At 40.3% G+C, this 57,671-nt stretch carries 48 protein-coding genes (1 of these 48 running past the window's edge); 32 read left to right on the top strand and 16 right to left on the bottom strand.

What is annotated here, in order from left to right; genetic code table 11:
• Positions 1-18 precede the first annotated feature (18 nt).
• Positions 19-414 carry an acyl-CoA thioesterase gene (locus GARC_RS07630; protein WP_007618524.1) on the bottom strand — a complete coding sequence of 132 codons (396 nt, stop codon included), beginning with the start codon at positions 412-414 and terminating at the stop codon, positions 19-21.
• 12 nt (positions 415-426) lie between these two features.
• The gene (gene uvrA, locus GARC_RS07635; protein ID WP_007618525.1) at positions 427-3,255 is read right to left on the bottom strand and encodes an excinuclease ABC subunit UvrA; all 2,829 of its coding nucleotides are present in this window, start codon (positions 3,253-3,255) and stop codon (positions 427-429) included.
• Positions 3,256-3,454: 199 nt separating this feature from the next.
• On the opposite strand from uvrA, the gene GARC_RS07640 reads away from it, so the two are divergent.
• The 4 genes from GARC_RS07640 to GARC_RS07655 all read left to right on the top strand — a co-directional run bounded on the left by GARC_RS07640 (position 3,455) and on the right by GARC_RS07655 (position 7,706).
• Positions 3,455-4,792, top strand: a complete 1,338-nt coding sequence (locus GARC_RS07640; RefSeq protein WP_039989098.1) for an MFS transporter — start codon at positions 3,455-3,457, stop codon at positions 4,790-4,792.
• A gap of 12 nt (positions 4,793-4,804) precedes the next feature.
• Positions 4,805-5,413: a single-stranded DNA-binding protein gene (gene ssb / locus GARC_RS07645; RefSeq protein ID WP_007618529.1), complete on the top strand. Its 609-nt coding sequence runs from the start codon at positions 4,805-4,807 to the stop codon at positions 5,411-5,413.
• Between the two features lie 281 nt (positions 5,414-5,694).
• Positions 5,695-6,741 (top strand): Gfo/Idh/MocA family protein, encoded by a 1,047-nt coding sequence (locus GARC_RS07650; protein ID WP_007618530.1) that lies wholly within the window; start codon positions 5,695-5,697, stop codon positions 6,739-6,741.
• A gap of 122 nt (positions 6,742-6,863) precedes the next feature.
• Positions 6,864-7,706, top strand: a complete 843-nt coding sequence (locus GARC_RS07655; protein ID WP_007618532.1) for an ice-binding family protein — start codon at positions 6,864-6,866, stop codon at positions 7,704-7,706.
• 106 nt (positions 7,707-7,812) lie between these two features.
• Here the strand turns inward: GARC_RS07655 and GARC_RS07660 are convergent, their stop codons facing one another.
• The 3 genes from GARC_RS07660 to GARC_RS07670 all read right to left on the bottom strand — a co-directional run bounded on the left by GARC_RS07660 (position 7,813) and on the right by GARC_RS07670 (position 12,121).
• Positions 7,813-8,970: an AraC family transcriptional regulator gene (locus GARC_RS07660; protein ID WP_007618534.1), complete on the bottom strand. Its 1,158-nt coding sequence runs from the start codon at positions 8,968-8,970 to the stop codon at positions 7,813-7,815.
• Between the two features lie 263 nt (positions 8,971-9,233).
• A complete protein-coding gene (locus tag GARC_RS07665) occupies positions 9,234-11,267 on the bottom strand; it encodes a TonB-dependent receptor (protein WP_039989101.1) in 2,034 nt (677 codons plus the stop codon).
• An 83-nt stretch (positions 11,268-11,350) separates the two neighbouring features.
• Positions 11,351-12,121, bottom strand: a complete 771-nt coding sequence (locus GARC_RS07670) for an AraC family transcriptional regulator (RefSeq protein ID WP_007618537.1) — start codon at positions 12,119-12,121, stop codon at positions 11,351-11,353.
• Positions 12,122-12,461: 340 nt separating this feature from the next.
• On the opposite strand from GARC_RS07670, the gene GARC_RS07675 reads away from it, so the two are divergent.
• From GARC_RS07675 to GARC_RS07760, 18 genes are all read left to right on the top strand, one after another.
• The gene (locus tag GARC_RS07675; protein ID WP_007618539.1) at positions 12,462-13,391 is read left to right on the top strand and encodes a hypothetical protein; all 930 of its coding nucleotides are present in this window, start codon (positions 12,462-12,464) and stop codon (positions 13,389-13,391) included.
• Positions 13,391-14,005, top strand: coding sequence for a PilN domain-containing protein (locus GARC_RS07680; protein ID WP_039989103.1), 615 nt, complete (start codon positions 13,391-13,393; stop codon positions 14,003-14,005). The genes GARC_RS07675 and GARC_RS07680 overlap by 1 nt, the downstream gene beginning before the upstream one ends.
• Complete coding sequence (gene gspM, locus GARC_RS07685; protein WP_007618544.1) at positions 13,998-14,669, top strand: type II secretion system protein GspM; 672 nt, start codon at positions 13,998-14,000, stop codon at positions 14,667-14,669. Before GARC_RS07680 ends, gspM begins: the two co-directional genes overlap by 8 nt.
• A gap of 6 nt (positions 14,670-14,675) precedes the next feature.
• Positions 14,676-15,017, top strand: a complete 342-nt coding sequence (locus GARC_RS07690; protein ID WP_007618546.1) for a hypothetical protein — start codon at positions 14,676-14,678, stop codon at positions 15,015-15,017.
• Positions 15,007-16,665, top strand: coding sequence for a pilus (MSHA type) biogenesis protein MshL (gene mshL / locus GARC_RS07695; protein WP_007618548.1), 1,659 nt, complete (start codon positions 15,007-15,009; stop codon positions 16,663-16,665). Before GARC_RS07690 ends, mshL begins: the two co-directional genes overlap by 11 nt.
• Positions 16,666-16,668: 3 nt before the next feature.
• Positions 16,669-17,577 (top strand): ExeA family protein, encoded by a 909-nt coding sequence (locus GARC_RS07700; protein WP_007618550.1) that lies wholly within the window; start codon positions 16,669-16,671, stop codon positions 17,575-17,577.
• On the top strand, positions 17,574-18,692 hold the full coding sequence (locus tag GARC_RS07705; RefSeq protein WP_007618552.1) for a tetratricopeptide repeat protein: 1,119 nt from the start codon (positions 17,574-17,576) through the stop codon (positions 18,690-18,692). The genes GARC_RS07700 and GARC_RS07705 overlap by 4 nt, the downstream gene beginning before the upstream one ends.
• On the top strand, positions 18,689-20,560 hold the full coding sequence (locus GARC_RS07710; RefSeq protein ID WP_007618554.1) for a GspE/PulE family protein: 1,872 nt from the start codon (positions 18,689-18,691) through the stop codon (positions 20,558-20,560). The genes GARC_RS07705 and GARC_RS07710 overlap by 4 nt, the downstream gene beginning before the upstream one ends.
• Entirely contained in the window at positions 20,547-21,767 is a 1,221-nt protein-coding gene (locus GARC_RS07715; protein WP_007618556.1) for a type II secretion system F family protein, read from the top strand. Before GARC_RS07710 ends, GARC_RS07715 begins: the two co-directional genes overlap by 14 nt.
• A 4-nt stretch (positions 21,768-21,771) precedes the next feature.
• Positions 21,772-22,302 (top strand): hypothetical protein, encoded by a 531-nt coding sequence (locus GARC_RS07720; protein ID WP_007618558.1) that lies wholly within the window; start codon positions 21,772-21,774, stop codon positions 22,300-22,302.
• Between the two features lie 83 nt (positions 22,303-22,385).
• Entirely contained in the window at positions 22,386-23,009 is a 624-nt protein-coding gene (locus tag GARC_RS07725; RefSeq protein WP_007618560.1) for a type II secretion system protein, read from the top strand.
• 289 nt (positions 23,010-23,298) lie between these two features.
• Positions 23,299-23,820: a prepilin-type N-terminal cleavage/methylation domain-containing protein gene (locus GARC_RS27630; protein WP_007618564.1), complete on the top strand. Its 522-nt coding sequence runs from the start codon at positions 23,299-23,301 to the stop codon at positions 23,818-23,820.
• Between the two features lie 45 nt (positions 23,821-23,865).
• The gene (locus tag GARC_RS07735; RefSeq protein WP_322786565.1) at positions 23,866-24,477 is read left to right on the top strand and encodes a prepilin-type N-terminal cleavage/methylation domain-containing protein; all 612 of its coding nucleotides are present in this window, start codon (positions 23,866-23,868) and stop codon (positions 24,475-24,477) included.
• Positions 24,464-25,039 carry a type IV pilus modification PilV family protein gene (locus GARC_RS07740; RefSeq protein WP_007618568.1) on the top strand — a complete coding sequence of 192 codons (576 nt, stop codon included), beginning with the start codon at positions 24,464-24,466 and terminating at the stop codon, positions 25,037-25,039. Before GARC_RS07735 ends, GARC_RS07740 begins: the two co-directional genes overlap by 14 nt.
• Positions 25,039-25,899, top strand: coding sequence for a PilW family protein (locus GARC_RS07745; protein WP_007618569.1), 861 nt, complete (start codon positions 25,039-25,041; stop codon positions 25,897-25,899). The genes GARC_RS07740 and GARC_RS07745 overlap by 1 nt, the downstream gene beginning before the upstream one ends.
• The gene (locus GARC_RS07750; protein ID WP_007618570.1) at positions 25,889-26,326 is read left to right on the top strand and encodes a pilus assembly PilX family protein; all 438 of its coding nucleotides are present in this window, start codon (positions 25,889-25,891) and stop codon (positions 26,324-26,326) included. The genes GARC_RS07745 and GARC_RS07750 overlap by 11 nt, the downstream gene beginning before the upstream one ends.
• 2 nt (positions 26,327-26,328) lie before the next feature.
• Positions 26,329-29,277: a DUF6701 domain-containing protein gene (locus GARC_RS07755; protein WP_007618571.1), complete on the top strand. Its 2,949-nt coding sequence runs from the start codon at positions 26,329-26,331 to the stop codon at positions 29,275-29,277.
• Positions 29,278-29,454: 177 nt separating this feature from the next.
• Positions 29,455-31,329 carry an SUMF1/EgtB/PvdO family nonheme iron enzyme gene (locus GARC_RS07760; RefSeq protein WP_007618572.1) on the top strand — a complete coding sequence of 625 codons (1,875 nt, stop codon included), beginning with the start codon at positions 29,455-29,457 and terminating at the stop codon, positions 31,327-31,329.
• A 90-nt stretch (positions 31,330-31,419) separates the two neighbouring features.
• Here GARC_RS07760 and GARC_RS07765 read toward each other — a convergent pair whose 3' ends face one another.
• The 3 genes from GARC_RS07765 to GARC_RS07775 are packed head-to-tail and all read right to left on the bottom strand — an operon-like array spanning position 31,420 to position 33,981.
• Positions 31,420-31,962: a heme NO-binding domain-containing protein gene (locus tag GARC_RS07765; RefSeq protein WP_007618573.1), complete on the bottom strand. Its 543-nt coding sequence runs from the start codon at positions 31,960-31,962 to the stop codon at positions 31,420-31,422.
• On the bottom strand, positions 31,959-32,363 hold the full coding sequence (locus GARC_RS07770) for a response regulator (protein WP_007618574.1): 405 nt from the start codon (positions 32,361-32,363) through the stop codon (positions 31,959-31,961). Before GARC_RS07770 ends, GARC_RS07765 begins: the two co-directional genes overlap by 4 nt.
• Positions 32,347-33,981 carry an ATP-binding protein gene (locus GARC_RS07775; protein ID WP_007618575.1) on the bottom strand — a complete coding sequence of 545 codons (1,635 nt, stop codon included), beginning with the start codon at positions 33,979-33,981 and terminating at the stop codon, positions 32,347-32,349. The genes GARC_RS07770 and GARC_RS07775 overlap by 17 nt, the downstream gene beginning before the upstream one ends.
• Positions 33,982-34,186: 205 nt before the next feature.
• Between GARC_RS07775 and GARC_RS07780 the strand changes: the two genes are divergently transcribed.
• The 8 genes from GARC_RS07780 (at position 34,187) to tldD (ending at position 44,893) form a co-directional block, all read left to right on the top strand.
• Positions 34,187-35,230, top strand: coding sequence for a rod shape-determining protein (locus GARC_RS07780; protein WP_039989107.1), 1,044 nt, complete (start codon positions 34,187-34,189; stop codon positions 35,228-35,230).
• A gap of 59 nt (positions 35,231-35,289) precedes the next feature.
• The gene (gene mreC, locus GARC_RS07785; RefSeq protein ID WP_007618577.1) at positions 35,290-36,150 is read left to right on the top strand and encodes a rod shape-determining protein MreC; all 861 of its coding nucleotides are present in this window, start codon (positions 35,290-35,292) and stop codon (positions 36,148-36,150) included.
• On the top strand, positions 36,147-36,623 hold the full coding sequence (gene mreD, locus GARC_RS07790) for a rod shape-determining protein MreD (protein ID WP_007618578.1): 477 nt from the start codon (positions 36,147-36,149) through the stop codon (positions 36,621-36,623). Before mreC ends, mreD begins: the two co-directional genes overlap by 4 nt.
• Positions 36,624-36,625: 2 nt before the next feature.
• Complete coding sequence (locus GARC_RS07795) at positions 36,626-37,195, top strand: Maf family protein (RefSeq protein WP_193363074.1); 570 nt, start codon at positions 36,626-36,628, stop codon at positions 37,193-37,195.
• Complete coding sequence (gene rng, locus GARC_RS07800) at positions 37,185-38,648, top strand: ribonuclease G (protein ID WP_007618580.1); 1,464 nt, start codon at positions 37,185-37,187, stop codon at positions 38,646-38,648. Before GARC_RS07795 ends, rng begins: the two co-directional genes overlap by 11 nt.
• A 63-nt stretch (positions 38,649-38,711) precedes the next feature.
• A complete protein-coding gene (locus GARC_RS07805) occupies positions 38,712-42,626 on the top strand; it encodes a YhdP family protein (protein WP_007618581.1) in 3,915 nt (1,304 codons plus the stop codon).
• A 28-nt stretch (positions 42,627-42,654) separates the two neighbouring features.
• Positions 42,655-43,458, top strand: a complete 804-nt coding sequence (locus GARC_RS07810) for a carbon-nitrogen hydrolase family protein (protein WP_039989123.1) — start codon at positions 42,655-42,657, stop codon at positions 43,456-43,458.
• On the top strand, positions 43,451-44,893 hold the full coding sequence (gene tldD, locus GARC_RS07815) for a metalloprotease TldD (protein WP_007618583.1): 1,443 nt from the start codon (positions 43,451-43,453) through the stop codon (positions 44,891-44,893). The genes GARC_RS07810 and tldD overlap by 8 nt, the downstream gene beginning before the upstream one ends.
• An 88-nt stretch (positions 44,894-44,981) precedes the next feature.
• Here tldD and GARC_RS07820 read toward each other — a convergent pair whose 3' ends face one another.
• Positions 44,982-46,772, bottom strand: coding sequence for an Ig-like domain-containing protein (locus GARC_RS07820; RefSeq protein ID WP_007618585.1), 1,791 nt, complete (start codon positions 46,770-46,772; stop codon positions 44,982-44,984).
• Positions 46,773-46,779: 7 nt separating this feature from the next.
• Entirely contained in the window at positions 46,780-47,319 is a 540-nt protein-coding gene (gene yjgA, locus GARC_RS07825; protein WP_007618586.1) for a ribosome biogenesis factor YjgA, read from the bottom strand.
• An 85-nt stretch (positions 47,320-47,404) separates the two neighbouring features.
• On the opposite strand from yjgA, the gene pmbA reads away from it, so the two are divergent.
• Together pmbA and GARC_RS07835 are read left to right on the top strand one after the other, a co-directional pair.
• Complete coding sequence (gene pmbA, locus GARC_RS07830; protein WP_007618587.1) at positions 47,405-48,730, top strand: metalloprotease PmbA; 1,326 nt, start codon at positions 47,405-47,407, stop codon at positions 48,728-48,730.
• A 1,046-nt stretch (positions 48,731-49,776) separates the two neighbouring features.
• Positions 49,777-50,514, top strand: coding sequence for a substrate-binding periplasmic protein (locus GARC_RS07835; protein ID WP_039989108.1), 738 nt, complete (start codon positions 49,777-49,779; stop codon positions 50,512-50,514).
• 184 nt (positions 50,515-50,698) lie between these two features.
• Here the strand turns inward: GARC_RS07835 and GARC_RS07840 are convergent, their stop codons facing one another.
• The 6 genes from GARC_RS07840 to GARC_RS07865 form a co-directional block, all read right to left on the bottom strand.
• Positions 50,699-52,621, bottom strand: coding sequence for a bifunctional diguanylate cyclase/phosphodiesterase (locus tag GARC_RS07840; protein WP_007618590.1), 1,923 nt, complete (start codon positions 52,619-52,621; stop codon positions 50,699-50,701).
• A 4-nt stretch (positions 52,622-52,625) separates the two neighbouring features.
• A complete protein-coding gene (locus GARC_RS07845) occupies positions 52,626-53,336 on the bottom strand; it encodes a transglutaminase-like cysteine peptidase (protein ID WP_007618591.1) in 711 nt (236 codons plus the stop codon).
• Between the two features lie 15 nt (positions 53,337-53,351).
• On the bottom strand, positions 53,352-54,008 hold the full coding sequence (locus tag GARC_RS07850) for an OmpA family protein (protein ID WP_007618592.1): 657 nt from the start codon (positions 54,006-54,008) through the stop codon (positions 53,352-53,354).
• Entirely contained in the window at positions 53,998-55,368 is a 1,371-nt protein-coding gene (locus GARC_RS07855) for a TolC family outer membrane protein (protein ID WP_007618593.1), read from the bottom strand. Before GARC_RS07855 ends, GARC_RS07850 begins: the two co-directional genes overlap by 11 nt.
• Before the next feature lie 63 nt (positions 55,369-55,431).
• Positions 55,432-56,805, bottom strand: a complete 1,374-nt coding sequence (locus GARC_RS07860; RefSeq protein WP_007618594.1) for an HlyD family type I secretion periplasmic adaptor subunit — start codon at positions 56,803-56,805, stop codon at positions 55,432-55,434.
• Positions 56,802-57,671 carry the 3' end of a type I secretion system permease/ATPase gene (locus GARC_RS07865; RefSeq protein ID WP_007618595.1) on the bottom strand. 1,305 nt of this gene lie beyond the right edge of the window, so only the last 870 of its 2,175 coding nucleotides appear in the window; its start codon lies off the right edge, out of view; the stop codon is at positions 56,802-56,804. The genes GARC_RS07860 and GARC_RS07865 overlap by 4 nt, the downstream gene beginning before the upstream one ends.

Here is a 57,671-nt window from a genome sequence, read left to right on the forward strand (position 1 = left end):
GTTTTTTATGGGTGAAATTTACTCTGGGTAACTATTTACTAACAGAGTTGCTTTAATTTCATCATTTATTGCAACTGCTTTTTTCGCCTTAAAATCAAAATGTACTAATGTTGTGGTTCCAGTTGCACACTTTTTTTGCTCCTGCCATAACTCCTGATATACATCAAAAGAACTGCTACCTATGCGGCTAATATAAGTCCTAACTTGAACTTTTTGCCCGTAATAAATCTGTTCTAAAAAATCCACTTTATAACTGGCCAAAATCAACGGCCAGTTTTGCAAATCTAATTCAAGGGTAAAGAGTTTAAAAATAGGCTCGCGACCCGCTTCAAACCACCCCACCAAAACGGTATTACTGACGTGAGCTAGGGCATCGGTTTCATAAAAGCGCACATTAAACTCTTCACTAAACATCTAATACAATCTCTACTTTTGCAATAACGGTTTAAGGAAACGTGCTGTATGTGACGCTTCTACTTCACAAATATCTTCAGGGGTGCCTTGCGCAACGATCATGCCACCACCAGACCCACCTTCAGGCCCCAAATCTATGACCCAATCTGCCGTTTTAATAACGTCTAGGTTATGCTCAATAACAACCACTGTATTACCATGATCACGTAACCTATGCAGCACTTCTAATAGCTGTTTAATATCATGAAAGTGCAAACCTGTAGTGGGTTCATCCAAAATATATAGGGTTTGGCCGGTATCTCGTTTGGATAACTCTTTCGCTAACTTGACACGCTGTGCTTCCCCACCCGATAAAGTAGTAGCCGCTTGCCCTAAACGTACGTATGACAAACCTACGTCCATCAAGGTTTGTAATTTACGGGCAATCGCAGGAATAACGTCGAAGAAGGGGCGTGCTTCTTCTACTGTCATATCTAATACCTGATGGATATTTAATCCTTTATACAGAATTTCCAATGTTTCGCGGTTGTAACGTTTGCCTTTACATACATCACAAGGTACATACACATCGGGCAAAAAGTGCATCTCAACTTTGATCACACCATCGCCTTGGCATGCTTCACAGCGTCCACCTTTGACGTTAAAACTAAAACGTCCAGGTTTATAACCACGAGACCTGGATTCTTGGGTTCCAGCAAACAATTCACGCACTGGCGTAAAAATACCTGCATAAGTGGCAGGATTAGAGCGCGGAGTTCTGCCAATTGGGCTTTGATCAATATCCACGACCTTATCCATAAACTCCATACCGGTAATGGTTTTATAGGGTGCAGGCTCGCCTGTAGTGGCGCCATTTAATTCTCTGTGAGCAATCCGATAAAAGGTATCATTTATCAAAGTCGATTTACCTGAGCCGGACACTCCCGTTACGCAGGTCATTAGGCCTAAAGGTGCTCTAAAAGTGACATTTTGAAGGTTGTTACCTGTTGCGCCGGTCAACTCAACCCACCTATCTTGGTTAATTTCAGTTCGTTTCACAGGAATTTCAATTCGTTCTCTACCAGACAGATATTTACCGGTTAGTGAACGTTCACTATTTTTTATATCTTCGATAGTTCCCTGAGCTACAATTTCGCCACCGTGTACGCCAGCACCTGGGCCAATATCCAGTACAAAATCGGCAGCTCGAATAGCATCTTCGTCATGCTCAACCACTATCACTGTGTTGCCTAAATCGCGCAAGTGAACCAGAGTCTCAAGTAACCTTGCGTTATCTCTTTGATGTAGTCCAATAGAAGGCTCATCTAGAACATACATAACGCCCACTAAACCTGCACCAATTTGACTGGCTAACCTAATCCGCTGAGCTTCACCTCCAGATAAGGTATCGGCGCTCCGTGAAAGGGATAGATAATTTAAGCCAACGTTGACCAAAAAGGTCAATCTATCATTGATTTCTTTAAATATTTTTTCTGCAATTTTTAGGCGTTTGCCGGTTAAGGTAAGCTCAGCGAAAAACTCCAAAGCATCAGCAATGGACATATCAGTAATGACATTTAATGGCGTTTCACCAATAAATACGTTTCTGGCCTCTAATCTGAGGCGACTTCCAGAACAACTAGAGCAATGTTGTTGACTAAGATACTTAGATAATTCATCACGTACCGCATTGGATTCAGTCTCTTTATAACGCCGCTCCATATTAGGAATGATCCCTTCAAAGGGATGTTTACGTTCCATAATGTCGCCGCGATCGTTAATGTATTTAAACTTTAACGAGGTGCCTTTACTGCCGTACAATACAATGTCTCGTGCTTCTGCATCCAACTCTGCAAATGGCACAGCCAGATCAAACTTGTAGTGATCGGCTACTGCTTGCAACATCTGAAAATAATAATAACTGCGTTTATCCCAGCCACGAATAGCCCCGCCAGCCAAACTAATTTCGTCATTGGCGATAATACGATGTGGGTCGAAAAACTGCCTAGTCCCCAAACCATCACAACTTTGGCAGGCGCCAGCAGGATTGTTAAAGGAAAATAAGCGTGGCTCTAATTCCGCCATGCTGTAACCACAATGTGGGCAAGCAAAATTAGAAGAAAACACCAATTCTTGTTTATCTGGTTCATCCATAAAAGCGACGGTTGCAGTACCGCCAGACAAGTTTAAGGCTGTTTCAAAAGACTCAGACAAACGTAGTTTTAAATCTTCGCGCACTTTAAAACGATCAACCACCACTTCGATTGTATGTTTTTTATGTAAGTCGAGGTCTGGCGGATCTGATAAATCGCAGACATTGCCATCAATTCTGGCTCTGATAAAACCTTGTGCGGAAAGATTTTCGAGGGTTTTTAGATGCTCACCTTTGCGTGCTTGAACTACAGGAGCAAGTAACATCAATTTAATATCGGCTGGCATGTCTAACACGCGGTCAACCATCTGACTGACAGTTTGTGCATCGAGTGGCACATGATGTTCAGGACAACGAGGTTCCCCAACCCGTGCGTACAACAAACGTAAATAGTCATAAATTTCTGTAATAGTACCCACAGTAGAACGTGGGTTGTGGGAAGTGGATTTTTGCTCGATGGAAATAGCCGGCGATAAACCTTCTATATGATCCACATCAGGCTTTTCCATCATGGATAAAAATTGTCTGGCGTATGCCGACAAGGATTCGACATAACGTCTTTGCCCTTCAGCATACAAGGTATCGAAGGCCAAAGAAGATTTGCCCGAACCAGACAAACCCGTTATCACGGTTAATTTGTCTCTGGGTATATCTAGATCAATGTTTTTGAGATTGTGGGTGCGAGCACCGCGTACTTCAATTCTATCCATTTTTGACTTGTATCGGATCCAAAAGAAGAAGTATTACACACTCTTGAAACTAGCTCTATGGCAACGCAGATTATCTTTTTACCAGCTCACTGCCACTAATCAAAAATGTCGTTTAAATTGTTTGTCAAAAAAGAATCTATGCTAGACTTGTTGGCCATTTTAGCATCCAGCTTTTCATTTTCTGATAATAGACAAAACCTTGAATTCTACCGAACTTCGCAGCGCTTTTTCTCTTGCCTTTGTGTATGTGTTACGCATGCTTGGCTTGTTTATGGTGATGCCCGTCATAGCCATTAGCGCTAAAGAATACCCCGATTATTCAGCTTTTCTTGTAGGGCTGGCGATAGGCGGTTACGGTTTGACTCAAGCATTATTGCAAATTCCCATGGGAGTGTTATCAGATAAAATTGGTCGAAAACCTGTTATTGCCGGCGGTTTAGTCATTTTTGCCATTGGCAGCATTGTGGCTGCAACTGCAGATAGTTTAGCTTGGGTCGTAGTTGGACGTTTTCTGCAAGGTGCTGGCGCAATAGCAGGGGCAATCATGGCCTTAGCAGGCGATTTAAGCCGCGAAAGCCAGCGCCCAAAAGTCATGGCGATTATAGGTATTTCTATTGGTTTCTCCTTTTATTTAGCCTTACTTTTAGGCCCTATTATTGCGAGTCAATTTGGCCTAAGCGGTATATTCTTGATGACGGGTGTCTTAGCTTGCCTGTGCATTTTTTTGGTGTTGTTTGTGGTACCTAACGCAAAAAACATCGCGCCTAAGGGCGACACTCTGCCCGTTATTGATGATCTAAAAAACCTTTTTCTACACCCTCAATTAATACGTCTAAATATCAGCGTGTTGCTGTTACATATGCTGATCACCCTATTGTTTGTGCAAATCCCTGTATTTCTAATCGACTTGGATTGGCCCCTTGCCACTCATTGGCATGCATACTCAATAGTATTAGTTGCCTCAGTTGTTGGTCTAATAGGCCTTATGGCCTTAGCAGCCAAACACAAACAAGGGGTCATGCAATTTAGCGTTGCAGGTCTAGCAATAGTATTTGCTTTGCTAATATTCGGCCAACATTCGATTATTTATTTAATGCTATTAGTTAGCTTGTTTTTTACCTGTTTTAACTATCTCGAAGCGAATTTCCCCGCTATGGTTTCAAATATAGCTCCAGCCGGCAAAAAAGGCTCGGCCATGGGGGTGTACGCCAGTTTTCAGTTTTTTGGTGCCTTTTCAGGTGGCGTTTTATCCGGCAGTATCGGCCAGTTTTTAGGCATCCAATGGGTATTTGGTTTAGCCAGTATTTTATGTTGTATCTGGTTGCTGATAATCAGAGGTTTGAACGCGACGAATAGACTGAAACGTTATACACTTAAAACCAATAAGCAAACATCAAGTCTGACTTTACAGCAGCTTTCAGAACTCGAAGGCGTGGTAGACATAACGGTTGTTCCAAATGAACAGGTTATGTACATAAAGGCAGAACAACATTTCGATATTCAACAAGCTCGGCTTGTACTGAATTTAAAAGATTAATTAGGAGGCAAAATGGCGAGCAAAGGCGTAAACAAAGTAATTTTAGTGGGTAATCTAGGTAAAGATCCTGAAGTAAGATATACCCCAAATGGCAAAGCCGTTGCCAATTTAACCTTAGCCACATCAGAAAGTTGGAAAGATCAAAGTGGCCAGATCCAGGAAAAGACTGAATGGCACCGCGTATCCATGTTTGGTAAGTTAGCTGAAATTGCAGGCGAATACTTGCGTAAAGGCAGCCAAGTTTACATTGAAGGCAAACTTCAAACCCGTAAATGGACCAACAAAGAAGGTCAAGACCAATACACCACAGAAATCGTTTTAGACCCGTTCAATGGCGTTATGCAAATGTTAGGCAGTAAAGGTGGCGGTCAATCTGAAGGTGGTTTCCAAGGACAACAACGTCCTGCAGCGGCACCACAACAATCCAATCAAGGCTACCAGCAGGCGGCTCCACAACAGGGCTATCAACAAGCACCTCAGCAGAACCAGCAATATCAAAAGCCACCAGCTCAAGGCGCACCTCAACAACAAAATCAAGGCTTCAACCAAGCACCAGCGCAAGGCCAACCCGCACCTATGGCTGAACCAGATTTTGATTTTGATGATGATATTCCCTTCTAGGCTGGAATATTTATAGAAAGTAAAGAAAAGGTGGGCGTTTGCTCGCCTTTTTTGCTTTTAAAAGAAAATTTACAATTAAAATCGGTATTTTTTGTAAACTTTTTAAGAATTACGTTATGGCGAAACTAAGTTTTTAGTAAAGTGTGTTTATTTTCGCCACTCTAAAACATTCGTTGTTAGAGTACATGATTCGACTTTTGAAATTACTTTTTATACAAGGTGATGCCCGCTCGGCATGCATTTCTAAGAATAAAAGTAACAGCTAATAAAAAGTGAGATTTATGATTAATTTTGCCGTTATCGGCACCAGTAAAATTACAGGATCATTTATTGATGCTGCCATGCAAGATGCGAGGTTTAATTTACATGCGGTGTATTCTCGTGATATCGACAATGCACAAGCCTTCTCAAAAAAGCATAAAGCAGCGCACTTCTTTGATGATTTAAATGCGCTTTGCAACTGCCAAGAAATTGATGCTGTTTATATTGCTTCCCCGAATAGTTGTCATTCACAACAAGCGATTCAATTATTGCAGAGCGGAAAACATGTGTTATGTGAAAAACCCGTAGCAGTAAATTCCCAACAACTCAAAGCAATGATCGCAGCGGCCAAAGAAAATAAAGTATGTTTCATGGAAGCTATGATGATTTCTTTCTTACCCAATTATCAGCAGATTAAGAAATACCTTAAAGAAATTGGCAAGGTCACAAAGTATGCAGCTTCTTTCTGTCAATATTCATCACGCTACCCTGCTTATTTAAAGGGTGAAAATCCCAATACTTTTAACCCAAATTTTGCTAATGGTTCATTGGTCGATATTGGTATTTATCCGCTTTACCCTTTGATAGATATGTTTGGTTTACCTGAAAAAATCACCAGTCAATGCAGCAAGCTTGCTTCGGGTGTAGATGCATGTGGTGATGTTTTATTAAGTTACAATAATCAAGAAATACAATTGCAAGCAGTGGTGGGTCATTCGAAAGTCAGTAACGGTAATAATAGCTGTGAATTACAGGGTGAGCTAGGTCGCCTAACTTGGCAACACCCTTCTTTATTTCATTCTGTAGTTTTACACTTAAATAACGGCGTTACCCAAGAACTAACACTTCCACAAACCGAGAATAGAATGACTTATGAGCTAACTCACTTTATTGATTTAGTTGAAAATAATCAGCTTGAGTCCAGCATAAACACTTGGCAGCTATCAAAAAATGTACTTCAGGTAATAGAACAAGTTAGGCAACAACAGGGCATTATTTATCCGGGCGAATGTAAAGTATCTACACATAGGCACAATCACTCTGGTCAAGGCGCTCAAAACTGTTGATTGGTTGAAAGATGGACAGTTTAGCCATATTTTCATTTTTTTTAGTTAGTTATTATGCCTGTTATCAAACGGGGGCATGAAGTTGTTACCTATGTCTTCTTATATACATGAGGCTATATTTAGTGAAAAATTTATCAACTTTTCTGTCTTTATTGATGTTAAACCTTCCCTTCCTTGCTACGGCTGGGGTCATTAATTTAGGTAGCGCAGATGGTTATATATTTGCTGCTGCGAATAGTGACAAATGGGGCGGCAACTTACTGCTTGGTTCACAAGCGCATATTTTTGGAAATGTAGCTGCATCAAACACTTTGGAGTTAGGATCAGGTGTTATTGTTGATGGAGATGCTTGTGCAGGCATAACTAATAATTGGGGTGCTACGGTTGCGGGAACAGCAGGCTCTTGTATTGATTTTACTCAGTTGGCCAATGATATAAGTGGCGCGGCGGCTCAAGCACAAACATTTGCAGGTACTGATTTAGGCAATGTATCGGGAAGCTCAGAGGTATTTGGAAATGGACTACAATCCTTTTTAATCAATGATTTACTGCTTGCTGGTGGCGATACATTAACTGTCACAGGCAGTGCGGATGACTATTTTATCTTCAATGTTTTTGGCGGGGCGAAATTAGGTTCTGGTGCAAATATATTATTGCAAGGTGGGGTCGCTGCTGAAAATGTTATCTTTAATTTTGTAGCAAATCCTACTTCCCATAGCTTTGAGCTTGGCGGTGCTAATATAAGTGGTACGTTTTTATCATCGGGGCGCACATTTATTATCGGGGATGGAGCTACGTTAAATAATTCAAGGTTCTTCTCGACAGAAAGCATAGTTGCTAACGTACAAGATGTTCGCTTTCCTACTAATGCTGTAACTCAAGTGCCAGCTCCACCAACACTTGCTATCTTTGCTTTAGGTGCGGCGATGGGTTTAGTAATACGTCGTATTAAAAAACAATCTTAGTTTATTTACTTTCGAATCCTTTAAACACTGGACGTTATGAACAGTGTTTTTTGGTTGATAGCCCGCAAAATCTAGTGAATAAGAGAACTATCACTTCTACACTCGATTAATCTAATACCAACAATAGTTGCATTACTTCATCAAAGTTTTGAATATTTAATAACTCTGCTTTTTGTTCTAAAACACTAAAATCGCGGTGCCCTGCCGCTGCAAAATATAAACATGAGAGCATAAATAATACTAGCTCATCTTGTTCATTACCTTTCTCAATGGCCTGGCTCACTTTATCCAAATGACCAATTTGTTTTACTAAACTTGCATCAATATGCCACAACGACAGCATTAATGACGAAGCCGAATAAAGACTGATCCCCATAGACTCGCGAATATGCAGATTAAGTGAGCCCAAGTCATCTATACCTTGTAATGAATACAGCATCATTTCGTGCCTATATGCACTTTTATGACTTAACAGAAAGACGCCTAATAACGAAAAGACTAATACTTGCTCTGTTAACCCTATATCAAACTTAAGATCGGCAGTTATTTGCTTACGCACATGTTGAAATAGTTTAGGGGCTAATAAAAAAGCTTGGCTGTATTGTTCAATAATGACCTGCTCTAAGTGGCCTTGCAACGCATCTTTCACAGCAAACACAACAGCAAAATTAACAACTGTGTAGATGCCTAAATTTCGACTGATCGCTTCTTGAATATTTTTGGGCGTTTTACCATATATGGCTTTACTGGCTTGTCCCATAATACGACCTGAAAAAATAACATCCTGACTAACAATCTCAATTACCCGTTGCAAATTAAGATTGTTTCGATCTTTTTCGAGTAATAACTGCCGACAACTGGCAGGCATAGGGGGCATATTTTCTGCTATTTCGGTTAGTTTTAAAGAATTAGTTTCAACACTGCACACTAATGATAATTCACGAAACTGAGATGCAGTAATACCGAATTTTTTTCGAAAAGCTCGCTCAAATGTAGCTCGCTCTGAATACCCAAGTGTAATAGCTAAATCATCAATCTTAGTTTGCATTGTCAACAATGCTTTTACACAAAGCTCATTTAAAAACTTACTTTGAATAAGTTTATAACTGGTTTCTTCTTGAGTGAGTTTGCGCCTAAACGAGGTCATACTCATGGCCAATGCCGATGCACATTGTTCAATGGTCAATGACGCGGGTAACTCTCGTTCGCTTAACAAACGATTGACAGCCTCAGTAACTAACAATGATGTTTGGGGACTATTCATCGGCACAAATTTCTAATTAAAACAGTATTATGGACTTTCTTGGCTTTTATAGACACTCTTAAAAACAGAAGTTAAGTGGGTGTGGAAAGGTAATTCAATCACCGTAAGCAGACTCGACTACGATAGGCAGACTTGGCGGAGGCACCAGAACAATCACAAGAGTTATTACTGATCGAATTGGTGACTTTCCTGTTAGATCGGAATGAGAAGTCTCTGATATATGGATTTCCTGAGTGAATTTTGTGGATTAAATTCACTTAGGCCTAATATCGGTATCCAACACTGACATAAACCGCCCTAGGTTCGCCCACAAAATAGCGATAACTGCCAAAACCAAAATCGGCTCTTTCAGCATAATCCTCATCGGTTAGGTTAGTCACTCTTGCGCTGATATCTAGTCTTTCATTTAATGCCCAGCCAGTTCTGAGATTAAGTAAGTTGTGCCCCCTATATTCAGCGCTGTTTTCTGGATCAAGATAGTAATTACCTTGATGCACCCACTCCAGTTCAATAAATTCGCCTGAATCACTCCGCCAGCCCAGTTGCAGACTCCCCATATGTTGTGGTGCTGTGTCTATTTCATTGTCTTGGATATTAGTCTGACTTAGCCTTAGGTTTGAGTCGTATCGATGTTTAGCAAAGGTACCATTGGCAGATGCATAGAAATGTTGCCACTGGTAACTTAGTGCCAGCTCTATACCTCTATGAGAGGTTTCACCATTACTGATATTTTGCCTATCGGTATCCTGGAAAATAAAATTGTCTTTTTGCATAGAGAATACAGTGACGTCATAAAAGAACGCCTGAGCCTGACCTCTTAAACCCAATTCAACGGAATCCACGTTTTCAGCATCAAGTTCAGCCACTGTTTGTCCGGCTTGAAGTCTAAATAACTCTGTGGCTTGTGGCGCCCGATAACCAGTGGAATATTGGGCGTATAGTCGTTTGTTATTGCTTAAGGCGTAATTTGCATTTATTTGATATGACCATTGGTGATAATCAACAATTTGGTCTTCAGGGCGAGTAAATCGACAATTTTCAATACCTAGCGCACATGCACTGCCTGCACTTAAATTATTGTTATAGTCATACTTAGTACGTTCATACCTTATACCTGCGCTAAGACTTAAAAGACGCGTTGCTGACCATTGAAGTTGTGCAAAAGGAGAATATACACTTGCATTTACTTTGTAATCGTAATGAATACCAGCAGGCAAGGTAGGCGAAAAGTCTTCGGTTTGAGTTTCAGTCAATTTGCCATTGCTATAATCCACATCAAAACCACTCAACCACATTAAATCACCGTAGTCCTTTTGGAATTGTAGTTGCGCCCCGACACTTGCTTGGCTGTTTTCCTCAAGGGGTTGCCACGGGACAAAATGTTGTAAAAATTGCATATCTGTCCACCTTACATAAGGCGTAATGGTTAGACTGGTTGAGTCGTTTTCAACATAACTGATTTGACTATAGATGCGCATGGACTGGCTATCTCGAAAGGCTTCAGGATTAGGATTTTGTCTTTTTATTGCCGAGTCCTTATACACCTCAAAGCCACTTATAAAACCGGCAGTTTCTTGATTTATATTAGTGGCCGCTAATACATTTTTAACCTGCCATTTACCATCTTGATATTGATGTATCAGGTTAATTTTTTGCTGTTCAAAACCACTGTCATGCAAATAACCTCCGTCTTTTGTAACGTTGCCATATAACAAAAAACCATGTAGTTCGCTATTTTTAGACAAGCTAAACATGCCACGGGAGTAATCATGGGGCCCAATACTCAAGGACAAACTTGATTGTGCGGTATCAAAAGGATTGGGCGTCAACACATTTATGACCCCATGCTCTGCATTTGAGCCGTACATAGTACTGGCTGGGCCCCGCAAAACTTCAATGGAAGATGCCTGCTCAGTATTGGCGTCGAACAATTGATTTACATTGCAAAATCCGGGGGCACGTAAAGAAATCCCATCTTGAGCAATAAAAAATGCACCACAGCCACCTGAACCGGTAAGCACAGGTGAACGGATAGCAGTTAAGTGTTCTTGGCCATTACCTCGACTGATCCAGCCACCCGGAATGCGTACCAAAGCTTGATTGATATGTTGCTGCTCAATCAATCTTAAACTTTCATCGTCCAACCAACTAATGTTGCTGCCAATATCCATTACATTGTTGCTTGCACGGGTTGCGGTTACAGTGATTTTGTCAGTGGATGGTTCTTGAGTTTGGCCTAATCCCGACAGACTCGCTAACGCTAACATTAGAGCGAGATAACTAAAATTACAGTTCAAATAAACTCCAGCTGTGACAGCTTTATATTGGATGAGGTGAAGTGTAAGTCAATATCTGCTGCAAACACACCAGGGTATCTAAATTAATTTAGCCGAGTATCGCCTGTATTCTGTTGCATATTTTCTCTTAGTTGAGAAGGCAAGGTTCCAAACATTAATCGAAACTGGCGGCTAAAATAGCTGTGTTCAGAAAAGCCACATCGATAAGCCACATCGGCTATGGGTAAACGGGTTTCGATTAACATTCTACGGGCACTTTCTAAACGAATTTCATTGATAAATTGTTTCGGAGTTTTAGATAAATATTTTTTAAAGCGCCTTTCAAGAGCACTGACTGATATAAAGGCAAGTTTAGCTAAATCTTCAATTTTCAAGTCTCGGTGAAAGTTTTCACGCACGTATTCTACAGGTGCCTTTATGGCGTCAATGCTAGATAATACCTGTGATGCTTTAGATAACAAGCGGGTAAACCCATAAGAACCGATGATGTTATTCTGACGATCATATAAGGGTCTCTTCGAAGTTGAAAACCAAGCAAACTCTCCAGACTTAAGAATGTTTAACTCCAATCGGTCCGTGATCACAGCGCCGTTCATCACACTTTTATCGTCAACGATAAATTGTTTGGCAATATGAGGTGGAAAAAACGCTTGGTCTGATTTACCTAATACATGAGAAAGTGAATGCATGCCAATGTGTTCAACAAACATTTGATTTGCATAGATCACTCTACTTTCGGTGTCTTTGATCCAAAATATCACATCCGTTAACAAGTCAAACATGCTAAGGATTTGTTCAATTCCAATAACTTCTTGCAGAAAAGGGTAATGTCGAAGGCTGCTATTTTCGGGCATAGTTTAGTGACTTTAACAAGGACAACGCCGAAATTATTGCATACAAGAGGGGGCTTGTTCCACTCACTTATGGCAACATTATAAATAATGACCTCGAAATCCCAAAATTATAATTCGACAATACAAATACTCTGGTCCAGTAAATATCAAGCCCAACCTTACTAGGATTGATAGCTACACTCATTAACTGACATTCTATTTATCTAAAACCCTCCATTTTTATCCCATAAATCATTGGATTTATTAAATAAATCGTACTAGTTCAAACACATATAAGACTAGCGCTTTAGGCGGTTTTTTGCTGTAATGGAAGCCAGTTTAAAGCAATAAAGTCTGTGACATGAAAATTGGTTGGCGCAAATTTATTAAAGGTCAATTTAGCAAAGCCTCAAAATTTCATTCCGTCGGGATCGAAATTGGCGTTGACGATTTTCATGTGTCTACCTTACAAAAAATTAAAGGCAAGCTTAATTGGGTAAAACAAGACTCATTGCCAATTGAAAACTGGCAAACTGCGCTCAAAACTTACGTCGAAGATAATAACCTTGCGAACACCCAATGTAATATCGCTTTTTCTATTTCAAAGTATCAACTATTGCAGCTCGATCGGCCCGCAGTTGAAGATGCTGAGGTGATTCAAGCCTTACAATGGACGGTTAAAGAACAATTATTTAGCGACGAAGAACTTGTTATAGATTATTTTGATCCCCCGACTGCTGCTGCCTCTACTCTCAAAAATTTAAATGTTGTTGCGGTCAGCAAACGGGACATAATAGAAGTTCGCGATGGCGTATTAAAAGCAGGTTTAGCACTGAACATCATAGGAGTTGAGGAACTAGCAACCTGCAATTTGGTTATTCCAAGTGACGACGCCATCATTACCTTAAAACAAGAAGAGGGCGGGCAACTTATTTTAAACATTGTTAAACGTAACGAATTGTACTTTTCTCGGCGTCTACATGGTTATGAAAACTTGGCTAGTTTTTCACCAGAAGAATTAAAAATGGGTGTTGTCGATAACTTAAGTTTAGAAATTCAACGTTCTATGGATTATTTTGAGAGTCAGTTACGCCAAGCACCGGTCAAAAAAATCTATATTTCCTTAGATACAACCCATCAAGATGCCTTGGCAGAATTTATTAAAGATGTCATTTTTGTACAAGTAGAAAAATTCATTCCTAATGTCACAAAAAAGCCGGATATGCCAATAACACCATCAAGTCTCGCAAGTTTAGGTGCCGCAATTGATAACGCAAGTTTGCTCGCCTGATGAAAAATAGAGTTAACCTTTATCATCTAGAGTTCCACCCACAGCTACGCCTACTGTCTCTGCCTATCGTTATCGGTAGCTGGATGTTTGCGGTACTTTTTTGTAGTTTACTGTACTTTTATTTGGCAGCTGAACAACAAAATATCCAATCTAAAATTGCCAAGATAGAACAAAACAAGCAACAGCAGGGAGTATTGCTTGAAGAACTGCAAAACGCTGTAGACAGCTTGGAAGTTGACCCAGAACTGCTCAAACAAGCAGAAACAATCCAACAACGTATCAGTCTAAAAAAACGCGTTTTAAATGAAGTAGTGGGTCAAGAACAACTAAAAGCAAATGGATATTCAAATCTGATGATTGATCTCGCTAGTCATAATCAAAATGGACTATGGTTAACCCATATAAACTTAAATGGCATAAGTGTCATAATAGAAGGTGCAGCTACAGATTCTTCTTTGATACCAAAATGGCTTAGTTCTTTAGGCCAAACTGATTATTTTAGTGGACAAGAATTTGCCGACACTAGGCTTTATCGTGACTCTGAGCAACAACTTAATTTTGTTATTTCAACGGGTAAAGAGCTAAAAATAGAAAAGGACTCTAATAATGAGTAGCTCTTTAGCTCAAAAATATAAAAAACTCTCGAGTAAATTTCTCGAAGTGACCTTACGTGAACAGCTTTTAATCTTGTTTTGTGGCCTAGTCGTTTTGATATTGCTGATGTACACCTTTTTATTAGAGCCAATATTAGACAATTCAGTAAAGCTACAGCAAAACAGTACTAGTGCCGAAAAAGAGATATCGATCATGCTAGACCAAGTGGCTATATTGAGCGACAAACTTAAGACTGACCCAAATGGCCCGGTACTTGAAAGGATCGTCCTATTAAAACGCCAAATTCAGGACCTAGTCGAGCAGTTAGCGGCGCAAACAAATAAATTAGTACCGGCCAATAAAATGGCAGGCATGTTAGAAAGTGTTTTAGTTGGTAGCAAAGGTTTAAAATTAATTGAATTACAATCAATTGCACCCACTCCTATATTATTAGAGCGGCACGAAGAGGGCGAAGAACCAAAGGATGGACTTTATCGCCACGGAGTAACGCTGATCTTTGAAGGAAGTTATTTCGATATTCAACAATATCTAGAAAAACTTGAAGCATTACCATGGAAATTCTATTGGAAAAAATTTGACTACCTGGTTGGCGATTACCCAAAGGCAAGTGTTGAATTAGAAATATACACTTTCAGTACCAACAAAGCTTTCATAGGGGTTTAAGAGCAGATGAAACAGTTATTTTTAGTATTATGTTTTTTCTTTGTCAATGTGCATGCCAAGACACTGCCAGATCCCACTAAACCTAGCCCAAATAAATCTATCTTTAATAATGGAGAAGACTCAAGTTCTTTGACATCAAAGGAGCTTAAATTAACCGCGATCATCAATAATAATCAAAGTATGCAAGCTATTATAAATGGAAAGAGTTTTACACTAGGGCAACAAGTACAAGGCTACAAAGTAATTTTTATTAGTCAAAATCACGTACTATTAAATAGCGCAGATGGACAGCAGACACTTTACGTCAATAACAACAACATTAAGAAAGACATAAATAATGGTTTCTAATAAATTACTTTTCCTGAGCATAATAGTGACTATTTGTGCATGCCAAAGTCAGCAGAAAACATCAGCGGTGTCTCATTCTTTAGACTCTGCTGTTGCCGAATATGAAAACGAAAATAAACAACCACAAAAGAAACTGCCTTTACAAACAGTACCTGACGAAATTAATCAGGCTTTGTTACCTAGTCCAAATGATGTATCCAGCCAATTATTTGGAGAAACAAAATATGATATTAATGCACAAAAAGTGGATGCGGGCGCTTTTTTTAGCAGCATAGTCAAAGACACGCCTTACAGTGTCGCTATCCATCCAGACGTTACCGGAGAAATATCACTAAATTTAAAACAAGTGGCATTAGTAGATGTATTCGATCTAGTCGCTGAAATATATGGTTATGAAATTGAACGTAAGCGCAATATCTATCGCATTTATCCTTCAGGAATGCGCACTGAAACCTTTGCCATTAATTACTTATTAATGACTCGCGATGGTTCTACACAAACCAGTATCACCTCAGGCGGGGTGTCTCAGGAATCTGGAAACAATAGTAGCAGTAACAATTCGCAAAACAGCTTCAGTGGTAATTCAAGTAATTCGGGCAGCAACAACAACTTTAGTTCCGGTAGTAATAGCAACGGTACCAGTATCTCTACTCGCACCGAAACAGATTTTTGGGCCGAATTATTAGCCACCTTAAAAACTATGTTGGGTGATGGAGACGGCAAAAGTGTAATGGTGACACCTCAAGCCGGTTTAGTGACTGTGCGCGCTATGCCTAAAGAAATTAGAGCGGTTAAGGCATTTTTAGATGTGTCTGAAGAAATTATTCAAAGACAGGTAATTCTCGAAGCAAGAATTATAGAGGTGGCACTAGATGATGGTTATCAACAGGGCATTAACTGGGGGCAAATCTTAGCCAACAGTGGCTCAACTGACTTTCAGTTCTCTAACACCGCAGGCAACCTAGGAAATAGTATCAGTGCCGCATTAGGCAATATAACCAGCTTGTCATTTATTAATAAAGATTTTTCAGGGGTATTATCACTGCTATCGACTCAAGGTAATGTGCAGGTGTTATCTAGCCCCCGAGTAACCGCAATCAATAATCAAAAAGCGGTGATTAAAGTAGGAGACGACGAATATTTTGTTACTGATGTGTCTAGCCAAAGCACCATATCTAGCAGTACCACATCTGTGGTGCCCAATATTGAGTTGACCCCCTTCTTTTCAGGCATAGCTTTAGATGTCACCCCACAAATTGATGCTGATGGCATGGTTTTATTACATGTACACCCTTCAGTAATTGAAACTCAAGAGCAAGAAAAAATAGTAACCTTGAACCAAGAACAATTTGTACTGCCTCTTGCTCAAAGTAATATTCGCGAATCTGATACAGTCATTCGGGCTAAATCTGGTGAGATAGTAGTGATTGGCGGATTAATGCAATCTATTGTTTCTGAGTCAGAGTCAAAAACGCCGTTACTCGGTGATATTCCATATTTAGGCAATCTGTTCAAAAATAAACAAAACAGTGAAATTAAAAAAGAACTGGTGATTTTGATCAAACCAACAGTGGTTGATAAAGACACATGGAAACAGCAGTTACGACGTAGCAGAGATCAAATGGCCGATTGGCTGCACGTGGATTAAATCATGTATCTATACCACTACGGTATTAAAGAACTACCTTTTACTTTAACCCCTAACACCAGTTATTTTTTTGGGCTGCCCAGTCATAAAGAAGCGATTCAGGTGTTATTAACTGCACTCAGAACTGGCGAAGGCTTTATTAAAGTCACAGGTGAAGTGGGTACAGGTAAAACCCTAATTTGTCGTAAATTATTAAATGAATTACCCGACCATTTTGTGGCCGCTTATATTCCCAATCCCTATCTTACCCCTACTGAGCTTCGCCGTGCTGTGGCAAGTGAGTTAAATGTGGCATTAACTGACCATGCTGACCAGCAAGAGTTTACCCAGCGCATTCAACAGCGCCTTATACACATACACCAAGAAAACAAAGCTGTTGTGCTTATTATTGATGAAGCACAGGCACTTCCAGTAGAGAGTATCGAAGCACTTAGGTTGATTACTAATCTCGAGACTGAATCACGTAAGTTGTTACAAGTGGTATTGTTTGGGCAACCAGAGTTGAACGATAAATTGTCTTTGCCTGAACTAAGACAATTAAAACAGCGCGTAACCTTTTCGTATACTTTGCAATTAATGGATGCCGATCAGGTTTACCAGTATGTTAAACATAGGATGAATGTGGCGGGTTATCGTGGTGGTGAACTGTTCGACCGAAAATGTTGCTCGTTGCTTTTTAAGGCCAGCAAGGGAACCCCAAGAATAGTGAATGTTTTATGCCATAAAGCCTTGATGTTAGCCTATGGCGAGGGTTTGCAAAAAATCACTCCTTTACATGTAAAATTATCCATAAAAGATACCGAAGCCGCGAGTCAAACTAACAATGTTTTACTTATATCATCGGTAAGCGTTTTGGTTGTTATGTTGGCCTTTAGCCTTGTTTATTTTACTTGGTTGGGGTTCGCTAAATGAGCGTTGTGAACAAAATGCTACAGGATTTAGAAGCCCGCCAGTCTCAGACTAATGAGATAAAATCTGATTATCATCCACCACCCAAAAAGCAATCAAAGTTATTAGTTTTGCTACTGTTAATTTTAGCTCTTTCCGCCATTATTTTTGCCTTAACAGATATCAATCAACTGTTTGCTGAAAACCAAACCAATAAGGTTACGGCATCTACGGATACTCAACCTTTATCACCTAGGGTGACAAAAAAAATGGCAGTCACCCCCGAAAAGGTATTACTAGAAACGATTCAGCCACAAAAAACCGCGGAACACCTTACTAAAGATACACTCGTAACAACTGCCACAGAGATAGAGATGGCAAGTAACCTTTTAGCGGATGAACAAATACAATCACAACAACCTAAAACGCCCATAACTAGATTAACCAAGCTAGCAAATGTAGACATCCAAAATAAAGCACTTGAAGCGCAAAGCAATACCGAAATGAGCAGTCAAGAGACCGCAGAGCAAACCTCTAGCTTTAGCATGACTGGCAGTAGTCAGGAAAATAACGCCAACAGTTTGAAACAACATATCGCCGAGAGTCTCAGTAATGATAATCTCGACCTAGCACAATCCTTATTATACCAATTATTAGAAACTGAGCCGGATAATATTAAGGCTAGAAAAAAATTAGCTTCGTTACTATTTGCACAAGGTAATTACGCGCAATCGAAGCAGCTACTCGTTCAAGGTATGGAGTTACATCCGACTCAAAGTGACTTGAGGTTGATGTTGGCGCGATTGTACGTGGTTCAAAAAGAGCCTTCACAAGCCTTGAATATATTGGTTGAATTTCAGCCTAGTATAGACAACCAAACTGAATACTTAGCCTATCGCGCAGCTTTAGCACAGCAACTTAAGCAAACAGAATTAGCCAAGTCAGATTATCAAGTTCTGGCTAACGTCGAACCGACCAATGCAAAATGGTGGTTAGGCTTAGCGATAGCAGAAGACCAATTGGGCGAAATAAAGATGGCAGTACAAGCGTACAGTAGGGCCAGTTCACTTGGTCAATTGGATGGTTCAGTAGGTGAGTTTATGCAACAACGAATTTCAGTATTAGCAGGCACACAATGAAACCTAAAGCCAAAATACGCTTAGGCGATTTACTTGTTCAACAACATATTATCAACGAAGAACAGTTGATGCAGGCCCTTGCTGCGCAAAAGGAATCTGGCCGCAAACTAGGCTTTATGCTTATAGAGCTTGGGCTAGTGACCGAAAATCAGCTGCTGACATTTTTATCACAGCACCTAAATGTACCTCTGGTTGACATCAGCCAATATGATGTGTCACTAGCGGCAGTTAATATGTTGCCTGAAGTACAAGCCCGCAGGCACCGTGCTTTGGTACTTGAAGATAAGGGTGACAGATTACTCGTAGCGATGAGCGACCCAGCTGACTTAGCTGGCATCGATGTATTATCAAGGCTATTGCCCAAACCGATAGACGTGGCTGTGGTGAGTGATGCACAACTAGTCCAAGCCTATGACAATTTATATCGTCGTACCGATGAAATTGCTTCGTTTGCACAAGAGCTTGCCGAAGAATATCAAGATGTGGCCGAATTCGATTTTAACGCAGGCGTAGGAGACGACCAAGACACAGCTGTTGCCAGATTATTACAATCTATATTTGAAGATGCGGTCCAAGCCAAAGCGTCAGATATCCATATTGAACCTGATGAATCGATGTTACGCATTCGGATGCGGGTAGATGGTGTTTTGCAGGAAAACGTGATCAAGGAAAAAAACATCGCATCTGCTTTAGTACTCAGGCTCAAATTAATGTCGGGACTAGACATATCTGAAAAACGCTTACCTCAAGATGGTCGCACCAGTATGCGTATCAAGGGGCATAGTATAGATGTGCGGGTTTCGACTATGCCCATTCAGGCAGGCGAATCTGTGGTTATGCGTTTACTTGATCAATCTGCCGGTCTATTGACCCTTGAGCAAACGGGCATGCCGAATAATTTATTGACACGTTTTAGAAGTTTATTACACCGTCCACACGGCATGATTTTGGTTACCGGCCCTACCGGCTCGGGTAAAACCACTACTTTGTACGGTGCTTTAAGCGAATTAAACACAGCGGCATCAAAAATTATTACAGTCGAAGACCCAGTGGAATATAGGCTGCCAAGAATTAACCAAGTACAGACTAATAATAAAATTGGGCTCACTTTTTCAAACATATTGCGCACCACATTACGCCAAGATCCTGACATTATAATGGTTGGGGAAATGCGCGATCAAGAAACAGCCGAAATTGGTTTACGTGGCGCATTGACGGGTCACTTAGTACTGTCTACCTTGCATACCAACGATGCGATTAGTAGCGCAGTTCGATTATTAGATATGGGTGCACCTGGTTACTTAGTCGCCAGCTCATTACGTGCTATGGTGGCACAAAGATTAGTACGTAAAATATGCAAAAATTGCAGCGAAGATTACCGCCTTAATACCGAAGAGCTGCTTTGGTTAAATAACCTAGATGATAATTTAAAAGCCATTAACTTTAAACGTGGTAGAGGTTGTCAGAGTTGCAACAAAACCGGTTATAAAGGACGGATAGGCGTATTCGAATTACTTGAAATGACCGAAAGCATGATGAATGCATTAAAGCTAAATGACACTATCACCTTCTCCCAAGCGGCACATAAAAGCCCAGGCTTTGTACCTCTGGCTAAGGTTGCGCTGATGTATGCAAAAATGGGGATTACTACAGTAGACGAAGTGCTTAAGTTAATTGAAATGGTGGCAGATGAACGGGCAATAACTCAACCAGTTAGCACTGAAACAATCGAACAAGAATTAGCGCAAGTAGTGGAAGAACACAATACCAATGAAACATCGAGTGATGAAACACCTAAGGCATCTGGCTTTTCGTTAGAACTAGAGCCGCAGAACCCATTACCTGGAGGCGACGGTGGCACAGTTTAGCTATACAGCTAGAAAATCCAGCGGCGAACTGGCAACAGGTGTATTAGAGGCAGCAGATGCTTCATCTGTGGCACAAATATTAGCCGGGCGCAGCTTTACTCCCATAGAGATCACTGAAAACACCCAAAAACAGACCGCTGAATTAACCCAAATTTCGTTTTTTACGCCTAATATTACTCTCGATGACTTAGTGATATTTTCTCGGCAAATGTATTCTTTAGCCAAGTCTGGGATCCCCATTTTACGTGCTGTTAAGGGTCTGGCTGATACCACTAGTTCCAAACGGATGGCAATTGCCTTGGATGATGTGGCAGAGCAGCTGGAACGTGGACGCACCTTATCTTCAGCGTTACACAAACATGAAAGAATATTTGGCCGATTATTTGTCAGCATCGTACATGTGGGTGAAAATACCGGTAAATTAGATGAAGCCTTTTTACAGCTATCATTTTACCTTGAGCGCGAACAAGAAACTCGTAAGCAGATCAAGGCCGCCACTCGCTACCCTATGTTCGTATTGATAGCCATAGTTATCGCTATGGTGATCATGAATATTGTGGTCATTCCTATTTTTGCTGAAATGTTTTTGTCATTTGGTGCTGAGCTGCCACTGATGACACGTATATTGTTGGCAACATCTAACTTTTTCATTACTAAATGGCCATATTTATTAGTAGGGATCACCCTAGCAATCTTCCTTTTAATTAGGTATTTGCGCACCGAAAACGGCCGTTATAAATGGGACAGAACTAAGTTAAAGTTACCTATAGTAGGCAGTCTTTTTGAGCGGACTTTGTTAGGCCGATTTGCCCGTAGTTTTTCTATGATGTTGATTTCTGGTGTGCCGTTAACCTCGGCGCTTAATTTAGTCGCAGAAGCTGTCAGCAACGCCTTTATGGCCGAGCGTATTTTGGGTATGCGTAAGAATATCGAAAAAGGTGAAAGTTTATCCAGAGTAGCCAGCAATAGTAAATTATTCACTCCATTAGTGTTACAAATGATAAGTGTAGGTGAAGAAACAGGACGAGTAGACGAGTTATTGGCAGAGGTTGCAGAATTCTATGAGCGAGAAGTCGACTATGATTTAAAAAGCCTTACTTCAAAAATAGAACCCATTTTAATAACAGTTGTGGCCGGCATGGTCTTAGTTCTGGCTTTAGGTATTTTCACCCCTATGTGGGATATGATGGGGGCAATAAAAGGCTAACATTATGAATAAAAATCAAGCAGCAGACGAGCGCAGTCGTAGCCTCTTTATTAACATCACAGTAGTAATGGTATTTGTTAGCTTAATGTTGGGTTTTATTGTGTATTTAAACGATGGCTCAACCAATATCAAACGTGTTGCATTGGAAAATTTAGCCGAGCAGTTTTCTACCAGCGTGAGTAATTCACACTGGCAATGGCAAGGTGAAGGACGACCTCAAATCGTGATGTTGGTTACTTATGCTAATAAATTAGGTGAAAATAACACTTTAGTAGAAAAAGAAAGAAAACCTATATTTATGAGCCACTTAGGTTGGCCAAAAGCGGAACCAACTTCAGAAGGTTGTGCTAATATTTGGAATATGGTGTTGAATATTCCCATGGATATAGAGGGTTTTAAAATTTTTGCTGAATATTATGATGGACTAAAACTGAACAACAATGCACTGGACTCTGTTTGCCGCTATCGATTATCCACCGGCCCATACTTCGAATACAAAGTGTTTTCGGGTCAAGTTTTAAAGGTAAAACAATGACTAGTCTATTAAAAAATATCACAAGTAAAAATCCTTGTAGGGACGTACCCATGAGCAATAATAACGCTAGAGTAGAGACAAACATGCAAAATAAAACAATTCGTTATGGCTACACCAAAAGGATGGCTTCGGGTTTCACCCTAATTGAACTAGTCATTGTTGTGGTTATTTTAGGTTTATTAGCCGCAACAGCTTTGCCAAGACTGCTTGATGTTACCGCAGATGCTGAAGATGCCACAGTAGATGGCGTAGCTGGCGGTTTTGCGACAGGTGTAGGTTTAGTGCGAGCAGAGTGGGAATTAGAAGGGCGTCCAAAAGAAAATAACGGTACTAATTCAACTTTTGTTACTATTGAAAGTATTCAAGTGGGCATAGATCAAGATACTGGTTACCCCACAGGTCAATTAGATACCGATAGCAGCAGTGAAGATGACCAAATGAGCACCTTAGACTGCGAGAGTATCTTCAATCTAATCATGCAAAGTGCCCCCACTATTTCTTCTGATTGGAACGATCGCCCATTTGAAAATTTCCGTTATTTTACCAATGTTAGAGCGGGTGTAGGTTCAGGGGGCAATGACGTATGTTATTACTATCTTACTCAAACAGTCAAAAATCGCAGCACCGAGCCTACAGATAACTTAGCAGGCAACGGTTTTATATATGATCCACGTATTGGTCAAGTGATAGTGTTTAGTAATAACTAAAAGCAGCTACGAGCTAAAAGATAAGAGCAAAGCACAAAGAATTTTGAACCACGGAGGACACAGAGAGCACAGAGGAAAAGCTAAAGAATATTATATGATGTTTTCTCTGTGCAGCGAAGCGCTCTGTGTTCTCTGTGGTGAAAAGCTCGTAGCTCAAAAAGCATACCAAGGTATGAACAAACATAACAAAAAAAGTGTAAGTAATTAATGCTAACTGGTGTTTTAATGGTATAAAACATCTAATAATTTCAGGGACTTAAGTTTAAAAACAACCCTTTGAGGACAAATAATGCAGCAACAACGTGGTTTTACATTAATCGAATTAATTATCGTGATCGTCATTTTAGGCATCTTGGCGGTAACCGCCGCACCTAAATTTATTGATATTCAAGGTGATGCAACTGCCTCTACCCTTCAAGGTGTAAAAGCTGCGTTGCAAGGTGGCTCGCAACTGGTATATGCAAAATCGGCCATTGCCGGAGAACAAAAAAATGCCAACGATGATAATTCAGCGACTAGAACTAATGATGTTGAAATTGCTGATGTAAGAGTTGAAACAGAGTTTGGTTACCCAGATGCTGATCGTATGACAGCGGATATGGTAAACGGATGGGTTGATGTTGATTTTACCAATGATTGGACCTTTGATAATACATCCTCTGCAGTTGCAACTGGCAAATTTATCATCACACCAAAAGGTAAAACAGCCGTGGCGGCAGGTGGCGATGCAGATACAAAATGCCAAGTTGTTTACACTAACGGTTCTTTAACGGCTTCACCTACGGTTATTACTGAAACCAAAGGTTGCTAGACTGCTAAAACAAGTTATGAAAATAGGGGGCATACGCTCCCTATTTTGTTTAAAACTCACCCATTTGAGTCATATCACCCACAAGTAGGAATGATGTTAAATAATCAAGCTTACTCATTCAGATACCAAGGCTTCACTTTGATAGAGCTAATAGTGGTGATTATTTTGATCAGCATTTTATCTGTATCAGTTTTCAGCCGCTTTTCTGGCACCTCAGGTTTCGCCGAATACACTTACCAAGCAAGACTCGTATCTGCACTGCGAAATATGCAAACTCGTGCGATGCATGACAACCGCAGTGACTACTGTTTCCAAATAAACCTTATCACTAGCACCGCCACAACCAATGCCGCATTTGGGCCTCCAATATTAGATTATATTACCGAAGCTCCTGGTACAGCTGATGCGACCTGCTCCAACAATATTGATTTTAGCAATCCTGATTATCTTACAACTAGCGCTACAGAAATGAGTGACGAGGGGGTAGGTTTATCCACCGAGCCCAACTTTAATTTTATCAATTTTGATAGCTTAGGCCGCCCGGTTGATAGCGATGATAAGCTCACATGCAATGCTAAGTGTAGAATCACCTTAACGGGCGAGTCTAGTGTATCTGTGTGTATTGAATCACAGGGGTATATTCATGCTTGTGAATAAGGCAAAGGGCTTTACCTTAATCGAACTTGTTATCGGCATGGTGGTGTTTTCTATTGCTTTAGTGTTGTTTACTTCTTTAATCGTTCCTCAAGCCATACGCAGTGTTGACCCTATTTTTCAGGTAAGGGCAACTGAATTAGGTCAATCGTTAATTAACGAAATAGTCAGCAAGTCTTTTGATGAAGCCTCAGACCGTGTAGGTGGCTCAGTGCTTTGTTCAAACACAGTGGCTCCTCTTTGCACAACAAGTAATAACTTGGGAGCAGAAGAGGGCGCAGTCAATCGTGAAAACTTCGACGATGTGGATGATTATAATAATTTGTCTGAGTCAGATGAAAATATAAAAAACACCTTAAATGAAAGTGTCACCCTAGGCGGTGTTAATCTATACCAAGGGTTTTCTGCTGCAGTTGTCGTCATATATGATGACAACATGGATGGTATTGATGATGCTATAAGTGGTGGTGGCGGCTACATTGGTAGAACTAAATTGGTAACTGTGACAATCACGACTCCTAATGATGAAGAAATTATATTTTCAACCTTTAGGAGTAATTACTGATGCTCCCAAATACTAAGGCAACAGCCAAAGGCTTCACCCTAATTGAGCTAATAACCGTGATCATAGTGTTAGGTGTGGTGTCGGTGGGTATTTCGGGATTTATTCGTACTGGAGTGGAAATTTATACCGATACCTCTGAGCGTGATCAGCTGTTAGGTGATAGTCGTTTTCTGATGGAACGACTGACGCGAGAACTGCGCATGGCAATCCCAAATAGTGTGCGGGTTAAGGCAAATAATAGTGGCACTATCCAATGTGTTGAGTTTATTCCATCGGAGTGGGTTAGTTTTTATACTAGCTTATCAGTAATTCCTGATACATCGGCCTCAGCTACCATTGTAGAATTTGCGAACAATCCAGTGGGATTTGAACTAAAGCCAGGAGACTATGCCATTGTTTATCCTACGAATAACGATGAAAATAACAACGACGCATATCACTTAGCAAACGGCAAACGCAAAGCAATCAGCAGTTGTGCTGATAACGGTGCCGATATCGATTGCGGCACTGCTGATGATCCTGAGGGCACGGCAAAGTTAACAGTCTCAGGTGCTTTTAAAGACTACTCTCCTGCTTCTCGCCTGTATATTGCCAGAAAAACAGTGAGTTATTGTGCCAACAGCAACCGCAGTGTCTATCGCAATGAAGGAAATATAACAGAGGATCAATTGGTTTATTCTTCAGGCGTATTGATGGCCGAAAATATTAATAATGATTTCGCTAATACTGATGAAGTACCTTTTAGAGTTTACGATGCTACTTTGACTCGTAACAGCTTAGTGCATATTTTACTCGCCTTTGAACGCAACGAAGAAATTATTAATTTCAGTAATCAGGTGCATATTCCCAATGTACCCTAAACACTTTCAACCAGTTTCATTATTAAACAGATCGACTCAGCGCGGCAGCATGCTGGTCATAGCCTTGTTTGTTATCATTGTTTTGGCTTTGTTGGGACTGACCATGACCCGTTTATTGTCATCATCTTCAGAAGCCATTATCCATGAAGTTTTAGGGCAAAGAGCACTGAACGCAGCCAGATCCGGAATAGAATGTGCTGTGGCTGATGAGTTTGGAGCAGGCTGTAATAACCCTATTTTTAAAGAGTTTAGTGGTGTAGTTGGTTTAGAGAATTGCAGTTACAGCATAGTCCCAGTTTCGAAATTGATTGAAGATGGCGCTAAAACATTTACTTTCTGGACCTTTTCCAGCACAGGTCAATGCAGAGCGGGTAAAATAAATGTGACTCGTTTTGTTTATATTGATGCGATGTTGGAGGTCGACTAGCTATGAGACTACTTACCTTCTTAGTCATATATTTATTTGGCGTGACTCAGGTACTTGCTGCTGAACAATGCAGCGCCATATTTCCGGATGGCGCATCCACACACAGTGCCGGTGGCACTATATCTTTTGGGTCCAATGCCCAATTATTTGGTAGTGATGACAATCGACTCGCCACCACTGCGATTAGCAAAAATGCTGGTTCCACCATCAGTACCTGTAACACGGCTGACTGCGTAGCAACAGGATCACCTTCAGTTGAGGCATCAGGCGTTACTTTTCAAACATCGGCTAGCACAATAGATGTCACTGTAGGCTTCAATAAATCAGTAGTCATAGGAAGTGGAAGTAATCCCGGCAATGAATTTGACGAAATTAACCCAGGTGGCTCTTCACAAGCTAGCATTACCTTCTCAGATACGCGAAGTGAGTATTTCGTAGATAGATTAGTTTTGGGGTCTGAAAACACCTTGTACCTACAATCTGGTGCCACATATTGGTTTAATCAGCTTACTCTAAGCAGCCAGGCAGATATCATAGTATTGGGCTCTGGAACTGCAATTATTTATGTCAACCAAAGTCTAACAATCACCTCTCCTGGCCTGATTAATTCACCATCGATTAATAATAGTGGTGATGCTAGTAAATTGGTTCTCTATGCATTTTCTGACGTAACCTTAAATAGTAACAGCACTTTTACTGGTAGCTTATATGCGCAAGGTGACCTAACTCTTATCTCGTCTAGTTACCTATTTGGTGCGGTTAGCGCCGCTAATATAGATTTAAATAGTCAATCAACCATCACCTATCAGAGCGCCGAAGTGGCAGATACTGATTTTGGTACCTTGTGCAGTACGAAACTAATCGATCACTTTGAAATACAGCACAACGGTCAAGGCTTTACCTGCGAGGCCAAGCCTATAACACTCAAGGCCTGTGTAGATGAAAGTTGTGACACCCTATATGACAAAGAAACCACGATAATAATGTCTCCTACTGACTGGGAAGGGGGCAATACTCTTGTATTTACCGGAGAAATCACCGCTAACTTAAATGTGACAGATGCGGGTACCATTACATTAGCAAAAATCGCTGCCAATCCAGAAGCCGATTTACGCTGTTTTAATGGGAGTACTGAAACCTGTGCAATGGACTTTGTAAATGATGGATTTGAGTTTTTTGGCATTACGACTTCCATCAAAAAATTAGGAGATCAAGAAGCCGAAACCAACTTTAACAATGTTAATATTCGCGCGGTTAGAGACGAAGCTGGTGTCTGTAAAGCATTACTAGAGGGGCCACAAGATATTAAGTTCACCTATAATTGCGAAGAACCCAGTAGCTGCTTAACCTCATTGGGAGATATCCCAATAAACACCACCCCTAGTGGCGATCAAAGCGGCATCCTAAGCGTCTTGTTTGCAGAGGATGGCACAGCTCCTATGTCTTTTCTTAATTATGCGGATGCTGGTCGGCTTGCTTTAACAGTAGAGGCTGACATAGAAGGTGTCACTATCACCTCAGGTACGGCAACAGTCGATGTGTACCCAACTTATCTAAAACTCGATGTTAGCCCCATCAGCCTGTTAGACAACAGCTCTAACTTCAAAGCAGGCGAACCTTTCAGTTTTATTGTTGGTGCTTATGGCGCACTTAATACCAAATTACGCAATTATGAAGCGGGCACCACTAAGCTAAAAGTTGAACGCGTAACGCCAAATTCCATTAGTGCAAACGAAGGAAACTTTAAATATGGGGATGCTAACACTAGTAAAATATCCACTAATTTAGCGCCAGTATTCACCGCTACTTCACCCTCACCACTGCTATTTAATGACGGAGAATACCGTACTGAAAAAGCTTACTACGATGAAGTGGGTAGCATAAAAATAGACATTCAAGACTCTGATTACTTCGGCAACGTCATTTCCTCTAAAAACACCTTAACCCTAGGTGATTTTATTCCAGCGTATTATACAGTGACAAAAGCTCTGCCTGAATTACAAAATACCTGTGATGATACTTTTAGTTATATTGGAGAAACCATAGGTTTCGTGACAGGTTCACAACCCTTATTATTCTATACTGGCAAAAATGCCCAGAATGCCGTTACTAATAACTATGGCATAACACCTGGGACCTTTAGTATCAGTCAGTTAGATGTGAATAATGGAATATCCTTATTTGATAGTTCCAGTTATTCTGCAACAGACAGTGCTAATGAAGTTTCAAAAGGAAGTATCCCTTTGATCACAACTGGAATTGCAGACTACGATGGTATAATTGAAGTGCAAATTCCGGATACTCGTTTTAAATACAACAAGGTTCGTTCTGACAATACTACCTTTGATATCCCGTCACCTTTCGCGGCTTCCATCGACATGGAATTTTCCAGTACTTTGTTAACCGATGAAAATGGCGTGTGTTATCAGTCAGATTATGAAAACAGCACTTGTTTACCGTTTACTATTGCCAATATTACGGGTGCCAATATGCGTTATGGACGCTTGGTAATGGATAGTACTTATGGACCAGAAACTGAATCACTAACAGTGCCTTTTAGAGCTGAGTATTTTGACGGTGAACTATGGTTAGTCAACACCGAAGATAATTGTACCAATATTGATTTTACGAAGGCAGGAGATGAAATTCAACTGACTAACAATAGCTTGGCGGCATTGGTTGGCAATGTGAGCAGCGCAGGTGACTTATTGATGGGAGTGCCAGTAGGTAAACAATTTAAACTCGAAGCGCCTGGAGCAGGAATAACAGGTGAGCTTAAAATATGGTTAAACCCTAATGATGTAGATGTCACTTGGCCAGCTTATTTAAATTATGATTGGGACGGGGACGGCTTCATTAATAATACCAATGACTTCCCGGAAGCAACCGTCTCTTTTGGCTTATTTCGAGGCAACGATAGGATCATTCATTGGCGAGAAGTGTTCAATTAACCCTAATTTACCGTGAGTAAAGCTAATAAAATAGCGTTTGCCTACGTAACAAGCTTGCGCTTTTTGTTGTAACTCAATAGCATAGGCAAAGCAAAGTTGTGATCTGGTACTGTTACGCCCGATTTGTGCCATGACAATAAAATAGTTGCCTTCGAGCAACCAGTTTGGAACCGAATAATGAACCGTATAGCTCAATTTACTCTTATCATTGCCCTTGCGTTTAGCCAAAATATTTTGGCCGCCGATCTATCGGTTGCAGATGTTGAAAACAAGATATCTGTAAAACAATCCGAGTACGACAACTACAACAGCTCACTTGAAGCTCAAATTGCCAATGCCGCCAGCTTAGAGAGGGAGCTTGGTGAACTTCGCCAAAACGCTACGCTCGCTGATGCAGATAGACAGTCTGCGTTAATAGAAATGAATTTAAAATACGAACAAGTAATAGATGATCCTGAGTTAGATATCTCCCCAGTTATAGCGGCTTACGCTAGAGCTGTGAGAACCCATAAAGCGGTTAAAGATGCCATCACCGATAAATACAACCAGTGGCAAGGTGAGTTGCAAGATGTTGAACAAATGCAGATTTCTAAGCACAGCCTACTTAATACTATCGAAGGTTTAAAAGAGCAGCTAAACAGCGCTCGAATCGATCGTTTATACCAAGAGTTTAATCGCCAAGAAGCGATTGTAGTCAGCCATAACATAGCCTGTGACAAGGACGAAACGCTGGCCAAATGTATCACCCGCGGTAAATCCCTAGCCAAACAAAAAGCTTCAAAACGTTTCTTAGACAGTGTTTATGAGGGCTTGAGTGAATCAGTTGAGGCCGAAAAAAGACGACAATTGTCAGATGCGTCAGTGCAAGTATTACGCAGCGAAGTGGCTGATAGTAACTTTAGTGGCCAGGGTAACTTTAACGTCAAAATGAACTTAGAGCTGCAAGGTAATTTAAAACGCTCTGAGGGCTGTGAGTTATTAGGATTAGATAGACGTTACTGCGTGAATTTTAAAGCCAACGAAAATAGTCAAGTAACAACAAGTGTTAAAGTATCACCCATGGCTACTGATGAGTCGGTCATGTACGAATTAACAGTCCGCTCCAACGTCTTTGATGATGAAGTTTTCATCGATGGTGTGAGCTACGGCTCAACTAAACTACAGGTAATGTTGCCATCAGGTGAACATGATTTAGAAGTGGTAAAACGTGGTTTTGAGCCAAGCCGTCAAAAAGTTATTTTATCTGAGTCGAAAACCTTAAAAGTTGAATTAGACCGTTCTCAATACACTTTTAGTAAAGGTGAACGCATTCAGGATATTTTAGCCGGAGACATTCCAGGACCAGATCTTATAGTGATACCTGCAGGTAGTTTCAGAATGGGTGATATTACAGGTGTAGGCCTAGACAACGAGCGCCCTGTACAAACACAAGATTTAAAACATTCTTTTGGTATCAGCGAAACAGAGATTAGCGTCAAGGCGTTTGAAATTTTTGTCAATGCAACCAGTTACGTCACAGAAGCAGAAAAACTAAAAGGTTGTGCCGCATACGAAGACGGTAAAGCAGTATGGAAAGATGACCGCAATTGGCGCGCCCCTGGATTTGCACAAAACGAGAACAACCCGGTTGTATGTGTCAGTATGCACGACGCCAAAGCTTATGTAGATTGGATATCACAAGCCAGTAATCAAGCCTATAAATTACCCAGTGAAGCTCGTTGGGAATATGCCGCCAGAGCGGGTAAAGAAACCGATTATTGGTGGGGTGACGGGATTAGTACCGACAACGCAAACTGCGGATGGTGTGGTAGCCAATGGTCAAATGTAAGTACGGCGCCTGTTGCTTCGTTTGAGCGTAATGATTTTGGGCTATTCGATACTGTTGGTAACGTCTGGGAGTGGACAACCAGCAAACAAGCAGAAAGTAACTCGGTTGTTCGCGGCGGTGCTTGGAACTTTGCACCTAGTTTGGCACGAGTATCCACTCGCATGGAACTAGATAGCAGTTTCCGTTCCAACTATATTGGTTTTAGAGTAGTACGCGAACAGTAATACCAATAACACTATATCTAATAATGGCGAGTCAGGATCCGGCTATATGTTCAGACTCGCTACTAACAAAACTAAAAACTGCTTAATAACTCAAAACAATTTTATAGTAATTTCTATCGCTTCTTCCCCTTGATACTTCCCCTCAGTTTTACACACTTCCCCGGTCACTTTAAAATGTGCTAAACAGCCCATAATCAGGCCCACAGCTAAGTCTTCAAAATGACGAGATGATAAATAATACATAGTTAATTCAGTGGCTGATTTTTGCTGGTGATAGAAACGTGGTAGCTCAGCGTCGGGGTAGAGTTTTCTCACCTCAACATGGATGTAATTATCAATATTCTTTAAGAATTCAAATGGTTCGCTGACATCCGCAAAAAAGGCTGGGTAGCGCTCAGAAAATCGAGCAAATAAGTGTTTACCAAAGATCTCCAACAAGGTAGCAACCGGAATATCAACAATCTGACTGAGGTTGGCTGTCATTGTTACAATTTCTTCATGGCTATAAGTGCCTACTGCAGTATAAGCACCATTATTGGGTAATTCACTTTTTTCAATAATGTCCTCAAGAATGTCCGCAGAAAAAACCTCTTCCACCATGTCCATAAATTCTGTAAACACCATGCCTTTCATACGTTATGGAACTTCTTAAGATAGTTTTGTAAAGTGTCTAAAATACGCCCAGAATTAAAAGGTTTAACAATAAAACCATTTGCTCCAGATTTTATTGCCGCTGTGACATTTTCTGCTGAACTTTCACCTGAAACCATTACCACTTTCATATCTGGATAGGATCCGCGAATTTGCTTTAATACTTCAAGGCCACTGGTGTGAGGTAATTCGATGTCTAAATACACCAAATTAACGTTGTTTAACTTAATTTGTTGGGGTATTGATTTGCCAGTTGAAGAATGAAAAAAATTGGCATCGATCTCCACTTTGTGTTCACGAATGCAAGTTAACAGAGCGGCGCGTAATAGCTCTCTACTGTATTCAACATCATCTACTAATAATATGTTAATCGTTATACTCATTTAATACTTCCGCTACTTTTAGATTGAGATTAATACAAATTTGAACTGCCTCTACATACTGCTTTTTTCTTAGTAGTAGCAAAGATTGTGTAGCTAGTTTAGATAAATTTTCATAACCAAAACTCTCTGCAGACCCCTTGATAATATGCCCCGCATTAATCAAACCAGCATAGTTGAGGTTCTGTATACTTTCAGTTATTTCAATGTGTTGCTTAGTTAACTCCTCAAAAAATAGAGCCTTTATTTTAGGATCTTGAACGAACAAATTTGCACGTTGTGATTTATGACTCGCTGTATCGTCCTGGGTGGATAAATGTTGCTTAAGTACTTTGTACAAATTTTCTAACTCTAGGGGTTTGCTCAGTGTTCCGGTAAAACCAATAGCCGCATATTCCCGTAAATCTGCGGGCATAACATTAGCAGTCAGTGCATAAATAGGTGTACTTACTCCAAGTTGCTGGAGTGATTTCAACGCCTCTTTACCATCCATGACTGGCATATAAATATCCATCAAGATTAAATCATAATCACCAGATAGTGCCTTTTGCAATCCTTCTAACCCATTCTTCGCCAAATCTATCTTGGCTCCTGTTTGTTGCAGATTAAATGTGATTAACTGTTGATTCACCTTGGTATCTTCTACCAATAGAATGTTGCCAACTAATGAAGGAATGATCACTGGTTGCAGAGCAGATATGTCTCTATTTTTAATAGAGTCGCATAAACCTTCACATCCTCGGCAAACAATAGTCACAGAAAATTTTGAGCCTATGCCTAAGGTAGACTGCAGCTCAACAACTCCACCCATTAACTCGACCAGACTTTTAGTAATAAATAAACCCAATCCTGTGCCACCCAAATGGCTGGTAATACTAGTATCAGCTTGGCGAAAATATTCAAATATCAAAGCTTGTTTATCAGCAACGATACCTTCACCAGTATCCACCACATCAATCTGTAAAGTACTAGTACTGGATGTGAATTTCACATGTACGCTGATACCGCCAGTTTTAGTAAACTTAATCGCGTTGTTTAACAAGTTATGCAAAACCTGTTTGAGCCTAGTGGGGTCTGCCACTATCCATTCCGGTATGGCAGAATCCATTACCATGGTAAAATCTAGCCTCTTTTTTTTGCAATTAAAAAGATAAATTTGTTCTATGTCTTGTAACAGGTTGGGAAGATTGAAACGTAAAACTTCAAGTTGTAATTTTTGATTTTCAATCTTGCTAATATCTAATATTTCACCTAACAATGTCGATAAATGACGCCCACTTCCAATAATAGTATTCAGATATTTAGCACTTTCTTCGCGGCTAGTTTGGTGTTGCAACAATACTTCAGCAAAACCAATAATAGCGGTCAAAGGTGTCATTGTTGAATGGCTCATATTAGCCAAAAATTGCGATTTAGCTTGATTTGCCTCACGGGCTTCGGTTTTCGCTTTTTCAGCTTCACAAGTGCGCTCAAATACCTGTTTTTCTAAGTTCTCTTTGAGATCTTCTAGCTCTTGATTACGCTGAAATAATTCGAGGGACTTTTGTTCTAAAACAATTTCTGCAGCTTGCCGTGCTTGTCGTTCTCTTAAATAACGTTTTTGTAGTCTTTCTTCATTCATCGCAGTACTTAGTATTTTTCACTTAAATTGCCAACTTACTATAGTCAATAACATGGTTTTGTAGTTACTTTTAACGGCTATTTCATAAAAATGTGTTGAAACGGCTATTTTTATTGTCTTGTTGCTGCTCTGTACTTGCCCAAATCACGGCGCATTGGTACAGTTAGCGGAATATTTTTCTTATCAACCAAAGTGCGGTTTTTACATGTTCAAAAAGCTACGGGGAATGTTTTCCAACGATTTATCAATCGACCTCGGTACTGCAAATACGCTTATCTATATTAAGGATCAGGGTATTGTTCTCAATGAACCTTCTGTTGTCGCAATTCGTCAAGAGCGCGCAGGCGGGCCAAAAAGTGTCGCCGCAGTAGGGCGTGAAGCAAAACAAATGTTGGGCAGAACCCCAGGTAATATAAAAGCTATTCGCCCCATGAAAGATGGAGTGATTGCTGATTTTTATGTCACAGAAAAAATGCTTCAGCATTTTATCAAACAAGTACATGATAATAATTTTCTACGCCCTAGTCCAAGAGTCTTAGTGTGTGTCCCTTGTGGTTCAACTCAGGTTGAGCGACGTGCTATTCGGGAGTCTGCCTTAGGGGCCGGTGCTCGTGAGGTCTATTTGATTGACGAACCTATGGCCGCAGCTATCGGCGCTGGCTTGCCTGTTTCAGAAGCAACGGGCTCTATGGTAGTAGATATAGGTGGCGGTACCACAGAAGTAGCGATTATCTCACTCAACGGTATCGTTTATTCTTCTTCAGTTAGAATTGGTGGTGATAAGTTCGATGAGGCAATCATTTCTTACATTCGTCGTAACTTTGGTTCTCTTATAGGTGAAGCAACGGCTGAACGTATAAAGCATGAAATTGGTGCAGCTTATCCAGGTGAAGAAGTAAAAGAAATTGAAGTGCGCGGACGTAACCTTGCAGAAGGTGTCCCCCGTGGTTTTACACTCAACAGCAATGAAATTCTCGAAGCCTTACAAGAACCCTTAACCGGTATAGTATCTGCAGTTATGGTAGCACTTGAACAGTCTCCGCCAGAATTGGCATCTGATATTTCTGAGCGTGGTATGGTGCTAACCGGTGGCGGAGCTTTACTTAAAGACTTAGATCGTTTGCTGATGGAAGAAACCGGAATTCCTGTCGTTATCGCAGATGACCCACTCACTTGTGTCGCCAGGGGGGGTGGTAAAGCATTTGAAATGATTGATATCCACGGAGGCGATCTCTTTAGCTACGAATAGTAGTCATTGATATTTCATAGTAAACAAGGCGACATCATGTCGCCTTTAGGCTGGCAATAATGAATTTAATGTTTTCAAGTGGCCCCTCCCTACCTAATAGGTTAGCTCTGGCACTTTTGCTTTCCGTGTCTCTTATTGTTTTTGATCACAAATTTGATGGATTCGGCACCACCAGAGTGTATCTCAATTCATTGGTCAGCCCACTGCAATACTTAGCCAACCTGCCCGGTCAATTACTCAACGCCAGCGCAAGTCGTTTTGTTTCTCATGAACGTTTGTTTAATGACAATGCAAAGTTGACCCATGATGCCATGCTGATGAATGCCCAACTGCAGCGTTTAACCTTTTTACGAGAAGAAAATGACCGATTACGTAGCCTGTTAAATTCCCCAGTACAAGACAACACTCGTAAAGTTGTCGCCGAACTTATGGCAGTGGATAACAACCCTTATAGTCACCAGATAGTGATTAACAAAGGGGCTATTAATGGTGTTTTTGAGGGGCAACCTGTTTTAGATGATAAAGGCATTGTAGGGCAAATCATGCAAGTGAGTTCGACCAATAGCCGGGTGTTGCTTATCGCAGATGTAACCCATGCAATACCAGTTAGAGTTGCCCGCAATAACGTACGCCTAGTAGTGTCTGGTTCAGGAAGTTTGAATGAGTTAATCATTCAGCATGTCGCCCATAGTAGCGACTTAAAAGTAGGAGATGTCTTATTGTCTTCCGGCTTAGGCAATGTTTATCCAGAGGGCTATCCTGTCGCCACTATTACCAGCATTATTCGAGATGAAAGTAGACCCTTTGCTCAAGTTAGAGCAAAACCAATCGCTCAGCTTGATCGCTTAAAATACTTATTGTTGCTGTGGTCAGAACGCACACTTGAAGAAGCCCCCAAAACAGAGGTGACTGGCAAATGAGCATTCGCCATTATGCTATTGCTCTAAGTATTGTCATTGCCTTGGTATTACAGATCATGCCTATGCCCGCCATAGCTGATTTGTACCGCCCAGATTGGGTGTTATTAGTATTGAGTTATTGGGCGCTTGCGCTACCCAACAAAGTCAATGTGGGTGTCGCGTTTATTACCGGTCTAATACTAGATATATTATTGGGCACCAGCATGGGAGTGCATAGTTTTGCTATGTGCTTATGTATCTATGTGTTGGCTACCAATTATAAACGCCTGCGTAATTATTCTGTTTGGCAACAATCCATAATTATTGGCGTTATTGCGGCCCTATACAATTCAGTGATTTTTTGGTTACAACATTTAATCACTGATATTTATTTCTTATTTGATTATTTATGGCCCGTCGCCAGTTCAATGGTGATATGGCCTTGGTTATTCTGGTTACTGCGTAAAATTCGTCGCCAACTGCGCCTCCACTAATGATGTTACTTCTAGCTTCACAGTCTCCCCGAAGAGCTGAATTACTGAAACAAATAGGCATTCCATTTAGTCAATATCCTGTGGATATAGATGAGACTGTGCTAGCCCATGAAAACCCAGACGAATATGTACGAAGAATGGCTCAGGAGAAGTCTAATTTAGGGTACAAAAGAGCAGGTGCCAAAAAACTAGTACTTGGCGCAGACACAATAGTGGTTGCACAAGGCAATATTTTAGGTAAACCAAAAGACAAAACTGACGCAATGCGCATGTTGAACATATTGTCCGATAACACTCACCAAGTATTCACGGCTGTTACTATTACTAGCGGTAAACAACAAAAAACCATAGTAGTTGAAACTCAAGTCTGTTTTGGCCCTCTAAGTACCTTACAAATGGCATGGTATTGGAAAACAGGTGAACCACAAGATAAAGCCGGAAGTTATGGAATACAGGGTTTAGGTGGACAATTTGTGAAACATATTAACGGTAGTTATAGCGCAGTTGTAGGATTACCCTTATACCAAACTAGAATGTTATTAACTGAATTTGGGATCTTAAATGAGTGCTGAGCTATTAATCAATGTTACCCCTTCTGAGTCACGTGTAGCCTTGATTGAAAACGGTATTTTGCAAGAAATCCACATAGAAAGACACACCAAGCGCGGCTTGGTTGGCAATATCTACCGAGGAAAAGTCAGTAGAGTTTTGCCTGGTATGCAAGCGGCATTTGTCGATATTGGTTTAGATAAGGCGGCATTTTTACATGCCTCTGATATCGCCATACATAACGAAGTAGAAGAAGAAGTTTCACCCAACCATATCGAAAAACGTGATATTCGCGAACTCGTAAGAGATGGACAAAATATTGTTGTTCAAGTAGTTAAAGACCAAATTGGCACCAAAGGCGCAAGACTGACTACTGATATTACTATCCCATCCCGATATCTGGTATTTATGCCAAGTGTTGAACACGTTGGTGTATCTCAACGTATTGAAGATGAAGCAGAAAGAGAACGACTAAAGGCTTTAGTCCAAGGTTTTTGCAGCGAAGATGGTGGATTTATTTTACGCACTGCTGCTGAAGGTGTAAAAGAACAAGAACTCACCCAAGATGCCGATTTCCTGAAACGTTTGTGGCAGAAAATTCGCTCTCGAATGAAAAACAAAGCCCACATTTTGTATGAAGATTTGCCCTTAGCACGTCGAGTTCTAAGAGACTTTGTAGGCACAACCTTAGATCGCATTAGAATTGATTCAAAGCTGTCTTTACAAGAACTGCAGCAATTTACCAAAGAATATGTACCAGAATTACATAAGCTTTTAGAGTATTACCCAGGCGAAAGGCCCATTTTTGATTTATACGATGTAGAAAATGAATGTCAGCGCTCGTTAGAAAGACGGGTAGATTTAAAATCTGGTGGTTATCTAATTATTGACCAAACCGAAGCCATGACCACAATCGACATTAATACAGGCGCCTTTGTAGGCCATCGTAACTTAGAAGAAACCATTTTCAACACCAATATTGAAGCCACTCAAGCTATTGCAAGACAACTTAGGTTACGCAACTTGGGAGGCATGATACTCATCGATTTTATCGATATGACAGTAGAAGACCACAAAAGAAGAGTAATGCACAGCCTTGAAGTAGCCACTAATAATGATAGAGCCAAGATCAATATCCACGGTTTTACTGTGCTTGGCCTGATTGAAATGACTCGCAAAAGAACTCGTGAAAGTCTAGAACATGTTTTATGTGGAGAATGCCCCGTATGTAAAGGCCGCGGATCCATAAAAACAGTTGAAACTGTATGTTTTGAAATTATGCGCGAAATTGTCCGAGTCAATCGTGCCTACGATGCAGATAAATTTGTGGTCTATGCATCACCTGCCGTGGCCGATGCATTGTTAGGTGAGGAGTCTCATATGTTGGCTGAGCTAGAAGTGTTCGTCACTAAACAAATTAAGGTTCATACTGAGCTTTTATACAACCAAGACAAATTTGACGTTGTCATGATGTAAGTAGATTAAAAACGTGAATTCCAAAACCATACGATGCCGTCATGATGTGAGCGAATTATAATTGTGAATACCAAAACCAAAGGTGCATCATTTTATGCCGCCTATCTAATCAAAAAACTCTGGGCGTTAGTTGCCTTGAGCTTGGTTGTGGTTGCGGTGACACTTAGTGTGGTACGTTATTCTTTGCCCTATATGAATGACCAAAAAAATCATTTAGAACTATGGTTATCCGAACAAGTTGGCGCGCAAATAAAAATTGGCGAAATTACTGCAAAATGGCAAGGTTTAGGCCCAGCAATAATTCTGCGCAATGTTCAGTTAATTCAAAATGCACAGTCCCCTCTGAATCTTACCATTGCCGAAACGGCTATTGAAATCGATTTTTGGCAATCTATTCTAGCCAGACAAATTCAATCTAATAAGTTTGATTTGCGGGAAATGGAATTAACTATTGATGTTGCCTCTCTCAGTAAGGAAGAAACCACTTATCCTATTGTTGATGCGTTAGAGAAGCTATTTCTACAACAATTACAGCTGTTTTCTATTAGCCAAAGTAAAATCATTATTAATACCACAAACGATCAACAGCAAGTTGTGCTGATTGATCAAGTGTCATGGGTTAATAAAGACGAACATCACCAAGGTGTGGGGAAACTGCAAGTAGAAGAAATTGCTAAAAATTCTGCATCATTTATTCTCGACTTATACGGTCACCAAGAAGCCCTCCACGGTACCTTTTTTGCCAAAGGAGAAGAAGTTGATTTATCCCCTTGGGTTGAACAATGGATCCCCAGTGAACACAATTTAGTTGAGAGTCGCGGCAGTTTTGTCATGTGGGCGACCATAAAAGATAAATCACTACAGTCTGTACAACTTGATTTGTCTAAAAGCCGATTTGATTGGCAAAATCCAGAAAACCCTAACCCAGAAAATAATCTTAAAGTTGCAGTGTTAGGTGGCCAAATTAATGCCAGTCCGCTAAATAATGAATGGCTATTTAATCTCAATAATTTGACCATGCAAATCAACGATAATGTGCTGGTATCAAACTGGTTAGGTAAAATTGACCAAGCGGGTGCATTGTCTTTACAACATAACCAACCCATAAAATTGGCATCTGTGTTGCCCATGTTAGCGTTGGCAATGGATCCTAAGCAAACTGAGTCACTTGAATCTCTGCAGCCGCAAGCAACCTTAAACTCATTAAATATTAATCGTACTCTAAGTGGTGATATGGCGGTTAAAGCCGCAATTAGCGACTTAGGTTGGCAACAGACAAAAGTTATTCCGGGTATGGCTGGATTGGCGACCGAACTAAATTGGTACAACGGAAATGGGCGATTAAATTTAAAAGGTAAATCTGGACAACTGAGCATCGATAAGTTGTTACCAGACAATATCGACTATCGACGTTTTTACTCTGATTTATATATTCAAACTAGTGAACAAAACGTCAGTATCTTGGCTGAAAACACTTTATTTAAAAGCGAACTCATTAGCCTACATCCCAGCATTTATTATCGCAGCATAGATAATTATTTAGCTTTGTCAGCGTCCGTTGAAGCTCTTGATGTTACAAAGTTATCTGCTCTTTATCCAACGGAACTTATGGGGATAGATACTAAAAATTACTTAGTTGACTCTTTACAGCAAGGGCGAATAGAAACAGCCCAAGTACTATGGCATGGCGCTGTATCCGCCTTTCCTTTTGAACAGGGCCAAGGTGTTTTTCAAGCACAAGTTAAAGTATCTGAAGGAAAATTAAAGTTTGCCCCACAATGGCCTGCACTGACTAATTTTGATGTCGATGTGTTTTTCGAAAACAAAAGTTTGACCATGACCAGTCAAAAAGGTCGGCTGTTAGATGTTGAGCTTAAGGATTTGTCTGCAAAAATCCCTGAATTGGCAGCAAATGCAGTGTTAACAATAGATGCAGATGCCCAGGCCAATGGAAAGCAAGTGACCGATTTGATGCTGCAAAGTAATCTTGCTGATACCCTTGGTAAAACCTTACAGCAAGTCAAAGTGAGTGGGCCGTTAAAAACCCAGTTGAATTTAACTATCCCTTTGTCTGGTGAAGAGTTAGTTGCAAAAGGCGAAGTGTTATTAACCAAGAATAAAGTCGAACTACCTAGCTTAGGTGTTTTATTGGATCAAACCAATGGGACAGTGAGTTTTATCAATAACAAGATAAAAGCCAAGGGCCTTAATGCCAATTTGTTACAACAACCAATAAGACTCGAATTGACTGGGTCACAGGAGGACAAAGGTTATCAAACAGATATTAATATTAGGGGTGATTGGCAGATTACACCTTTACTTGAATCCTTCTCTGAAGGATTAACAAAATACCTGTCAGGAAAGAGTCACTGGACTGCTGATATCGCTGTAACCATACCCACTCAAGGTTACCAATATTCAGCACAAATATTCAGTGATCTCACCGAAATCAGCTCAGAACTACCCGCACCATTTGCCAAAACCGCTAAGCAATCGTTGCCTCTTTTAATCACCGGCCAAGGTAATGAGCAAGCCTCATCGATAAAAGTCACTTTAGGGCAGGACGTTGAGTTTAACGGCAATTTACCCCATGAAGATATGCAGTTCTCTCGAGCACATTTAGCCATTGGACAGTCAGATATGGTAGGCATGGGGTTAGGCTTTAGTGTTTCTGCGAATATGCAAAAGTTAGATGTAACGCCTTGGTATAACGTTATTAATACCCTTATCAATGATCTTCCTGACAACAACAACAAACCATTATTAGAGGCGCCAAAACGTATTTTTATCAATGCGGATAGCGCACTAATAGCATCACAAAAATTTACTGGGTTAGAGCTGGTAGCCAAAAATACCAGTGATAGCTGGCTTTTTGATATCAATGCCAAAGAAACTCGTATGGAAGTGGTTTTATATAAGGAGTGGTTGAATAAAGGTGTTGATATTAACGCTGATTTTATTGAACTGACAAAATGGCATGGTACTCAGTCTGATAGTAGTGATACTCCATCTGCCGTATCGAGTAAATTTGCTGCCAACATTGCAACTTTACCACCTATTAACTTTTCTTGTACTCGCTGCAGGTTTCTGGAGCACGACTTAGGGAAAATTGATTTTAGTTTGTCTCGCTCTGCCACAGGTATGAAGATAGATCAGGTACGGTTAAATAATGATCATGGGTTATTTTATGGCTCAGGAGACTGGTTTTTAAACAACGGTCAAAGTAGTACACGTTTAACCGGAGAGTTTAGCAGCTCGGATTTTGGAGCCTTCCTTAAAGGTTTTACATTAGATTCAGGGATCAAGGATTCACAAACTAGTTCAAAATTTGATTTAAGTTGGAAACGAGCACCATACGAATTTAATTTCGACACCCTAAATGGGCAAATAGAATGGCGCCTAACAGATGGCTATTTAACTGAAGTAAGTGACCAAGGTTCACGAATATTTAGTCTGCTGAGCCTTGACTCATTAGTGCGTAAACTACAGCTTGATTTTAGAGACATATTTGCCAAAGGATTTTTCTATGACAAAATCGATGGCAGTTTCCAGCTAGAAAATGGCATCGCTTATACCCAAGATACCTTAGTTGATGGCGGAGCCGGCGAAATTTCTATGCACGGATACACTGACTTAAACGCCCAGCAACTCAATTACCAAATCGAATTCACTCCAAATGTGACATCCAGTTTACCTGTGATAGTGGCTTGGATGGTGAATCCAGCAACAGCATTGGCTGCACTTGCGCTGGATCAAATGCTGACTTCTGCTAAAGTAATTTCCAATATTAAATTTTCATTAACCGGCCCTTTAGACGATCCACAACTCACAGAGTTAGGTCGTGATAGTAAAGAAGTATCCTTGCCAGCAAGAACACAACCTGAGCAAACGCCAGAAACACCAAACCAATCTATCAATTTACAATTAAACACACCGGTTAACATCAAAATACCAACTGAGGCACCAATAAGTGGCTAATGTCAGTGCAAATATAGTCGCAATACAAATGAGCTCTTCACCGCTGGTTGCAGATAATCTTTTATTTGTAGAGCAGCAACTACAATTATTGCCCCCACAAAGACCATGTTTAGTGGTATTGCCCGAATGTTTTGCTTGTTTTGGTGGCGGTGATAATTTAGTACTGGGTATCGCAGAAGACTTAGATCTAGGGCCGATCCAACATAAGCTTAAGCAATTCGCTCAACAATTTGACATCTGGTTAGTAGCGGGCAGTTTGCCGATATTATGCCCAACCGTAAATAAATTCACCGCATCTTGTTTATTGATTAATAATCACGGCGAGATCGTCGAAGAGTACCAAAAAATACACCTTTTCGATGTACAAGTGGCAGATAATACCGGCGCCTATCTAGAATCTCGCTGTACCCAAGCAGGTAATAAATTAGTAGTCACTAACACCCCTTTTGGTAACCTTGGTTTAGCCATTTGTTACGATATTCGTTTTGCGGGTATGTTTGCCGCCATGAGTCAGATAGCACAGCTAGACGTATTAACATTACCCGCGGCATTTACACAACAAACAGGACAAGCTCACTGGGATCCATTATTAAGGGCCCGAGCAATTGAAAACCAGTGTTATATAGTCGCCGCAAATCAAAGCGGTGAACATAGGAATAAACGACAAACTTATGGTCACTCCTGTATCATCTCACCTTGGGGTGAAAAGCTAGTTGAGTTACCTCAAGGTACCGGCATGATACATGCTCAGATTGATCACCAATTACTCGCCGATATTCGCACTAAAATGCCGGTTTATCAGCACAACAAATTCAGGAGTCACCTTGTCTAATTTGGTAGAAGAAAACTTACTAGATGCATCCAACCTAACCCGTTCCACTTTAGAGACAGCACTAGATACCATATATCAACATGACAACGATTTTGCTGATTTATATTTTCAATCAAGCCAACATGAAACTTGGGTACTAGAAGACGGTATCATTAAAGAAGGCAGCTACAACATAGAGCGCGGTGTGGGTGTTCGTGCCGTTAGCGGTGAAAAAACAGGCTTTGCTTATTCTGATGAAATATCCCCAGAAGCCTTGATGAAAGCAGCAAAAGCTTCACGTAGTATTTCAAATTCTGGTGGCAAACATAAAATAGCGCCACTCAAACAAAGTCACCCTAGCAGCTTATACTATGACAAAAATCCTCTTTTAGGTATGCAAGAACAAGAAAAAATTGCTCTTCTTAGAGCGGCAGATGAATATATTAGAAAGCAAGAAAGTGCTCTTAGCCAAGTGGTTATTAGTATCAGCGGTGTTTATGAAGAAATATTAATTGCAGCAACTGATGGTACATTTTGTACTGATATCCGCCCACTTATCCGTTTCAACTGTTCAGTATTGATGGAAAAAGACGGACGCCGTGAAAGAGGTAGTTCAGGTGCCGGTGGTCGATATGCCTATGATTATTTTGTTGCACAAGACGATGGACGTCCCCGCTATCAACAAGTGGCTGATGAAGCCATTCATATGGCCAGAATAAATATACAAGCGGTACCCGCTCCCGCTGGACAAATGCCGGTTGTATTAGGCAGTGGTTGGCCTGGCGTATTATTACATGAAGCCGTTGGCCATGGGTTAGAAGGTGACTTTAACCGTAAAGGTGCCTCTACTTTCAGTGGTCGTATCGGCGAACAAGTCGCGGCCAAAGGCTGTACTATTGTAGATGATGGCACATTAGCCAATAGACGCGGATCCCTCAGTGTTGATGATGAAGGCACACCTACCCAATACAATGTTTTAATTGAAGACGGTATTCTTAAAGGTTATATGCAAGACAAACTCAACGCACGTTTGATGGGTGTTGCCCCTACAGGTAATGGCCGACGTGAATCTTATGCCCATTTACCTATGCCTCGTATGACCAATACCTATATGTTAGCTGGAAACCATTCTCCAGAAGAGATCATCGCGTCAATTGACAAAGGTATATACGCACCCAACTTTGGCGGTGGCCAGGTAGATATCACTTCTGGCAAATTTGTATTTTCCACATCAGAAGCTTACCTAATCGAAAAAGGCAAAATTACCACACCTATTAAAGGTGCAACCTTAATTGGCAACGGCCCAGAAGCGATGCAAAAAGTGTCTATGATTGGAAATGACTTAGCCCTAGATAAAGGAGTAGGTGTATGCGGCAAAGATGGCCAAAGTATACCAGTAGGTGTGGGTCAACCTACACTTAAAGTGGATGAGCTGACTGTAGGTGGGACGGCCTAAAGCTTATATAAGCTAGCAACTCTGTAATAAAATGTACTAAGGTTCGATACTGGATACAGCATCGAACCTTAAAGTAACTTGCTAGCAACTACAAAATATTAACAGTAAAGCGCACTGTACTGACAATACCTTTTTCAGTGGTAAGGCTAACAGTTACAGTGGCAGAAACTGGTTCAACTTCAGAATTTTCAATGGCAAAAGAGACTGCAAACCCTCCCTCGACATTAGTATTCGGAATAGAAGTTGAGCCGATATCAGTCACTGTACCAGCAGTGCTGGTAATGGTTACGTTAGAGCCAAATGGTGGAGCTTGACCGGCTCTATCAATAAACACAGCCTTAAAGTTCTGCTTTTCATCTGTTGCTATACTGATACTTGCATTGTCGGAGTTCGGATTATTGCTGGCATATAAGTTGTTACTACTATCAAACACATCGCCTATAAGTGAACTACCTGACATCACCAAAACTAAGCTTTTTCGTACTTGGATAGTGGCTGCGGAACCTTCCCCACATAAACTAGAGGATTGGCACTGAGTACCATTAAACAACTTATCAGCCTCATCAAACTGCTCATTATTGTTGTAATCTAAAAAGCGTTCACCGCTGTTCCACTCAAGATTTTCATCATCATCAAGCCATGCTTCAGAGTAGTCGACAAACCCTATTTGTCCAGCTGCTGTTACTCCGAAACCACTGGCCGTACTGGGCTCTTCACTGATCACGCCACCGTCTTCATCATCAAAAATATTATTACCATTACTATCAAACAAAGTCTCATGACCAATTGCAGTAGCTAATACAGTCACGCGGCTATTAGAAGGCCTAGGTTCAGAACTGGTCCATATCACTGAACAAGCCCCGCCACTGGTGACACAACTTGACTCCACCGAACCTCCTTCAGCGGTAAAAGTAACAATAGTATTATCAGGTACGGGGTTGCTAAAAATATCGGATAATCGTGCAGTTAAATTCACTGTCACACCGTTGTAACTGCCTGCTTCAGGATTGAATACATCAGAACTAAAGGTAAAGCTACGTTGATTGGGTAGGCCTGTGGTAACAGAGATGGCATCAGATTGTGTTGTGACTGCTTCACCAGAATCAGTCACAACCTTAGCATTTATCCTCACAGATATTGGAATACTGCCGGCAATCAACACTGCTGCAGCTTCACCATTTTCATCACTGATTGCCGTATTATTACCTAAACTCAAGTTACCCACTTCGGAGGTCAAACTAAACTCAACCCTTTGATTGGCTAAAGGTTCATTTCTGTTATTGCTCACTACAAAAGTGACAGTAGATCGCGATTCTCCAATATCACCCGATCCTTGCAGCACAATACTTTCTAGTGAAGCAGATAAAAAACTGATCCCGCCAATGACTTCAGGTCGTATATCAATTTCTTGGGTCGCGGTTAAGGTCTCATCTGTTGTTATAACTGTAGCGGTGATTTGATCTTTAGTACCTGAGCTCCCCGCACAGCCTCCATCGGTATAGGTACTGGAAGCTTCACCATTAACTGTACTGATATCAGTGCCTAAAGAGGCTTGCTCTGCTGTGACGCAGTTAGAAGTGAACGCCACTAAATAGGCATCAGTCACTCGTTGATTATCATCGTCTACTAAGGTTAAATTCAAGCCAACAGAGCCACCTGCGCTTATTTCATATACACCATTTACCGGCTCTAGCGTAACTCCTACTTCACCCTCAATAAATTGCCCAGATCCCGTAAAATGACCAATTTTTATTGTGCTTGTAGCAATTGGATCGCCAGTACTAAATGGATCACTACCATTATCACCTGACACACCACCACAACCGCTAAATCCAGCAAGAGCCAAAAAGGAAACAATAAATAGAGTGCGAGCAAACATAAAATATTTATCCGTTTATGATTTGTTTTAAATATTGAAAAAGCTCACGAGATGCTTTTGGTGGTTTATTTTCAGCTTGCTGTTTATTGGCCTGACGCACATATTGACGCAATTTTTGGCGGTCAAGCAGAGGATAATCAGCAATGGCCGATTCAATTTTGCTATCACCTTCACTCAGAATATCGTCTCTGAGTACTTCAATTTCATGAAAAGCATTATTTAATTTTTTATGAGCAGATTTAATATTGCTCAAAGCTTGTTCTATTGCGGTAATATCTACATTACGCATGATTTTGCCAATTAACTGCAGTTGGCGTCGATAACCTTCTTTTTTGCGTAAAATTTTACGGGCAAGCATCACCGCATCAAGCAACTCTTCTTCCATAGGCACTTTGGCTAAAGAGGATTGACCAAGATGAACTAAAGACTCCCCTAACTTTTGCATTGCAACCATTTGGGCTTTTATTTGGGTTTTACTGAGTTGTTCGTCGTCTTCATTAACGTCGAATTCAACTTCTACATCTTTGTTTTTTTTCGGGGCGACCATGACATTATCTTTAGTGATACACTAATGAAGATTGTAACCCCCCAAGCAATAATAAACTACAGTGTAGCCAAATAATGAAGGCCTTATGCAACAACAATTAGCTGAAATACAAAGCATAGTAGAAGACGTTTTAAAATTAGCCAAGGACAAAGGCGCTACTCAGGCAGAGGCGAGCATGTCTAAAGTCGAAGGCATTGCCGTGTCTTCACGCCTAAAAGAAGTGGAAACGGTTGAATTTACCAACGACGGTGGCCTAGGTATCACTGTATACCAAGGTAAAAAAAAGGGCAGTGCCTCGACAGCCGATTTATCACCCCAAGCCTTAACACTCACTGTAGAAAAAGCCATTGAAATAGCTAAACATACCAGTGACGATGATTGCTCGGGTTTAGCCGAAAAAGAATTAATGGCTTTTGATTACCCTGATCTAGATTTGTTTCACCCCACTGAACTAGACACCGAATACGCAATACAACAAGTGATTGCCGCTGAAACTAGTGCATTAGACGTTGACCCACGTATAACGAATTCAGATGGTGCATCTTATAACGCTAACTTAGGTACTAAAGTATATGGTAATAGCCATGGCTTTATTGCTGGCTATAACAGCAGTCGTTACAGCATGAGTTGCGTGGTGATTGGTGAACAAAACGGTGATATGCAACGAGATTATAGCTATACAGTGGGTCGTGAAGCAGGCAAGTTAACTAGCCCAGAACAATTAGGTCGAGAGGCTGCACAATTTACCTTGGGCAGATTAGGAGCTAGAAAGGTTAAAACCTGCAAGGTTCCAGTGTTATTTGATCGGGAAATAGCCTCAGGATTATTTGGACATTTTATCAACGCAATTAGTGGTGGTAGTTTATACCGGAAATCTTCATTCTTATTAGATAAATTAGGCCAACAGGTGTTACCAAACTGGCTCAATATTGTCGAACGCCCGCATATATTGAGAGGACTAGCTAGCTCCCCTTTTGATCATGAAGGCGTTAAAACTCAAGACATGGATGTGGTTAGCAATGGGCTACTCAATCACTATCTACTCACCAGTTATTCTGCACGCAAGCTAAAAATGCAAACCACGGGTCATGCCGGTGGTATTCACAATTGGTTTATTCAACATACTGGCGAATCTGATAAAGAAATGCTGAAAAAACTAGGTACAGGTTTATTGGTAACGGAATTAATGGGCCAAGGTGTCAATATAGTCACAGGTGACTACTCAAGAGGTGCAGCTGGCTTCTGGGTAGAAAATGGCATTATTCAATACCCAGTTCACGAAATTACCATAGCTGGTAACTTAGCGGACATGTTACTAAATATTGTGGCAATTGGTGCCGCACAAGAAACCCGAGGTAGTATACAAACTGGCTCAATATTAATTGAACAAATGCAGATTGCCGGCGAATAAAATCTATACCAAATAAACTTCTGATGGGGTAATCAAACTAAGTAAAGTGTTGTGAATTTAACCCCAGCATCAGGTTTAATAGAAATAATTTATTAAGCAGGTTATCGCAAGATAGTCATGTTGACTGTTAATCAACAATCAACATGACAGTCCATAAAAAACTGCAAATTAACGCACTCTAAATTTAATATAGAGTGCGACTTTTAATGGTAGTTTTTTCAAGTTAACCTTTTTTCTTTCTAGGCTTAACCACCTCGCTAGTATTTGCTTCTTTTTTCAATTTTCGTTTTTCTTTCAACGACAAAATTGGCTTTTTCTTTACATTTTTAGACATATTATCTCCTACCAATAAATAACAGATTAATTAAGTATATTTTTGCAAAAAATTATAGAAACAAAGTACGCCATTCACCTCCTTTAAAATAATTGATAAGTTAAACACCTTCGTTTATGTGCCTGCAAAATGAACTCAAATCATTTTTACTTTAGCCATAAACGGATCCACGCTAATGCTTACCTGCTCTAAGTTACAAATTAGTAATCTTTACATAAACATAACGATAAATTATTAAGCTCAATTGCATCTCACCTAAGTTAGGTCAGCCAATAAAATTGGTTCAATTACAAATTTGAGTTATAAGGTTTTAATCTGCGGAAAAGTGGGTGCTGGGAAGCACCCGTTTAAACGGGGAATTTTAGGACGAAGCTCCCTAAAAATAAAATGTAAATTGGTGTTTTCATATGCCTAATGTAGCAGCTTAAATATTAACTTCAAGTCTATTTAAGACTTTTAAAATTAGCACCTCAGCGGAGAATTAATTTCACTGTGTTTTGCATAAATCAAAGATAATTGAGTCGATTTGAATAAAGATTATAAGCAGTTGAATAGGCGTGAAGACATTAATTTCTAATTAAGAGTGAGCGTTTCATTGTTTTTTTCAAAAATACATCTACTCTGCACTTATTCGTCATACTATTCAGCGGACGTACTCTACAAAGTGACAAAATATAGATGTAACCTCTTCAATATGCGGTCTTGGTTAAAAATGGTGAATCTGTTTTATTTATTGCTGCTAAGCAACATTTGCCAAGCTGAATCTAAATTGACTTTTGGGGTTAACTCTCCCGGCTCACCACCCTATGTATATTTAACAAAAAACAGTACCGAGTATAAAGGGGTTATCCCCGATATATTAATTAAACTAAAACAATTACATGGCTATCAAATTAATTATATTGATTCGTTTCGTATACGCACAGAAACGTTTTTGTATAATGGTGATATAGATAGTTTCTTGTCTAGTTCCAATTGGTTAAAATTCCCAGGTAAATTAATCTATTCACATCCTGTCGCCAAACATCGTAGTTATTTATATAGTAGTCAACCATTTACAGGCAAGTTTAAACTAGAGGACATTTTAGGGGTAAATGTTTGTACTCGAAGAGGATATATTTATCCGGCTCTAAGGGAATATTTTTCTAGCGGAAAATTACAAAGAATTGACTCAAGTAATCAACTCAGCATGTTAAATATGGTAAAAATAAATCGCTGTAATATGGCGGTAATGCATGAATTTAACGCACTCACTATATTGTCTTCAGAAGAGTTCCAAGCAGATAAAATATACCAGTCCCCCTTTCCGGTTGATGTTGTAGATTTATCTATTATTTTAAGGCCTGAACTGATTGAAGTTAAACAATTGCTCGATGACATAATTATCCAAATGAAAATTTCTGGAGAACTCGAAGCATCGCTTAGACATCATATAAAGGCTGGCAAATAGATACCACTCACTGGCATCACGTTAACTTCGATGGCAAAGCAAATTGAATAAGTTCAGGATGCATCAAAAACTCACTGCGACCTAGGTAACGACAATTAGCTGAAATACAAAGCTTGCTAGAAGATTTTTATACTAAATCCATATAAAAAAATGGCTGAGGGGTCACTTCTTTATACGGATTGGCTTATTGGGAAATATCTTCTGGTGCTGAAATATAACCTTGATAACCATCAGCTCTTAGGGATGTAAAATGTTGTAATTGTTCCGCATTTTCAATACCGGTAATGATCACATCGATATTTAAACCATTGGCAACATTAATCAATGCTCGGCACATTTCATTGCCTTGATTCAACTTTTCATAGAATGCAAAAGACTGGTCAAGTTTAATGTAGTGAGGTTGTAATTTTTGCAGATAATCCAGTGAGCCCATTTGACGACCGCACTGATCGACACCAATTTTTGCTCCAGCCGAACGTATTATTTCAGTGAGTTTTTGACATTGTTCAAAAGAACTAATTAATGCAGATTCTGGCATTTCAAACAACATTTGTTGGCTATGTTTCGATTGTTGCAGAAACTTAGTCAGCCATTGCGCAAACTCAGGCTCCTGCAAACTATCATGAGTTAAGTTGATAGCAACAGGTTGCTTGGTCAGGGCTATAATATTTTGTTGTTCAATAGTTTCCAGCAAACATCTGTCAAGCTGACCACCTAAAGACAATAACTCAATAAACGGCATAAATTCAGCAGCACTTACAACCTTATCGTCAATACTTAGCCGACAATACAGCTCTCGTTGAATAATCTCCTCAGAGCGCATAGCGCTTACTGTTTGCCATTGAAACATAAAGTGATTGTTGTTTATGGCATTTTCTAACTTAGTGCGCCATTGCTCTCTGTTATATTTTTGAGGTTGCTGGGCATCTATCCAATGACTGACTTTGCCTTCTTTAAGGGCTTGTTGTAATGCATTGTCTGATTGTGATAACAAATCAGAAGGCTGCATGTTATCGATGCGCTGGCTTACACCCAAGGAAAATTTGGTATTGGCATTACAACCTGCTTTAGAAATTTCCTGATTTATTATCCTGATCAGTGTTTGCAAATAACTTTGAATTTGGTGATGCTCAGCTTTGGTAAGCAAAAAAGCAAACTCGGTATTAGCAATCCTAGCTATAACACCTTCAGCAATCCCTGGTAACTCAGCCACCATCCTTGCAGACAATACCTTAATGATTTGGTCTCGGCCTTGATAGCCATATTTACTATGAATGTCTTCTAACCAGTCGAATTTAGCTAAAATAAGCCCACCGAATCCCGGCTCATTTAACCAGTTATTGATTTGCGCAGATAAATACTGGCGATTTGGCAACTGGGAAACCTGATCAATAAGTTTGTCTTCTTTGAGCTCACTCACTTCTTGATCTAAAGTAACAAACACTTGTTTTAGTTGACCAGACATCGAATTGATTGCGATGACCACATCTTTTAATTCAGTTGTCTCAGGCAAGGCAATGTCCTGTCCAAATTTTCGCTGCCCCATCTCTTTGGCCTGCAGAGCTATGTTATGTAGTGGTTTTAAAATACGATTAAGTCTGTACCTAAGAACAAATATACTGATGATAAATAGCAACGATAAAATCATGATTGTGTCGTTCATGATCCGCCACAATTGTTGGTAACCCAGACCCGGATGAGCTTCGATCTCAAGCGTTGCCAATTGCATCCATCCAGAGGTTATGACACTTTGCTTTTTTTGCACGCCAAAAACTTCTAAATCGATGAGCCATTGAGGAACACCTTCAATAACCACCGGATTTTCCCATACTTGTTCCTTACCATCGGCTAACCAGGTTAAAGTGACTTTACGATAAAACCCTCCTTCAAAAATAACATTAATCAAAGTCTCAGCCGATACCATATCCCCCGTTTCTATATGGGGTTGTAACATTAACCCTAAGGAAGTCATGGTGTTATTTAGATCAGATTGCATCTGTTGACTCATAAAATCTCGAGACTGAGTAAACTGAAAATAAACTAAACTGATCATGACCAGTAGAAAAAGTCCAAATAGTAATGAGTTTATTTGTCGAAATAGGGTCATTGCTTTAAAACTCCAGTTTAAGCTTAGGTTGTTTGAGTTTTGCGGTAGTTATTCTCTGACGCACATCTTGCCAGCGCTTAAGTCGCGAAGAGTCTCCACTCGACACGCTGCGACCTCTTTCTTTGTTTAACCATAACTGACTACCGTTAAAGCTATATACGGGTATAAGATCGTTACGTTTAGTTGCGGGTTTTATGACACCGTCAATGTTATCTAAAATCAAGGGGATTGAGGCCGGTGTCTCATAATATGCAAGCACCATATGGTATTGATTGAGGTGTAACGCCTTGACCATAGTGATGCGCATTTTTTCATCGCTTATACCTAATTCCAACAGGGTAAAATATTTTGCAATTGAGTAATCTTCACAATCCCCGCCATTCACACCGATAAATTCAACTGGGGTAGCCCAATAATTATTTACACCCCATAACTTAATATCGTCAATAAAGTGGAACATGTTGAAAAAGCGATTCACTTTTTCTAAGTTATCTTTTTCTGACAAACTAATGTCTGGTTGCATCAATTTAAGCCAGGCTGTACCGCGTTTGGCCGCTCGTTCACCATAACTTTTTTCTAATGCAGCCACAATTTTGGGGCCATCCAGTGTTGTTATCGGATCGGCATGAAGAGCAGACAAACAAGTCATACTTAGGAATAATACGTGAACTGGCTTTTTTGATAACATCTCTGTTATATAACGGCTGGCCCTCATATTACTCCCTGATTATCATATAGCTTGATCAACCGTATAAATTGTCCATATCATATCATTCACTTGCACTGTTTTGCTTAACTCGGCCATGATGCGACGATTATTAGCATGGGCTGTTTCAGTATCGGCTAAATCAGCTAGGCGCTGAAAACCATAGCCTTGAGACGATACACGCTCATTCGCAATATTGAAGTCATTGACCAAAATCGATTCCACTGCTTTTGCGCGATTAATCGATAATATTTGATTAAGTTCGGCACTGCCTACCTTGCTAGTATGTCCCTCAATTAGCACTTGTAATGTCGTATTTTTTTCAAGAAACGACGCTAGTTTCTGAATTTTAGGAAGCGCTGAGGGAGGTATCTCATATGAATTATTAGTAAATTTAATATCCACTTTAAATGGTTCAACTATAGTGGTTTGCGCACCGCAACCATAGTTGTCAATAGTCGCGCCAAGCACTGTTTCTGCACATTTATCTCGTGCTTCAATAACACCATCTCGATCGTGATCATTTAAATCTTGTAATTGTTCAACACTTGATTCTAATTTAACTATGCTATTACCGGCACAGGCACTTAGCAGCATTGCTGCACAAATTAACCCTGCTGATTTTTTAATTGAAAAAGCTTTAATTAACACTAATTTATTCATGTTTAACTTAGTTTTCATATTCATGCTCTCCTTGCCATGCAGTTGATCGAGTGACCCTTAATGACTCAAGTAGTTGTCCTGTCACATTTAATAATCTGTATCTGGCAATTAACTCATCAAAATTAGCATCTAAGTAATCTTTACGAGCCTGAAAAAGTTCGTTTTCTGTATCTAACAAGTCGAGTAGGTTTCTTTGCCCTAAACTAAATTGTTGCTGATAAGCATCTTGGGTGTCTTTTGAGGTAACAACATGTTGTTGAATGTACTGTTTTTGTAACCCCAACATTTCATAAGCATTCCAGGCTAGGCGAAAACTCTCAGTGACTTCGCGATGGGCACGGTAGTTTATTTCTTGTGCTTCAGTGGTTTTATAAGCCGCGCCTCGTTCTAGCGCCACATCTTTGCCGCCCGAATACAAATTATAACGCATACGTAACATCACAGTTAAATCATTGCGGTGACCACCCACATCTAACCCGGTTCTATTAAACCCGTCTTCACCCGCAATATCGTTGTCAGCATTTGCTGCCACTTCAAGAGACAATTTCGGATAATAATTGGCTTTAACCGAGCCACTATAGGCACGAGCAGCTTGAATATCTTGCTGAGCAGATTTGATGATAGGGTGACGCTCAATGGCAAAAGATAAACCACTAGCACTGTCGGCGGGTAACATATCAGCATCTGGCACTGGCATAACTAAATCATCTGGCATGATGTTAGTTACGCTAATAAACGCTGCTCGTGCATCTTCATAATTGTTACGAGCGGCAATTAAATTAGACTGAGCTCTGGCTAAACGACCCGTTACCTGAGATAGATCCGCGATACTGCCCATTCCAGAATCGGTACGCTCTTTTATTTGACCGTAAATTTCTCTATGTGAGTCGACATTTTTTTCGGATAAGGTCACTAACTGTTGGGTTTTTAAATAATTTAAATAAGCCTGACTAACCGACAACGCCAAATCTTCAGCTGTACTGATTAACGCCCATTGTTCAGCACTGGCCTCAAACTTGGTACGTTTAACTTCATGACTGGTGAACATACCATCAAACAGCATTTGTCTTAGACTGACACCAAATTCACCTCGTGCAAGTTCTGTTTCACCATCAGTGAACCCCAACTCTGATAAGCGATTACCTGGCGTGTTGGTGTATTCGTATCCGTACCCAGCAGTAAGGTCGACTGTTGGTAAATACCCAGCAGAGGCTCGATTGATATCTTCTTCCTTTGATTTGAAACGCGCAAATGCCTGACGAATATCTGGGTGAGTGTCCAACGCAAGGGCAACGGCCTGTTCTAAACTTTGCGCATGCAGCCCATTAACAGACAATACAAGTAGGCATAATGAGCAAATTGATGCTTTTATACGCATAGTGATTTACCTTTATTCATAAAAAACTCCATGTTTTTGTTATTTAATTAAAGTACTGGTTCGTTATCGTTCCCTAAGTGCAGCTTCATTAGCCCGCAATAGTGGATTTAAAATATATTCTAATATTGTACGTTTACCTGTTATCACGTCTACATTTGTCATCATACCCGGTATAATTGGCATTTCTTCTTGGTTTTTGTTCTTAATACTCGAAGCGTCAGTACGTACACGGATCAAATAAAAGCTATTTCCCTCTTCGTCTTGTGTGGTGTCGGCGCTAATGTGTTCAACTGTACCAGTTAACCCTCCGTATCGGGCAAAATCATAGGCGGTTATTTTAACTATCGCGGGTAACCCAGGGTAAATAAAACCAATATCCCTGGGCTTAATTTTCGCTTCCACCATTAACCTGTCTTCAGTGGGGACAATTTCCGCTATGGTTTGGCCTGGTTTTATTACACCACCTAAAGTATTGATATGTATGGTTTTTACTGTGCCTACTACTGGGGACAATATTAATGCTTTGGTGACTTTATCTTGAGCACTTACCTGAGATTCGTTAATTCGTGACAGTTTATTTTGTAGTTCATTAAGTTTTGCCCTGACTTCATTTCGGTAAGACAATACTGTTTCACGGCGGTTTAATGTTGCTTCTTGTAAGGCCGATTTTAGTTGCGGGGTTAACAGTCGCACACCATCTAGTTGACCTTTGAGATCATTTACTATGCGTTCTAATTTATACAATTCTATCTTTGATACTATGCCTTTTTCGGCAAGAGGCGTGGTAAGGGCTAATTCTTTTTTGGCCAATTTATAACTAATGTCTAGGGTGTTTATTTTGGATTCTAGTTCAGTTATTTCTTGCTCTTTTTGTTGTATTTGTTGGCCTTGGATAGCCAACTGATTGATTAAGTTATCCAATCTGCCAGAATACTCTTCTTGTTGTTGGGTCACCATAAACTCAGCATTGATATTGAGATCTTCAGGGTAGACAGGCACCTTTTTGGTTATTACAATTTGCAACTTCCAATCATCGTTATTGCCCACCAAAATACTGGATATTTCAGCTCTTAAGCGAATAATATTAGCCCGCAAACTGTCAACTTCTTGTTTTTGTTCTGCAAAATCTGAACGAAATCGAGTGTCATCAATTCTGGCTATAGGTTGGTCTTTCGTTACTGGCATACCTTCTTGTACAAACCATTTTTGCAGTACCCCACCGTCTAAACTTTGAATAATCTGTACTTGTGAGGAAGGGATCACTTTACCCATGCCAGAAGTCACCTGATCTAATGCGGAAAAGTAAGCCCAAACAATAAAACTGACTAGTAAACCGGCCATGGACCATATGATTAAACGATGCAAGCTGGGCACTTCAGTTAACATAGCCCCATACACATCATCGGCCATTTCTAAGTCTTTTTGGCTAACCTTCATAAGTTAGCCGCCGATTTGTTTTTACCGTCTTTGAGCTTCTTCAAGACCTCGTCTTTGGGACCATCGATCACTAACTTACCTTTCTCTAAAACGATGATCCTATCCACTAAAGACAATAACTCCATTTTGTGAGTAATTAATAATAAGGTTCGGTCAGTCGCCGTAGCACTAATAGATTTAATAAACTGTTGTTCGGCGCGCGCATCTAAGCTGGCTGTTGGTTCATCTAACAACAAAATTTGTGGGGCATTTAGAATTGCTCGGGCCAAAGCAATCGATTGACGCTGCCCACGGGATAGATTATTGCCGCTTTCACCTACCTGTTGATCCAGACCTTGAGTTTCATGGTCGGTAAAGGCATTCACCCCTGATTGTTGTACCGCTCTGATAAGTTGGTATTCAGTGACTTGTTTAGTACCAAATAAAATATTGTCGCGAATAGTGCCATGAAATAAGATGATATCTTGCGGTAAATAACCAATATTTCGCCGCAAATCACTAGGGTGTATCTGCTGATGATTTAAGCCATCAAAGCGAATACTGCCGGTTGTAGGCTGGTACAATCCCAGCAACAATTTTGCTAAGGTGGTTTTACCTGAACCATTACGCCCAATTATGGCGATTTTTTCACCTGGTTTTATATCCAGCGACATAGGCTGCAAAGCGGAGTTTTTTGTATCCGGATAGGTAAAACTGACACTGTCAGCACTAATCTTCCCCGACAGTTTAGGACGGCTAGCAAGGTGAGCTTTGTCTTCAAACTCCCCCTCTTGTTCCATTAAACTGTCAAGCTGCCTTAAGGCACTAATGGTTTGATTAGAACGTGTCATTAAACCAGCAAGTTTAGCTACAGGTGAAATGGCACG

Source organism: Paraglaciecola arctica BSs20135, from assembly GCF_000314995.1.
GTDB classification, from domain to species: Bacteria; Pseudomonadota; Gammaproteobacteria; order Enterobacterales; family Alteromonadaceae; genus Paraglaciecola; species Paraglaciecola arctica.

What these genes read in the sequence shown, in the direction of transcription:
- GARC_RS07630 (WP_007618524.1), bottom strand. Translation starts at nt 414, where the DNA reads ATGTTTAGTGAAGAGTTTAATGTGCGCTTTTATGAAACCGATGCCCTA.
- uvrA (WP_007618525.1), bottom strand. Translation starts at nt 3,255, where the DNA reads ATGGATAGAATTGAAGTACGCGGTGCTCGCACCCACAATCTCAAAAAC.
- ssb (WP_007618529.1), top strand. Translation starts at nt 4,805, where the DNA reads ATGGCGAGCAAAGGCGTAAACAAAGTAATTTTAGTGGGTAATCTAGGT.
- GARC_RS07650 (WP_007618530.1), top strand. Translation starts at nt 5,695, where the DNA reads ATGATTAATTTTGCCGTTATCGGCACCAGTAAAATTACAGGATCATTT.
- GARC_RS07660 (WP_007618534.1), bottom strand. Translation starts at nt 8,970, where the DNA reads ATGAATAGTCCCCAAACATCATTGTTAGTTACTGAGGCTGTCAATCGT.
- GARC_RS07670 (WP_007618537.1), bottom strand. Translation starts at nt 12,121, where the DNA reads ATGCCCGAAAATAGCAGCCTTCGACATTACCCTTTTCTGCAAGAAGTT.
- GARC_RS07675 (WP_007618539.1), top strand. Translation starts at nt 12,462, where the DNA reads ATGAAAATTGGTTGGCGCAAATTTATTAAAGGTCAATTTAGCAAAGCC.
- GARC_RS07680 (WP_039989103.1), top strand. Translation starts at nt 13,391, where the DNA reads ATGAAAAATAGAGTTAACCTTTATCATCTAGAGTTCCACCCACAGCTA.
- gspM (WP_007618544.1), top strand. Translation starts at nt 13,998, where the DNA reads ATGAGTAGCTCTTTAGCTCAAAAATATAAAAAACTCTCGAGTAAATTT.
- GARC_RS07690 (WP_007618546.1), top strand. Translation starts at nt 14,676, where the DNA reads ATGAAACAGTTATTTTTAGTATTATGTTTTTTCTTTGTCAATGTGCAT.
- mshL (WP_007618548.1), top strand. Translation starts at nt 15,007, where the DNA reads ATGGTTTCTAATAAATTACTTTTCCTGAGCATAATAGTGACTATTTGT.
- GARC_RS07700 (WP_007618550.1), top strand. Translation starts at nt 16,669, where the DNA reads ATGTATCTATACCACTACGGTATTAAAGAACTACCTTTTACTTTAACC.
- GARC_RS07705 (WP_007618552.1), top strand. Translation starts at nt 17,574, where the DNA reads ATGAGCGTTGTGAACAAAATGCTACAGGATTTAGAAGCCCGCCAGTCT.
- GARC_RS07710 (WP_007618554.1), top strand. Translation starts at nt 18,689, where the DNA reads ATGAAACCTAAAGCCAAAATACGCTTAGGCGATTTACTTGTTCAACAA.
- GARC_RS07720 (WP_007618558.1), top strand. Translation starts at nt 21,772, where the DNA reads ATGAATAAAAATCAAGCAGCAGACGAGCGCAGTCGTAGCCTCTTTATT.
- GARC_RS07725 (WP_007618560.1), top strand. Translation starts at nt 22,386, where the DNA reads ATGCAAAATAAAACAATTCGTTATGGCTACACCAAAAGGATGGCTTCG.
- GARC_RS27630 (WP_007618564.1), top strand. Translation starts at nt 23,299, where the DNA reads ATGCAGCAACAACGTGGTTTTACATTAATCGAATTAATTATCGTGATC.
- GARC_RS07740 (WP_007618568.1), top strand. Translation starts at nt 24,464, where the DNA reads ATGCTTGTGAATAAGGCAAAGGGCTTTACCTTAATCGAACTTGTTATC.
- GARC_RS07745 (WP_007618569.1), top strand. Translation starts at nt 25,039, where the DNA reads ATGCTCCCAAATACTAAGGCAACAGCCAAAGGCTTCACCCTAATTGAG.
- GARC_RS07750 (WP_007618570.1), top strand. Translation starts at nt 25,889, where the DNA reads ATGTACCCTAAACACTTTCAACCAGTTTCATTATTAAACAGATCGACT.
- GARC_RS07755 (WP_007618571.1), top strand. Translation starts at nt 26,329, where the DNA reads ATGAGACTACTTACCTTCTTAGTCATATATTTATTTGGCGTGACTCAG.
- GARC_RS07760 (WP_007618572.1), top strand. Translation starts at nt 29,455, where the DNA reads ATGAACCGTATAGCTCAATTTACTCTTATCATTGCCCTTGCGTTTAGC.
- GARC_RS07765 (WP_007618573.1), bottom strand. Translation starts at nt 31,962, where the DNA reads ATGAAAGGCATGGTGTTTACAGAATTTATGGACATGGTGGAAGAGGTT.
- GARC_RS07770 (WP_007618574.1), bottom strand. Translation starts at nt 32,363, where the DNA reads ATGAGTATAACGATTAACATATTATTAGTAGATGATGTTGAATACAGT.
- GARC_RS07775 (WP_007618575.1), bottom strand. Translation starts at nt 33,981, where the DNA reads ATGAATGAAGAAAGACTACAAAAACGTTATTTAAGAGAACGACAAGCA.
- GARC_RS07780 (WP_039989107.1), top strand. Translation starts at nt 34,187, where the DNA reads ATGTTCAAAAAGCTACGGGGAATGTTTTCCAACGATTTATCAATCGAC.
- mreC (WP_007618577.1), top strand. Translation starts at nt 35,290, where the DNA reads ATGAATTTAATGTTTTCAAGTGGCCCCTCCCTACCTAATAGGTTAGCT.
- mreD (WP_007618578.1), top strand. Translation starts at nt 36,147, where the DNA reads ATGAGCATTCGCCATTATGCTATTGCTCTAAGTATTGTCATTGCCTTG.
- GARC_RS07795 (WP_193363074.1), top strand. Translation starts at nt 36,626, where the DNA reads ATGTTACTTCTAGCTTCACAGTCTCCCCGAAGAGCTGAATTACTGAAA.
- rng (WP_007618580.1), top strand. Translation starts at nt 37,185, where the DNA reads ATGAGTGCTGAGCTATTAATCAATGTTACCCCTTCTGAGTCACGTGTA.
- GARC_RS07810 (WP_039989123.1), top strand. Translation starts at nt 42,655, where the DNA reads ATGAGCTCTTCACCGCTGGTTGCAGATAATCTTTTATTTGTAGAGCAG.
- GARC_RS07820 (WP_007618585.1), bottom strand. Translation starts at nt 46,772, where the DNA reads ATGTTTGCTCGCACTCTATTTATTGTTTCCTTTTTGGCTCTTGCTGGA.
- yjgA (WP_007618586.1), bottom strand. Translation starts at nt 47,319, where the DNA reads ATGGTCGCCCCGAAAAAAAACAAAGATGTAGAAGTTGAATTCGACGTT.
- pmbA (WP_007618587.1), top strand. Translation starts at nt 47,405, where the DNA reads ATGCAACAACAATTAGCTGAAATACAAAGCATAGTAGAAGACGTTTTA.
- GARC_RS07835 (WP_039989108.1), top strand. Translation starts at nt 49,777, where the DNA reads ATGGTGAATCTGTTTTATTTATTGCTGCTAAGCAACATTTGCCAAGCT.
- GARC_RS07840 (WP_007618590.1), bottom strand. Translation starts at nt 52,621, where the DNA reads ATGACCCTATTTCGACAAATAAACTCATTACTATTTGGACTTTTTCTA.
- GARC_RS07845 (WP_007618591.1), bottom strand. Translation starts at nt 53,336, where the DNA reads ATGAGGGCCAGCCGTTATATAACAGAGATGTTATCAAAAAAGCCAGTT.
- GARC_RS07850 (WP_007618592.1), bottom strand. Translation starts at nt 54,008, where the DNA reads ATGAAAACTAAGTTAAACATGAATAAATTAGTGTTAATTAAAGCTTTT.
- GARC_RS07855 (WP_007618593.1), bottom strand. Translation starts at nt 55,368, where the DNA reads ATGCGTATAAAAGCATCAATTTGCTCATTATGCCTACTTGTATTGTCT.
- GARC_RS07860 (WP_007618594.1), bottom strand. Translation starts at nt 56,805, where the DNA reads ATGAAGGTTAGCCAAAAAGACTTAGAAATGGCCGATGATGTGTATGGG.